Genomic DNA, 57,671 nt, shown 5'->3' on the forward strand with positions numbered 1-57,671 from the left:
AGGATCTGGCTGAGCTTGCCAACGAACCTGATTAAACTGGCAACAAATTGCTGGCCGCAGACAAGGTATTCTGCGGCTTTATTCAATAAACAGGCTTTAGCAATAAACAGGCACCTGCAATAAAGATGGGTTGTCACAGGTCTTAGTCACATAGCATCTGATTTTGGCGAGGACCTATGGCGCATTTTATTCATTCTCTTAATCTGAAAGCCCGGCATCTTGGCGAGGCACTGGCACCACTGGCATTGAGGGTGTATTTGGCCCCTGTGCTGATGCAGGCAGGCTATAACAAACTAAGCCACTTTGACGACACGGCCGCCTGGTTCGGCAATCCGGACTGGGGCCTTGGTTTGCCATTCCCCGAGCTGATGACGGCACTTGCGGCAGGCACGGAGTTTTTTGGTGCTATCCTGCTGATATTGGGGCTCTTTACCCGACTTATCTCTATTCCGCTGATGGTTACCATGCTGGTGGCCGCATTCACAGTGCATTGGCAAAATGGATGGCTCGCCATTGCAGACCCTTCAAGCTGGCTTGCCAACGAACAGGTTATGGCGTCGGCCGAGCGGCTCGCCAAAGCCAGGAGTCTGCTGCAGGAACATGGCAACTACGATTGGCTAACCGGTAGTGGTAACTTTGTGGTACTCAATAACGGTATCGAATTTGCCATCACGTATTTCGTGATGCTGTTGGCGCTGTTTGCCATGGGGGGCGGCCGGGTGACCAGTCTGGACTGGTGGTTGGCAAAACGCATTGGCCGCCACAATGCGTGAGGCACGGTGAGCTATCCGGATTTACCTGTAAAGGACAGAACGACGGGGTAAATCTGCTTTCTTTGCCCCGACGATTTGCTATCCTGCACAGGATAAATGAATAAGAGGATAACTCATTGGATGCTTTAACCTTATTGCTTACCCGTCAATCCTGTCCCCGTTTGGTTGACCCCGCGCCAAATGATACCGAGCTGAAAACCATACTCGATGCTGCTATCAGGGTTCCGGATCATGGCGCACTGAGCCCCTTCGAATTCATTATCGCCACCGGCGACGGTCTGGACCGACTGGGCAGCATTTTTGAGTCCGCGGCCAGGGAGCAGGGGGCTGACGACGCCTTTATTGCCAAAGCCGCTTCTATGCCAAAACGGGCGCCCATGGTCGTCACCATAGTGGCCAAGTGTCAGGAACATCCCAAGGTGCCTGTGCTGGAGCAACAGATTGCAGCTGGCTGTGCCGCGATGGCGATGCAACAGGCGGCGTTTGCCTTGGGTCTGGGCGGTATTTGGCGCACGGGCGATTTTGCCTTTGACCGAGCGGTACATCAGGCACTTGGCTTGACGGAAATGGACCAGATAGTCGGGTTTCTCTACCTGGGCACTCCCGCCGTTGATGCGCCGGTGAAACCTGGCAGAGACGGTATGCAGTACGCTCGTTATCTCTAGCTGAGTGTACTCAATCAAAAAAGGCCCCCAGGGGCCTTTTTTGCATTAATCCAGTCCGATACCCACATCCAGACTGTCAAACCAATCCAAAAAGGCTTTCACCTGCGGACCTTTAAAGATGCGTCCATGTTGTGGGCACATGTACTGAATATCCAGATCCCGCATCCGTGCCACCCAGTTACTCTTGGCACGATTGGAGGGCATCCAGCGACGGTGGAAGTACTCCATCTTGCTGATGTGACTGGCAAAGTCATCCACAAAAATGTCAGCCTCTGCGGGCTCAAGCGCCGCGCCCACGTCCCCCGACATCAGCACCTTGGCCACTGGGTCATACACGTGAAAATTGCCGGACGCATGCAGGTAATGGGCGGGTACAAACTGCAGCTCCACTTCACCCACCTGTAATTTCCCCCCCTTATCCTTGATGGGCTCGTAGCTGATGTTGTTCATCCCGAAGTGACGGATAAACCCCTCCCACAGCCAGGGGGCGTAGAGCTTGGCCTTGGGCAGCGTCTGATCCCACAGACCGAGGGATGAAATGATGTCCGGATCCTGATGGGAGGCAAAAAGATAGGTCAGCTGCTCGAGGGGGATATGGCGCACCAGACTGGCCAACATGGGGGCAAAAAGTTCAATTCCGCCGGGGTCCATTAGCAACGACTGATTTCCGCTTTGAACCAGATATTGGTTGGTGTCGATGATTTTGTCGTTTTTCTCAGGGTCTCTGCCGAAATACAGCCATTTGTGAGTGGGGGTCTCGACCAGTAATTGTGTCTTCATTGGTTAATCCTTAACGTCAATGGGAATCGAACAGGCGGATGGCAGTATCTACCCGCTCGCGGATCTGAGCGGCAACCGTATCGACCTTGTTGGCCACGTCCACGAAGATGGTCTGAAATCGTCCGTCGACCCGGCAAGCCTCGACCCGGCAGATGGAGGCGAGGGCGTTGGCGCTGCGAAGGTTTTGTTTTAAATCCAACAACTGTACCTGCATCTTACTGAGCACCTGATTGAAATCACTCTCCAATTTGGCGTAATGCTCTTCTGTGGTTTCGATAGCGCCCGCCATGCTGTAGGCGTAGGCGGCGGTGCTGGCCTTGTCCCGGGCTGCATGAAAATAGTGCAGCGCCGTGGCGGTGCGTGCTGTGCGGGTTGCCAGCTTGCTGGCTTCCTTTGCCAGTTGATTGATTTCGTTGGCAGCGCGCTTGGTGTAACCGGCGAGCTCATCGATATAGTGGGTTAGTGCCTTGAATCCAAGCGCGGCGCTGCCGATTCGGCTTGAGGCCGCCTGGGCATTACTGGCGGTGAGATTGATTTCCTTGCAACTGGCGAGCGTGTGGTTAAGCTCTGCGGCGACCATCGCCGCAGTGACATAGTAGGGCCGTCGTCCCTGAGAAATATTCTGCATGATGAATTTCCTTCCCGATGACAGCTAAAGTATAGTCAGGGTTAATAAATTTGCGCCGCGAAGAAATATTCAGCGGCTTTGCTTTAGGAGCTGCTTTGGAACCCATACTTACGGAAAGGTTAACGTTGCGCGAATTCACGCTGGCCGATGCCGCTGACATTCTTGCGCTGCTCACTACACCGGACTTTATCCGCAATATCGGTGACAGGGGCGTGAAGGACCTTGAGACTGCCCATGCTTATCTGAGAGATGGCCCTCTGCAGAGTTATCGTCAGCATGGCTATGGTTTATGGCGCATTGGGCTTGCCGGGGATGACCGCTTTATCGGTACCTGCGGTCTTATTCTGCGCGATACCCTGCCCGCAGTGGACATAGGTTACGCCCTGCTGCCAGCTTATTACGGACAGGGTTATGCCATCGAAGCCGCACGGGCTTGCTTGGCAAAACGGCTGGAATTTGGCTTGGGGCAGGTGGTCGCTATCGTGGCGGAAGATAACCTGCCGTCCCAGCGACTGTTGGAAAAATTGGGCATGAAATTCACGGGGCGTGTCCCCTTTGGCGAACCTGCCGTTGATGTACGGCTTTACAACCTTTTATCTGATTGATTTATAACAATCTATTTTGATTGTCAGTCCGACGTTTCTCCACTAAAATTTGCGCGTTTTCCGGGGCCTTTGCAACGACAGTTCTGCAAAGGTCGTATTGACGCCCTACCTCGAAATAATGGTCCATTCTCCCGCCCGGACCCTTGAGTACAGCGAAAGCGTGGCTTTTGTTTGAGTCTTGCAATCATGATTTGTGAGTTCAGTGAGTCTGTGCTCGATGGCATCGCAGATGCGCTTGTCGATCGCGGTTATATTTGTGTCGATAATTTATTCGAACCCGAGGTTGTTGTCAGATTAAGGGACAAGGTGTTTACCAAGGCCGACGAAACTTTTAAACCCGCCAGTATTGGCAGGGGCCAGGAGCAGCACCGCAACACCGACATTCGCCGCGACAGCATTCGTTGGCTTGAGCCCCAGTGCGCGGTGGACAATCAGTACTTATCACTGATGGAGTCGTTAAAAAATGGCCTGAACCGTCGCTTGTTTATGGGGCTGTTTGACTATGAAAGTCACTACGCGCTCTACCGTCCCGGTGCTTTCTATAAAAAGCACGTTGATGCCCTGAAAGGCAGTCAGAATCGTATTTTAACGACGGTGTTTTTTATGAATCCCGAGTGGCAGCCAGATCACGGCGGCGTGCTTAAACTCTACGAAGAAGACGATAGTTTGATTGAAGAACTGGCACCCTTGATGGGGCGGTTGGTTATTTTCCTGTCGGAGCGCTTTCCCCACGAAGTGATGCCCACGACAGTCGACAGAGCCAGCATTGCCGGCTGGTTCAGAGTTGCAGGCAGTCAGCACGGCTTTTAAGTGCTGAAGAATGATGCAGGTTGAATTTGCCCCAATAAAAAGGATGCCAGCGGCATCCTTTTTTACCTGGCATTGAATTAAAACGCCAATATCAGGTCGCTCGAGAACACCCAGCCATTGGCACCCACCTGGAAAGGAACGCTGGAGTAACCCACGGGTGAGTCGTTCAGGTAAAGGCCCTGAAAGTTTAACCTCAGCTCACGCCGTCCCAGCGGGAAGTAATTTACCCCAACGCTGATATCGTAAGGGTCACCATAATCGCCAAAAATTTGCGAATAACCAGCGTAGGCCTGCAGTTTACCGGGGATAACCATGGCGCTGCCCTGGATTTGGAAGCCTGAGTCGTCGACCGAATCTATCGGAATAGGGCCGGTGGTGACAAAATCGTCCAGCCAGCGCTGATAGACCTCGGCTTCCAGAGACCATCCCTTGTACTTGAAGCCACCGTTCACCGCCGCCATCTGATAGGTGGCTTTACGGATGTCGCCACCCGTCATAAAGGGATCGGTTCTGAAAATCAGGGTTCCATCCGACAATCTCAGCTGGCTGTTCTCAAAGCCTTCAGTCCCGGGTTGGCCCTGGGCGTCTTCACGGCTGTGGGTGAAGTGAACCCCAAAGAGGGTGGCAAATTCGTCATGGTATTCATAATCTCCCATACCCTGACCTGGGCCATATTCCCCAGTGGTGGGCATCCACCAGAGTGCGCCGGAAAGGGTATTGAATTCACCGTCAAGCTGGGCTGCATTCACCCCGAGTTGGCTTAAGTTGTTCCCTATCATGGCGCGGTACTCAAGCCCTTCGGCCAGTTTACCATTGGCCCAAATCCCGGAAGTGTAAGAACCACGGAAGAACTCATCGGCAATGGTGCGATGGTCATTCTTGAGCCAGTTGGGGAAGGTGTAGTTAGTGGAGCGGGTGGATGGCAAGGCACCTATCCCGGCATAGAGATTAAATGCTTCATCAAACTGGAAACCCAAATTACCGCCGAGCACCACCTGCGCCGGATCGCCCTGGCTGGTGTTGGAAGTCCAGGCATACAACAGATAACGGAATCTGGGATCAAACAACCAACCCTTGAAGTTCAGCGTGATTTTCTGAAACTGCAGATCGTTACGGATATCCAGATTACTGGTGCGGCCAAAACTGTCTGTGTAGGTATCGTCCAGTCCCTTTTGGTTGAGATAGCGGGCATAGGTAAAGGCGCTGATATCCAGCTCTCCCCACTCGTCACGGGCGACGACAAAGCCTTTACCCGGCTCGAAAACACCGCTCTGCGGTTTGGGGGCCACCTGAGGTTTTGGCGGTGGCCGTCTTTCCGGCGTGGCCATCTCTGTGCGTTTGGCCTCGGCGCTGAGTATGGCCGCTGATTCAGGCGAAGCGTCGCTCACTTCAGATTCAAGTGATGCGATACGCCGCTCAAACTCCCTGCTTTGGGCATCAAGCTCTGCTTTCATGGCCTTAAGAGCGGCCAGTTCTTTGGCAATCTCCTCGGCGCGCTTGTCGCTGATTTCTGCCAATGACATCCCGGGAGCGAGCAGCGCTGCGGTCACCAGAATGCCTGTTAAAGATGGTTTCATGTGGCTTTCCTTGTCGTTCGTGGGATCACAATAGATTGAAGTCGTAATTAACGATGATTCTGAAATCGAGGAAATCGTCTGCGCCGGCAAAGTCGTTGTCCTGATCCACATAGGCTGCACGCATTCTCAGCCAAATGCGGTCACTCCAACTCTCTTTGAGTCGCCAGTCCAGTGTCAGGTCGTATTCGGTTTCATCGGCACTGGCGGCCGGGCCCGTCTCAGGGGTATCGCCGTGGACGATATTGGTGAAAAGGCTCATGTCCCCCGGGCCCACCCGGCCCAAGTCCAGCGAAAAGCCCAACATATAGGCATCTTCACCGGCGCGGTCGAAGTCATCCACAATCACTGACAGGTAGTTGGCCGGGTTGCCAAAGGGCTTGATGATGCCGTGGTCGTCGTCCGTGGTGCTGGCACCGAAGCGCCAGCTGAATGGGCCGTGTTTCAGTTCAACCTTGGCTGCCAGCATTTGGGTGTCGAATTCGCCAATCAGTTCATCACCACTGCTTTGCTGGGCTGTGTACTGCAGGTTGGCACTGATGGTGCTGCCTTTGACAATTTCGAATGGGTGTTCAACCTTGGCAAAAAAGGTATCAAAGGTCTCAAAGGTGCGCTGATATATGGCGCCCACAGTGGTGCCGCCAGCTGCTATGTATCTGGCACCGGCGAAACCTGTGCCCTCATCGCTGCCTTCAGCGCCGGCGGCCTCTGACATGGAGATAAAGTCATCGTCGCTTTTGCCCTTTATCTTGTCCACGTAGCCTGCCATGTAGCCAAAGCCACTTTTGGAGGTGTTGCCGATGGCAATCCCCTCAAAGGTGTTGGGCACCATGCGGATATCATGGCTGCCAAGATAGGGCAGTTCGAAGCGCTGACGGCCTATGCGCATACCGTGATTTTCTGCAAAACGCACTGTCAGGTTGGCTTCGCCGAGCACGGTAAAACTCTCCTGTCCCGGCTTGAAAAGACCCGTGCCGTCTTTGTCGTCGGGCCCATAGAGCTTTTGTGAGGTGTACAGGGTGGCATTGACTCTGAGCCAGTCACCAAGCCAGCCTGATTTGTACTCCAATGCGCCCCCCAATGCCCAGCCAACGCTGTCTGCCTTGGTGTCCCTGTCTCGGTCGAGATAATAGGTTCGGGGCTTGAGAATAAGGCTGGTGTCCTCCCAAAAAGCAGCCCTATCCGTGTCCGGGGTTTCTATGGGGTTAACATCACTTTGCTGATTCGGTTCGTGATCGCGCTCGTCTGATACCTGCTGCTGAGCCAGGGCCGTGACAGGTATTGTCACCGCCGGGGTCAGCATACAGGCCACGAGCCATAATGATTTCGTGGCCATAGTCCGTCCTTAGTTGCCGGTCTTCTTACAGACTTGAGGGGCGTGGTAATCGAGGTTCATTAACCGGAAGTAGTTTTCCCCCAGGGCGATATGGCGAAACGCGTTGTCATCCATGAACTTATGGGCTCTGCCGGTGACATCAAGCTCCTTGGCGTATTGATCTCTGGCCTTGGTGTTGGCCGCCACAAAGTCAGATCCCGGCAAGATGCGGGTGGGGTAGGCGTTGAAGAAGTCGATAAAAATCGGCCCCCACTGGTGATAGGCGTTGTAGAGCACGTCCCAGGAAATATCCAGCATCAGGTTGGGATACTTATCCAGCAAATCCTTCATGATGGACACGTGCAGGTTGGGCGGTATGGTGGTGAGCTCTTTCGACAGTCCCATATGGGCCCAGACAATTTTATTGTCGGGATACTTATCCAGCAGATATTCCATCAACGGCAGATATTTGGTGGGGTCTTCATCTTTACCCAGGTCTGAGTGCAGGGTAACCGGAATATTGCGTTCACGCAGTACGGCCATAAAAGGTGCCCAGCCATCGATGCTCTCGAAGGTGGCCGGTTCATGCAGGTTGCCGACCAGGGCCTGCTTCATCACGTTAAGCTCACCGCTCCAGCTGAACATGCCGGGGTATTCTTTGTCATACAGCTCGATGATTTGGACAATATTCTCGGGATGGGCCAAGTCCATAAAGGTCATCGATAGCGTGATATGCAGGTTGTCGTGGGGATACGCCACCACTTCCATGCCGTTCACAAAGTCATTCTTGATACTGGGCGAGGCGGGTACGCCCTGACAGTCCAGGTAGTAGGTACAGCCCGACTTGAGATCAAGCACCTGGCCAATACCGAAATAGTTCACGAAACGCACGCTGGTTTTATCAAAAAGACCGAACAGCTCCTGGGGAGGAATGGCCGCGCCGCCAAAGGGCCTTGGGTGAAAGTGGGCATCCACCACCGCGGTGTAGGGCTCTTTCTCGCGATCGTAACAAGCCTGTTCCTCAGGAGGCAGCTTGAAAGACGCCAGGGTGCGGGTGCTCGCGACCATGGTCTGTTCCCCAGACGCTGTGCTTTCAGGCTTGGGCGCCGACGTGGCGCAGGCAGACAGCAATGCCAGGGTGGGCAAGGTGACAAAAAGTGGACTGAGTGCTTGGGCTACACGGGTGATGCGAGGTGCGTTCATGGCGGATCCTTGTCGTTACATTCCGGTCAATGGAATAAAACCCTGTGACTGGCGCGAGTGCTGGTGGAAATTTTCCTCGATTCAGTCGCTTGGCTGGTTTGAGATACTCCCAAAAGAGTAGGTGGCTTTTCGCTGCTTTGAGCTAATTCGAAAGTCGGATTTACGAGGACATCAAGGGTATTGGATGAAGGGCATTTATTTTGGTCGTCTCTATGATTTCATCAGCTTTTTCTGATAAAACAGGAAAGAATCTCATGTACCAAGGAACCCCAATGTTGAATGTCACTGCGCCGCAGCTATCCGGCGAGCTTGTCGTCCTGGAACCCCTCAGCCTAAATCATGTCCCGGCACTGCAATTGGCGGCCGCCGACGGCAAGCTGTGGGAGCTGTGGTTTACCAGTGTGCCTGACCCTGATGGTGTAAAGGCGTACGTCGAGAAAGCGCTGGCGCAGCAAGCGCAGGGCAGTGCGATTCCCTTTGCCGTCAGGGCGCGTCATAGTGGCGAAGTGGTGGGCTGTACCCGTATTTGTAACCGGGTATTGGAGCACAGACGGGCGGAAATTGGTTACACCTGGTATGGCAAGAGTGTGCAGCGCAGTGGCATCAACACAGAGACCAAGTTGCTGCTGCTCGATTACTGCTTTAGCGAACTCGATTGCATCGCCGTTGAGTTTCGAACTCACTGGCATAATCAGGCCTCCCGAGAGGCCATCGCCCGTTTGGGTGCGAGACAGGACGGTGTGCTGAGAAATCACCAAATCCTCAAAGACGGCACCTTGAGAGACACAGTGGTGTTTTCGCTGTTGGATTCAGAGTGGCCAGCAGCGCGCAAGCACTTGCGGTTTCGCCTGGCACGGCACGCCAGCGAGTTATAAAGCGCTGGCAAATGGCGGTCTCAGGTAAGGCTTACGGCAATCAAGACTTGATTCTCGTCCACCGCTTCGTGTAGTTTTGCCAAAAACCTTGAAGGAAATCACAGTTATGGCTTCAATGCGCGTTACATTTTCCCGTCTTTTAGTCTCCCTCGGCCTGACGGCAGCCATCAGTGTGCCCGCGCTGGCAGGCGAAGCCGAAAAAGCCCTGGCAGGTGAGCTGCTGGAATGTGCGGCCTATTATCAAATCAGCTCAGAGGCCATTGCCGCCATGAATGCCCCCCAAATGCAGGCCGTGGGCGAGCGTCTTAAGGCCTCTGCCGATGAAAGTTTGGCACTGGCAGGCAAATATTATGAAGGCGATGTGGATGCGGCGCTCAAAGATACCCGCGACAGGCAGATAGCGTCCATGGCGGGCTCCTCCAGTCTTGGTAACCTGATGGCCAAGTACAAAGAAAGCTGCAAGACCTTGTTGGCAAATCCCAATGCCAGGCTCGAATACTGGCAGATGGCGACCATGTAACCCCATCGCCAATTCGTTTCCCCAAACGCCCGTAAGGGCGTTTTTTATGGGTTAGCGAAAGCCTTTACGCCCCGGCGCTGTCTATATCGTTAAGACCAGGGAAATGCCCTTGGTGTGATTGTTCCCAGCCAGACCCAGGGGCTCTGGAGAAAGGAATGTGTTGGGCTCATATCACAGTGAAGTGAAGGTAACAGTACAAGAGATAAAGGAGGTTGGGGATGAACATGGGATTACTTGGGGTGGCGGTGCTTGCCATGGGCTATGTGGTCTGGCTTTGGCGCTGTGTCAGGACGGAATCTCCGGCTCTGCCTCAGGGCACGTTACACTCGGGCCTCGCCAGTGCCCTTGTCCTGCTGCTGACCTGCGTAAACTTGATGCTGCTCGGGGCTACGCTCAATCTCTTTTCGCCAACTCAGGCGATGATGCTCTGCTGCGTGTTTTCCCTCGTTTACGGAGTTCAAGCGGTGTGGCTTGCCGGACTCGCCTGGCTGGAGGAGTTACCCCAAATCATGGGGAGTCGCTGGCTGTGGTTGGGGAGTGGTGCGCTTTGCCTTGCCAGTTTGCTTGCCTGCGGCCTCTTCGATTCAATCTCTTTGTAATGAAACGTAAATCTCTATTGCAAAGCGGGGGGATTTATAAGAAAACAGGGGCATTAAATCGAATACCATCACATAAACGTCCAGGATAGGACGTAAGAGCAAACAGTCATGATATCGCTACAGGCATTGACCAAGTCCTTCAGGATGGGGGACGCCGAAGTTCAGGCTCTCCGGGGCGTTGACATTCATATCCGACAAAACGAATTCGTTGCCATTATGGGGCCCTCAGGCTCCGGTAAGTCCACACTCATGAACATCATCGGCTGTCTCGACAGGCCTACGTCAGGCAATTATCTGCTTAATGGCAGTGCCGTGGGTGGCTTGTCGGACGATGCCCTGTCGGCGGTGCGAAATCGTGAAATTGGCTTTGTTTTTCAAAGCTTTCATCTGCTTCCTCGGTTATCTGCGCTGGACAATGTACTGTTGCCACTGCGATTTTCTGAAACACCCCGGGGGGACAGGCAACACGCCATCGAACTTCTTGAGCGGGTGGGTTTGGGGCAACGGCTCGACCATCGCCCCAATCAGCTTTCTGGCGGTCAGCGTCAGCGGGTGGCCATTGCTCGGGCGCTGGTCAACCGCCCCACCTTGCTGTTGGCCGATGAACCCACGGGGGCGCTGGACTCCAAGACCTCGGTGGAAATCATGGCCCTGTTTGATGAGCTGCATCTAAGCGGCCAAACCATAGTGCTGGTGACCCACGAAGAAGAAGTGGCCGAGTGCGCCGGGCGAATTATCCGCATGCGCGATGGTGTGGTGCAACAGGACAAGCAAAAGCCCAGGGAGGTGAGCAATGGTTAACCCAAAACCGCTCATTATTGCCTTGGCGCTATTACCTTTTTTCAGCCCTGCCGCCAAGTCACAGGCCCTGTGTGGCAGCGGTGAGCAAAGCTTGCTGCTCACCGGCAGCATCAGTTCAGCCAAGTCGCAACCCTTTGCTGTGCCCAAGGCCGGTGACTCCTGGCGTCATCAAATTCAGTGGCTGTTTCCCGAAGGCAAATTGGCCAGGGTCGGTGACACCATAGTCATTTTCGACAAGAGCCAGATTGCCAACCAGATAGAGCAGCTGGAAGCCAGTTTACTCAGAGTAAAAGCCCAGGAACAAAGCCAGGGCATAGATCTGGAATCGGCCTTGCTCTCTGCCCGGTTTGAGGTGCGCCGCGCCACCCTGGCGGTGGAAAAAGCCCGTCTCGATGCATCTGTACCGGCCGAATACATAGCCGCAAAAGAATACGCTGACAACCAGTTCAAATTACTCCAGGCGAATACCGAGCTTGAAAAGGCCAATCAGGCGCTGAAAGAAGCCATCGAGAAGCGCAAGTCGAGCCTTGAGCAATTGGCGATAGAAAAACGTAAGGCAGAAGTCGAACTGAGCGCCGCGCTCGCGGCACTGGATGCACTGGAATTAAAAGCTGAAATTGCCGGGCCCGTGATCATTGGCCGCGACTGGAACGAAAAGAAATACCAGGCCGGTGATACGGTGCAATTTGGTCGCCAGATTGCCAGTATTCCTGCGCTGGATGGTCTAGAGGCCTCCGCATGGGCCAATGAAGTCGACGTGGATAAAATTCGCCTGGGTCAGGCGGTATGTCTGTCGCTGGATGCCAAGCCAGGCCTCCAGGTTCAGGGCAAGGTGGCCAATATAGGACGTCAGGCGGTGACCAAGAGCGCCTGGGGGCAGAGCAAATGGTTCAGAGTCGAGGTGGCCTTGAGTGATACAGCGGGGCTTGAACTGTCGCCTGGAATGAGCGTGATGGTGGAGGTACACCCATGAGCAAGCAAACGCAACCAGGGCTGAAGGCCTTGTCACTCTGCATAGGTGCTGCGCTTTTTGTGGGTTGCGGCGACAGTGCCACTGTGGCCGTCGCCGAGGGTCAACTGGTGCAACAGGTTGAGGTGACAGGGGTATTAACCTCCGCCGATACCCTGTCGATGATGCCGCCAGCCATGCGCCGGGTGTGGCAATATCAGGTGAAAAGCCTCGCTCAGGAGGGCAAGGAAGTGAAGCAGGGCTCAGTGGTGGCAAGGCTGGATACCTCAGAGCTGAATCAAAGGCTGCAGGTGAAAAGTGCTGAGCTCGAGGCAACTGTGCAGGACATAGAAACCTCGCGCCTGAGAAACGCCAAAAAGCTTGAAGAGCTTAAACTCGAGCTTGCCGAAGCCAGGATGGAAGAAGAAAAGGCGCTGCGTAAGTTTGAACTGTCGGACGACACAGTGGCGGCCATCGAAAAGGAAAAGTATCAGCGTGATGCGATTATCGCCACTGAGAAAGTAGCCCTTATCGAGCGCAAATTCACCCTGGAGCAGGAAAGCATCAAGGGCCGCATGGCCATGCTTGATGGCGACCGGCAAAAGTTTGCGGCCGAAGTGGCGGCCCTCAAACAGGGCATAGCCGCGATGAGCCTCAAAGCCCCCCGCGATGGCATGGTGGTGTATGGCACTGACCCCCAGGGTAATAAAATCAAGGAAGGCCAATCAGTCTTTGCCGGGGACGCGGTGTTTTCCATGCCGGATCTGGATCGGATGCAGGTGGCCATGGCCATTCCTGAAGTAGAGGCCAACCGGGTACGTGCAGGCCTCAGGGTAAAGATTCGATTGGATGCCAACCCGGAGCGGGTGTTTCATGGCACCTTGTCCGAAACCGGCGCCGTGTTTCGCAGTAAAAATGACGATATCCCACTGGTGGTGTTTGATGCCGTGGCACGCTTTGACGAAGTGGACAAGGAGCTGATGCGCCCGGGGATGACCGCCAAAATCAATATCGACGTGGTACAGGAAAAGTCTGCGCTGCTGTTGCCTTTGGAAGCGGTGCACTATGAAGAAGGTCGTCCCTTTGTGTGGCAATCGGGGCTTCTGGGTGACAGTCGCCAATACGTGGCGCTGGGCGATTCAGGTCGCGACAGGGTGGTAGTGCTTTCCGGTTTGGCATTGGGGGATGAGGTGATTCTGAAATGAAACGGCTAATGTTATTGCCTCTGCTGCCATTGGCGCTTTTGGCGGGCTGTCAGGAATCCACGGAAACCGCAGTTCTCACCATGAAAGTCAGCCGCAGCGACTTCAAGGTGGAAATACCGGCCCGTGGCGAGCTTGAAGCCAAAAGTGCCACACCCGTGTCGGTACCCGGTGGGCTTCGTGGTCCCCAATCCCTTGCCTGGGTTCTGGACAATTTTTCTGAGGTGAAGGCCGGGGATGTGGTTGCCAGACTCGATGGCCGCCGCGAGACCCTGGAGCTTGAGCTTGAAAAATACGATTTCGACAAGCTGGCGCTCGATGGCGACATTCAGGTCGAAAAGAATCTCACCACGGCTCAGGAGCTGGTGATAGGTCGGGACGTGACCGAGGAGGAACTCAGCCTGTCGGAACGCTTTTTCACCGATGATGAGCGGGTGTACACCAAAATCGACATCATTGATCAGATGCGTAACAAGGATTATCTGCAGGCGCGTTTGGGGTATTTCGATTGGGGCAAGGGGAGCCATGATGCCCAGGCAACCGCAGAGCTTGACCTTATCCGATTGAAACAAAAAGGGATACAGGCAAAAATTGCCACCTACCAAAACAACCTGTCCCAGATGGAAATCACGGCGCCCCACGATGGCCTGTTTGTTATGCAGCCCGGTTGGAGCGGCGCCTTGCCCATGGCCGGTGACATGGTGTGGTCGGGGATACCGCTTGGCACCTTACCGGATACCTCTGTGATGCAGGCAAAACTCTGGGTGCTTGAGTCAGAGGCGGTGGGACTGGCGGTAGACAAGCCCGTGGTACTGACTCTGGATGCGTACCCGGATAGACCCTTTACCGGCAAGGTGACCCAGGTGGATGCCCTCGCCAAGCCAAAAGACAGGGACAGCCCGGTTAACTATTTTGAGTTCACTGTGGCGCTGGATAACACCGACACCCAAATCATGTTACCCGGTCGCCAGGTGCAGGCAAGGGTGTCGGCCCTGAGTGAAGACCAGGTACTGGCCGTGCCCAATCAGGCCATCTTTCAGCGTGAAGGCCGCTACTGGGTGTATGTTAAATCCCCGGATGGGTTTATCGAGCAAACGGTTACCCCCGGCAGTCGCAGCCTGAATCGAACCGTGATCCTTGAAGGCCTGAAAGAAGGGGATGTGGTCGCCCTGACAGTACCGCGCAGGAGAACACAGGCATGATGCAGGATACTTTTAATCAATATCGGGCGGGCGTGGTACAAGCATTGGGTGAGATGCTGCACCACAAGTTACGCACGGCGCTGACACTGCTGGGGATGATTTTTGGGGTAGGAGCGGTGATTGCCATGCTCAGCGTGGGCGAAGGTGCCGAACGCGAAGCTCTTAAGATGATTGAGTCCATGGGGATTAAAAATCTGGTGGTCAATGCGCGCCCATCGGAAGGAGAAGCCTTGAAAACTGTCCGCGAACACAGCATTGGCCTTAGCCTGCGTGACATCGAGAGTGCTATGGAAACCCTGCCTTTTATCGAGGCTTACAGCGCCGGTAAGCAGGTGAAGGTGTTTGGGCTTTTCAGTGTGCAGGGCCGCAGTGACGCGCTGGTGCAGGGCGTAACCCCCAGCTATTTTGATTTGAGCGCCTTGAAACTTGCCGAAGGTCGACTTCTGGGCGACGAAGATGAACAGCACTTCAGGCAATTGGCGGTACTGGGGCCTGAAGCAGCCCGCAGCCTGTTCCCCCGGGGGGATGCTGTTGGTCAGCGCATCAAAATCAACCATCAGTGGTTTACCGTGGTTGGCGTGCTTGATGAAGGCGAAAAGGGCAAGTCGGCCATCGAAGGGGTTAAGGTGGGCGGCGAGCGTAATCAGGTGTTTATTCCGCTGGCCACTGCGCTGAAAAAAATGCAGTTCAAGCCCCTCGAAGATGAACTCGATACCATCAAGTTTGCCCTGAAGGAGGGGATAGACCCGTCTCTGGCGGCAAAAAGCGTGGAACATCTGCTGTCACGTCGTCATGGCAATGAGCAGGACTACGACATAGTGGTACCGGCCGATCTGCTTGCTCAGCACCAGCGGACCCAGCAAATTTTCAATATAGTGATGGCCTGTGTGGCGGGAATTTCGCTGCTGGTGGGGGGCATAGGGATCATGAATATCATGCTGGCCACCATCTTGGAACGTACTTCCGAGATAGGTTTGCTGCGGGCGCTTGGTGCCACTCAAAAAGACATCGCCAGACAGTTTCTGATAGAAAGCATGGTGATTTCGGCCACCGGTGGCCTGATTGGTATTGGCGTGGGGTTATTGCTGGCGTTGGTTATTTCGGCGGCGGCCGGTTGGCCCGTGGCATGGTCTGTGTTCGCCATTCTCCTGTCACTCTTGGTGTGTATGGCTGTGGGGATAGGTTTCGGCCTGTATCCAGCCAAAAAGGCCGCCAGGCTCGACCCTATTGTGGCACTTCAGCGTGACTGACGGGGACCTCGCGGGACAGGTGATACTTGCTCAATAGCCGGGCGAGGTCACCGGATCTCTCCAGCAGCCCAAACACAGCCTGCAGATTATTTAAATCCAGCGGGCTATGTGGGTGTATCAGGGCGGTATGTTTGTACTGCTGGTCCACTATGGTCGACACCACCAGTTTTTGAGCCTTGTCCGGGAAGCTGCGCTGAAAGTAACTGATATAGGCCTGGCTGATGGGCGCTATATCGGCCCGCCCCAGCAGCAAACCCTCGACGGCAGCGCGGGTATCGGGCACCAGCTCAGCAAGATATTGGGTCTTCAAAAAGTGTTCGTCAGTGTTGAATCCGGCAAAGCGGTAATGATAACCGCGCACCAGAAGTACCCGTCGCTGTGTCAAATCGGTAAAGAATCCCTTGCTGTTGGCCTCGGGGCTGCGGCCCACAAACACTTCACTATCCAGGATACCCAAAGGCAGCACGTCTTTGGGGATTTGTTGCCAACCCCAATCCGGGCTTTCGAACAGGATAACATCGAAGCGGCGGCGCTCGAAGGCTTCGTATCGCCTCTCTATGCTGGTGGGGACGAAAACGAATTCATAGTCCTCTTGCAGCCTGTTCAAGCTGTCGATAAGCTCTGGAACCAGTCCAGAGTAGTCTCCATTATTGTCAACCACATAGGGTGGAAACGAGTAGCCACCAACAGTAACGGTTTTAGGCTCGGCCCAGGCATTGGCTGTGATGGCATAGCTTAGTGTCAGCAGCAGAAGGGTCACGCAGCGGCGAAAGAGATTCATTAATTCACAGGCCCTGAGAAATGGTTCAGCTTCGGGCAAGCATAACCCGAGCACACTAATGTTTAAACTAGACCTTTTGACGCATGCTTGACGGTAAAGTTCATTGAGGCATGTCCCTCTAACCGTCCTATTGCAGGCACGCATGAGTAGCAGGCGGGGATGAGCCTGCTGACGAAAAGTAATCAGGAGCAAGTATGCAGGGAAACGCAGCGCCACCCGATAAACCCACTGGTGTGGAGTCCAAACTTTTTCCGGCGTCTCCCTCTGTTCGTGCCCAGTTGGCACAGTGGCTCGATGACGGATATTTGCGCAAGGGAGCCCTGTCGCAATTGCCCCCGCTGGTGGAAGCCTGTGAGTCCCGGGCTCCACAAAACTGGTTAACGCCGCTTTACACCATGATGCTGTACCTGGGCGCCTTGTTGCTGGGGGCCGGGATCATTTTCTTTTTTGCCTACAACTGGGCGAATCTGCACCACTTTGCCAAATTTGTCCTGGTGGAAACGGCCATCGCATTTACTGTGTGCGGGCTGTATCCGGTGAGTCGGTTAGCGCCGGGAAGACAGGTGTTTCACTGGCTTACGGGGGCCCTGTTACTGCTGCTGGACCTGTTGGTGGGCGCCCTGTTGGCGCTGGTGGGGCAGGTGTATCAAACCGGCGCCGATCCCTGGCAGCTCTTTGCCATTTGGGCTGCCTTTACCTTGTTGCCCGCACTGGTATATCGCAGCGATTTGCTCTGGAGCGCCTTTTGGGCCCAGAGCAATCTGGCGCTGTGGCTTCATTTTGCCCATCTTGGTGCCATCTTGGGCATTGTGGTTGATGTCGGTTGGGCGATGCTCATTATTGCTGTCTGTAACCTGGGCCTGCACTGGCTACTTGAAGTCGGACAAAGACGCAAGTTGCCCGTTTTTGCCCATACGTTCACCAATACGCTTGCCCTTACGGCGGGGGTGACCGGCCTTGCCTGGTACGGCGCTTATCACATCCTGGATACCCGCCTTGGCTGGCAACATGGTGCGCTCTTGGTGGCACTGCTGGCGCTGGTGCCGCTGATTTATCTTGTTTACCGCAGATGGTGCCTGAGGATTACGGCGCTTGGCATATGGGGATTTGTCGTTATCGCCGAGTCGAGCATCTTGCTTGCGCGGGTTCTGTTTGAGGGCAGCGAGCCGGTGGGGAGTTTCTTGCTGGTGGGCTGCTATGTGATTGGCTGTAGCAGCGGCCTTGCGATTTATCTCAAGGGTCTTCTTCGGGAGGAAAAGATGCAGGAGATGCAACATGGTGGATAAATCGCAGCTATGGCAGGGGCTTGTGGAAAAAGGCCTGACAACCAGGGATACCTTGCCAGAGAATCATCACGGACCTCTGTGGTTAACCCTGCTGACAGGCTTATCCGGCTGGATAGCTGCCTTCTTTTTTCTGGGGTTCTCTGTGCTCCTTATTGAAGAGTTTTCCCGGTTTGATGACAAGATGGCATTGGCAGTGGGGCTGATTTACGCTGCCATCGCCAGGGGCATTTACAGTCAGGGCAAGGGAGTGGAGTTTCTCACACAACTTGGTTTTGCCATTAACCTTGCCGCCATGCTCGCGACCCTGTGGGGGCTTGCCCATTACTTTGACAATCCAGGCGTTGTGTATTGGTTGTCGGGTGCTTGCTTGCTGGCTTTGAACGGCTGGTTTTGCCGTTATGGTGTCGATGGGCAGCTTTCGGTATTGGGTGCTCTGGTGCTGTTTGCCCAGGCTTTCGACAGCGTTAAGTGTGTGGCTTGGGTGTTACCGGCGATGTTACTTGGGCTGGGGTTGGTCAATGGCCTTTGGCAGCCCTGGATACGCCTGCAGCTTTGCGGGTTGCACCTGTTCGCGCGGCGATTATCCCATGGGATGGTGTTTATGGTGCTCGCGTTACCTCTGGTGCTGGATGAGCAGCTGCTGTATTTGGGCGCTGGCTCGATATTTGCGGGGCAGGACGGATGGGCATTCAGCATCGCCAAGGCAGCGAGTTACCTGACGTTCATTATCTTTTGTGCGGCCATACTCTGGCGGCTCAAGGTGCCGGTGTTGGGCCTTGTGATGGGTACACTGGGTTTAACACTGCTTTTCAGCCAGTTTTCCGGACTGGCCCTTGCCATGGTGCTGTGGCTCTTTGGCTGGCAGCGCCGGGAGCGGCTTTATGTGCTGCTGGCCTCTATGGCGGCGCTCCTCTATTTCAGCGCTTACTACTATGAGTTGTCGCTGACCTTGCTGCATAAATCCATGGTGCTGATGGGGCTTGGTATTTTACTGCTGTTAGCGGGATTTGTTCTTTCTCGCAGGGAGGCATCATGAGACGGCTTAGCGCATTTTGGCTAACTTTTATCGCCACTTTCGGGTTGTTGGCTGTGATTAATGTCGACATTGCCTCAAAGGAGCGGCAACTTGCCGAGGGCACAGTGCTGCGGTTTGCCCTGGCGCCCGTCGACCCCCGCTCCCTGATGCAGGGAGACTATATGGCGCTCGCGTATGCAGTGGAGGCGCCCATATTGGGTGCGCTGACCGAGGAAGAGCGTGCCAACAGCATGACTGGTTATGTGTGGGTTACGTTGGATGAGCATGCCCGGGCGCACTTTTTTGCCATTGAACGAAGCGAGCCCAAGCCTGCTGATGTGCAACGCGTTCAGTTCCGGCTGCGGGAAGGGCAAATAAAGCTGGCCAGCAACGCCTGGTTTTTTGAAGAAGGCAGTGCTGCGCGCTTCGATAACGCCAAATACGGTGAGTTCCGCTTGGGTGATGATGGCACTTTACTGCTCAGCGCCTTGCTGGACGAGCAACTCAATCCGTTATAACTATGAAAATTAAACAGGTTTTTTAAATGGGAACTGGATCTGGCTGGCGACTGGAACGCATCCTCGATAGCCAGGTTTGATACTTTCAGAGGTTGACCATACAAAAGTGGTAATTGCTTTACATATGACACCCACCTGTAACATTTCTGATGTAGAATCGGTTCCGATTTTCGCAGAATATCTGGGTAAATCAATACGATAAAGCATATCGTGCGGATAATTATATAAAAAGCACAACCACAATTTTTAGGGGTTAACACATGAAAACCAAAGCGTCCCTGGTCGCTCTGGCGTTGGCGGGTGTCTCTGCCAATGTCTTTGCCGCCGACAACCTCGTCATTTCTGAATATGTCGAAGGTTCCAGCAACAATAAAGCCATTGAACTCTACAATCCAACCGCGGCCGCGGTAGACCTGAGCCAATATCAGCTTAAGTTTTACTTTAACGGCAACAGCACCGCTGGCAGTAACATTGCCCTCAGTGGGATCCTGGCCTCGGGTGCCACCTTTGTGGTTGCTGACAACGATGCCAGCGCCGATATTTTAAACCGCACCCAACTTGCCAGTAACGCCAGTTTTTTTAACGGTGACGATGCCATAGTACTGGAACACCTTGGCAGTGTTATCGACAGCCTCGGCCAGATTGGTGTGGACCCCGGCAGCCAGTGGGGCAGCGGTTTGTTGTCCACTGCCGACAATACCCTGCGCCGGGATGGGGCCAACCTGGTTGCCGACACAGATCCATACGATGCGGTAACCCTGAGCAACTGGATTGGTTTTGCTCAGGATGATTTCTCCAATCTGGGCCAGTTTTCCAGCGGCCCAACCGATCCGACTGACCCGACCGATCCCACTGACCCACCGGCAGAAGGCATGGTGTGCGGTACTTCTGCCACCGCCATTCACAGTATTCAGGGCGCAGGCACAACAAGCCCCATGGTCGGCCAAATAGTGGAAGTGGAAGCCGTAGTGGTGAGCAATCAGGAGGCTGGCCTCAAGGGCTTATTCCTGCAAATGGCCGACGCCGAGCAAGACAGCGATGTACAAACTTCTGAAGGGGTATTCCTGTATACCGGTAACGCCCCCACTGGCTATCTGGTGGGTGATCGGGTTCGCGTTAAAGCCAAGGTCGTGGAGTATCAGGGCCTGACCGAGCTGACCAACCTCACCGACAAGACGCTTTGTGCCACGGCTCAGCCGCTGCCAACGGCCGCCGCCCTCAGCCTGCCGGTAAACGATGTGACTGAGCTTGAAGCCTTTGAAGGCATGCTGGTTAACTTCAGCCAGAATCTGGTGGTCAATGAGGTTTATAACCTGGGCCGCTACGGCGAAATCATGCTGGGTGGCCGTCGTCACGTTATTGGTACTCAGGTCGCGGCCCCCGGCGCCGATGCCCTGGCTGTAACCGCTGCCAACCAGCGTGACAGCATTTTGTTGGACGATGGTCTCACCAGCCAGAACCCCGACCCTGTTATCTATCCTGCGCCGGGTCTGAGCGCCACCAACACAGTGCGTGTGGGTGATACTGTGACCAACCTGACAGCCGTGATGCACTATGGTTTTGGCGTATACCGCCTTATGCCGCTGGATACAGTTAACTTTGTTGCCAGTAATCCGCGCACCGATGCACCGGCGCTGGATGCCGGTAACCTCAAGGTCGCCAGCTTCAACGTGCTTAACTACTTCAATGGTGATGGCCTGGGCGGCGGTTTCCCCACCGCGCGCGGTGCCAATACCGCCGTGGAATTTGAGCGTCAGCGAGCGAAAATCATCAGTGCCATGAAGGCCATCGATGCCGATATATTGGGCTTGATGGAAATCGAAAATGATGGTTTCGGCAGTGAGTCTGCCATTGCCGACCTGGTCAACGGCCTCAATGCCGCTACAGAAGCGGGCCGCTACGGCTACATTGACCCGGCGGTGCCAGCGATTGGCACAGATGCCATCAGCGTCGGTATCATCTACCGCACTGACAAGGTGACGCCGGAAGGCGCTGCCGCCATCCTCGACAGCAGCAACTCGGCTGTGGATGAAGATGGCAAGGTTCTGTTTAACGACCAGAAAAACCGCCCCATGCTGGCACAGGCGTTCCGTCATCTGGAAACCGATGAGCCAGTCGTAGTCGCCGTCAATCACTTCAAGTCCAAGGGCAGTGACTGTGTTGCTGAAAATGACCCGGATCTGGGTGATGGCCAGGGCAACTGTAACCTGACCCGCACCCGCGCCGCCAAAGCCGTGGGTGAGTTCCTGAACACCGAGTTTGCTGACGCCCCGGTTCTGGTGATTGGTGACCTTAACTCCTACGCCATGGAAAACCCACTGACGGCATTGAATGAAGCCGGACTGACCGAACTCTTTGCTCATCTGGGCAAAGAATCGGCCTACTCTTATGTGTTCTCCGGTGAGTCTGGTCAGCTCGACCATGCACTGGCGAATGTTGCCTTGCTGGAGAAAGTGGTGGATGTGACCGAATGGCACATCAACACCGACGAGCCACGCATTCTTGACTACAACGTCGAGTTCAAGAGTGCAGGGCAGGTGGAGTCCCTCTACAGCATGGATGCCTATCGTTCATCGGATCACGACCCTGTGGTGATTTCACTGGAGCTGGAACGCGCCAATGAACTGCCTGTTGCCAACTTCAGCTATCAGGTACGTGGTCGCAAGGTGGCGTTCGTGGCCAATGCCACCGATGCCGATGGTGGCATTAATGCCATTCACTGGAACTTTGGTGATGGCACCGAGGCCATGGGGGATGCGGTTGAACACAAGTTTGCCAACCGCGGTGTGTATCAGGTGAGCCTGACCGTGACCGATAATCTGGGTGGCAGCACCACTGTGACTCAGCAGGTTGGGGTTGGCGTCAACGCCGACAACAAAGCGCCTGTGGCTGCCATCGAGCATCTGGACTTTGGTCTGTTTCACCTCTTTGTATCAGCGAGCTACGATACCGATGGCCGTATCCGCAAGCAGCTGTGGCAGTTTAACGACGGTGCCCGTTTCGCAAGCTCCGTGGTGCTGCGCCGCGCTGGCAGCGCCAGTGAGGTTAACCTCACAGTGACTGACAACGATGGGGCGACTGACAGCACCAGTCTGCGCTTTTAAGCACAAAGTAAACGGCCTGCACTCTGGCTGACTGGCAGTGCAGGTGATGTTTACCGCTCGGTCCTTTGAAAAGTAAGTGCAGAAAAACCGGCGCCATGCGCCGGTTTTTTATTTAAGTTCGCCGCTCTCCTCATTTACACATCCCTCCCCGGCAGCGGGACATTCAGGGGGATGATGGTCTGGACGATTCATCCAGCTCTTTGTTGATGGTTTGTGAGTCGAAACAAAAACGAAAATCTGCGACTTATTCGCGCTTTATTCGGGGTGTTGGGGCGTACATTGGCCATATAAAGGTAAGCATTTTGGTGGTGGCCCCGATTTCAACTGGTTTACCATGTTATTGATATTATGAATTATCTGAATTCTATGGAGTCTTTCGATGACGACCAATCGTTGTATTGATGTGCCTGTCAGCCAAAAGATGAGCTTTCTTGATCGCAATCTCACCCTGTGGATTTTTGTTGCCATGGCGCTAGGGGTAGCACTCGGTTACCTGTTTCCCGGTATCGCCCAGCTCAATGAGTCGATGTCAGTGGGCTCTACCAACGTGCCGCTGGCGATTGGCCTCATCCTGATGATGTATCCACCCTTGGCCAAGGTGAACTACGCCACCATGGGCACCATGGCAAGGGATCGCCGTGCCATTACCCTGTCGCTGCTGATGAACTGGTTGATTGGTCCGATACTGATGTTTGCCATCGCCCTGCTGTTTTTACGGGACTACCCGGGGTATATGGTCGGCCTGACCCTGATTGGCCTTGCCCGTTGCATCGCCATGGTACTGGTATGGAATGATCTTGCCGGCGGCAGCAAGGAGTATGGCGCAGGACTGGTAGCCTTAAACAGCGCGTTTCAAATTCTGACCTATAGCTTTATGGCGTGGCTGTTTATTACTGTCCTGCCGCCTCTGTTTGGACTGCAGGGGGTTGCTGTGGATATCACTATGCTGGATATTGCCAAAAGCGTGCTCATTTATCTCGGTATTCCCTTTGTCGCGGGTTTCTTAAGCCGTAAATACCTGATTAGGGCCAAGGGCGAGCAGTGGTACACAGAACGCTTTATCCCGGCTATCTCGCCCATTACGCTGATAGCGCTATTGGCAACCATAGTGCTGATGTTCAGCCTCAAGGGGGAAATGATAGTGCAGCTGCCAATGGATGTGCTGCGGGTCGCCCTTCCTTTGGTGCTTTACTTTGTGCTGATGTTTTTCTCAAGCTTTTATATTGGTAAAAAGCTTGGGCTTCCCTACGATAAAAACGCCTCTATCGCGTTTACTGCCACGGGAAATAACTTTGAGTTGGCTATAGCCGTTTCAATTGCGGTATTTGGCTTGAATTCAGATCAGGCGTTTGCCGGTGTGATAGGTCCGCTGGTGGAGGTGCCTGTGCTTATCCTGCTGGTTAACGTGGCACTTCGCTTCAAGCAAGGTTACACCAGGTCCTTAAGTGCGTCCTGACGTCTATAGGGCTCAAGCCCAGGTTCTCAACGTCTGAGATGCAGTGACCAATATAATGTAATGGCGGAGTACCCGGGATTTGGGTACTCCGCCAGATCGTGAAACGCAGCTTATGCTGATTGCACAAACTATTTCTTTATCCACTTACCCGATGGGTCCTGGATAAAGTGGCCCTTGTCGGCTGCCTTGATGGCCTTTTCGGCGGCGAGTTTGGCCACATCTGAGGTGGCAATCTTGTTTTTGGCGGCAATTTTTTCGTAGTGGGCGCGGCGCTTGGTGTTGACTTCTTCCATCAGCGCGCGGGCCTCAGGGTTGTCTTTTATCAGGCCGAGGTAACCGTTTTGCTGCTCGCCCAAAAAACCGTCCGATTTGGCCTGCTGCAGATCCATGGCAAACACATTGAAAGAAAGCAGGGCGGCGGCTGTCATCATTATCCATCTTTTCATCGCATTCTCCGGTCAGAACAGCTGGTCGTCGGCGAGCAGGGCATCAAGCTCCTTGTCCACCTTGATGCGGATTTCGTGTTCAATTTTCACGTTCAGATTAATAACAATCGGCTTGTCGGGCGGCTCAATTTTGACCGTCGGCGAGCAGGCTGTTATCAGTAGCGCCATCATGGCGCCAAGGCCGGGTGCGACTAATTTCACGGGCGAGTCCCTCAGTTAACACTCTGTTCAATATGACTTTGTAGCTTTTCGCTTATGGTCAGGCTGCGAAAAAGCTGCAGTAAGTTCTCTTCATGAGAGTAATTCAAGTGTATAGGGCGTTCAATGCCCTCACTCTTACCCTTTACTTCGATACTGATGAGGGCATCGCCGCTATCCACCATGTCGAAGCTACCGGCGAGGCTCGAATAATCAAGATGCTTCAGGGCATCAAATACCAGCGCCAGGTGGGGCTGTGAAGCCACCAGTTCATCCACCGCCGGGTTGTTGGAGACTTCAATCAGGCCTCCCGGTGCGCGGGCGGCAATGCGGCCGCCACTGACGCTGACCTTGCGTTCTCGCACATCCACCGGCAGTACACCATCAAAGATGCCGTCCGCGCGGATACCTTCTACCGGTTGAAGCGCCAGCAGCTCTTCGAGGCTGAGCCCCGTCAGCACCAGATAGGCATGGGAGGGTTGCTTGAGATTGAGTTTGAACTGGGGCAGCAAAAATTCGCCTTCCAGCAGTTTGCCCCGGCTGGTCAGATCGATATCAAACTCGGATAAGGTGCCGTCCTCAGCGCTTTGCAGCGCAAGCGTGCCCTGACCACTAATGTCGCTGAGGATGATGCCCGGCTGAAAATGGGCGAGAGACCAGCTCAGGTTGTCGCAGCCCAGGCGAAAATCACTGTCACGACGTTTGTCCTGAAAGAGGCCGCAAGTGGCACTGAGGTTGCCGCCCCGAAACGGATAACTGCCCACGCTGCCTTCAAGCGCTGATAAGTCGGTTTTCAGCCGAAGATCTGTGGTTTGTTTGGCCATATCCAGCGCTATCTGTGCACTGAGGTGAGTATCGCCGGAAAGAGGAATGTCACTTGAAAAATTCAGGCTGCCAGCCAGGGCCTCACGCCAATTGCCAAGACTGTTATCGCCCTGCCAACTGGCATTAAGCGTTTGCACAGTACCTGCTTTTAAGCCAAGTCGGTGCTGGCTTTGTAGTCGTATCGGCTGATGTTGCCCGAGTTGCCACTGCTCAGCGGTTTGCACTTGTCCAGGTTTTGCTGTGAGCTGCTGCTTTAGTTCGACCCAGTCCACATCGAGGCGGGTGGTTTTGAGGCGCTTACTGCCGGCACTGCGTGGCACCTGCCGCTGCGCCCTGATGTCGCTAAGGTGCAGGGTTGAGGCGAGCTTCGGCATGGCTGATAACAGCGGTTCGACCTGAGCGCTCTGTTTGGTTGCAAAGTGTAATGGCAGTGACAATGCCAAGGGCTTTTGTAGAGCAGAGCTTAAGGTGATGTCACCCACATCGAGCTTGAGCAGGGTCTGAGCTTGCGTTTGCGCCAAATCCGCCTGAGTTAGGGATTTTTGGCTGACTGACACGCCCCGTAACCTCAATTCAAGCGCTGTCTTTTGCGGCTGTGCGTGGTTTACTCCCAGCGCCACATCAAGCGCCCCCGGATGGGACGCCGTGGCAGGGCGGTAGTTTGCAGTGATGGGGCTGGCGGGGTCTTTATTCAGATGAAGCTGGCTTTCACCCAAACTCAGCTGGTACAGGTTCTCTGTGTTTGTGGCGTTCAGAGCGACGCTGTCAAAACCCAGGCTGAATGCATCAAGCTCAAGCCCAATGATGGTTGAGCTGCTGGCATTGCCTGCCTTGTTGGCTGTGGCTGCCACCCCACGGGTCAGGCTCCCTGTCTCTGCGGCGCTCTCCCCACTGTTTTTCTGCGATGTTGGCTGGGATGCTTGTTCTGAAACCGGTTGTGAAGTCGGCTGTGATGCGGAATTTGACGCAGATTTTGACGCAGATTTTGACGCAGATTTTGAGGCAGATTTTGAGGCAGATTTTGAGGCAGATAGTGAGGCAGATAGTGAGGCAGATAGTGACGCTAACTGAGCCGTCAGGGCCAACTGAGGCTTAGCGAGGCTGATGCTTGCTGTCTGGTCTGCATCCGTCGCCAGTGTCAGGCCGAGGCTGGACAGCAGGTCGCTGAGGTTCAGCTCGCCGCTATGGGCAAGCTTTATCTCAAGGGGGCTTCTAAGGTCATCAAGTGGCTCGCGTAAATCGCCATTCAGTGTGGGGGTTGCGGCCATTGCCAGCTGCCATGGGCCAGCGCTGGCATCGGCAACGATGTGGGCAGACACAGGCTCACCACTTGTGATGGAAATGCCGTTTGGCAGAGTGAGGCTCAGGCTGAGCGGTTTTGCGTCAAACAGCGCCGAGTCGAGCGCTGCCAGCCAGGCTTGGTTGGTCTCAGTGTCTGCGGCGCTTGACGCAGCGTCCGGGGTTGTCTGAACGTGGGAATCAGGGGCAGGCTCGGGGCCCAATACCGCCAGCAGCGCCTTGCGCTGGGAATGGCTCAATGTGGTGTTAATCCGCAGCGGGCTTAATTGGACACGGGCCATTCCTGCATCGATATTTGCCGTCAGTAGGGTGTCGCTCAGGCTGAAATAGACTTGCTCCAGCGCACCGAGAGTGAGGCCAGCCTCCTTGAGATGAAGCTTACTCCTGAGCGCTGCCGTTTTCAGGGTGAGGCTGCTTTGGATATCCAGCTCGCCTGTGACGGAGGGGCCTAGTCTGGATTCAAGCACACGTACCTGCTGCAAAAAGCCAAACAGCGGGTTGTCCGGTGTGATGGGCAGGGCCGTATCGGCCAGTCGTTTCGTTAACTCATGGGCGGCAGGCAGCGATAACCCCAGCTCAGTTTGCCAAGCGTCGTTCCCCAGATTGGCATGTAAATCCAGTATTTTATTGCCATCGGGGTTAGCGATGCGGCTGAAAAGGCGTCTGTCTTCACTGAGCGACAGGTACTCCAGTCGCAACAGCTTGCCTTGTTGGGTATCTATCTCCACAGGCCCCAGTGCAATATGGGGCAGCTTGTTCAAATTCAGCGCCACCGCGGGCCTGTCATCGGCCTGATGCGTACCTGCGGCCATCAGTGAGCGGCTGCCCAGAAACACATAGCTGTGTTCCAGTGCAATACTTTGGGGCAGGGGCAGACTCAGCTCGCCTTTGACATAGTCGCTGATGAGCTTCTGAGTGAGTTCGGTAAGGGGTGTGTCGAAGGTGATGCGCAATCCGGTGAGTTGCAGGCGACTGTCTTCGATGTCCAGATTGAGGTTTTCGAGGGTGATGCCCTGGGGCTCGAGCCGCCAGGCAAGGCTGTTGAGGGTAATACCGGATTTGGCCAGTTCCTGTCTGGCAAGGGATGTCAGCCAGTCTTTGCCCTGATACCACAGGACCGCCGCACAGCCCGAGATGAGCAGCAGCAAGCACAGGAGCAAGATCCCAAGCAGGCGAACAGCGCGTTTTGCCAAAGTCCCGTTACCATAAAATCCATCTATCGCGCGAGTTTAGCATGATGGACCCCGGTAGCTACAGCCTAAAAACTCAGCCGTGCAAGCCCGGTGGTGAGGGTACTGTGACAGCATGGCTGCCACAGTACCCCAGTGGCTTACAACCTGGCCCCCTCGATGGCAAGCAGGCTGGTCAGGGCCTCATCGAGCGTGCTGACCAGTTTGTCCACATCGGCAACGCTGGTGTGGGGGCAGCACAGGGTCATGTTGTGGAACGGGGTGATCAGAATGCCGCGGTTGATAAGGTACAAATGCAGTGCCATCTGCAGCTCATCGTGGAAGGCGGCTTCGGCCTCGGCGCCGGTGCGCGGCGGTGTTTGGCAGAACTGAAATTCGCAGCGGGCGCCAAGCTCTGTCACAGACCAGGGCAGCTTGTGTTTAGCAATGACATCGCGAAAGCCTGCAGCGAGGCGTTTTGCCAATGGCAGCATATGGTCGTATGCACTTTGATTGACCACGTCTTCCAGATTGGCCCGCATACAGTGCATGGCGAGCGCATTGGCCGACAGTGTGGTGCCCATGCCGCTGTGACCATGGCCGTGGGACTGCTGATTGATCCTCGCTTTGGCCGATTGCATGGCCTGACTCATGGCCTCGCTGCAACCGAATACGCCGCAGGGCACGCCGCCGGCGACGGGTTTGCCCATCACGAAAAAGTCAGGGTCAAGTTGCCACAGCCGAGTACAGCCACCTATGTCGGTGGAAATGGTGTGGGTTTCGTCAACCACGAACAAGGCGCCGTATTGACGGGTCAATTCACGGCACTTTTGCATAAAGCCTTCATCCGGCATCACCATCCCTATGTTGGTCATGGCCGGTTCGCACAAGAGGGCACACACATCACCTTGCTTCAGTGCCTGTTCGAGCGCGTCTGTGTCATTAAACGGAATCGCGCGGCTGTACTGGCTTAAATCATATACCTGGCCCACCAGGCCGGAGCGGTGCACGGTTTGGTCACCCTGCGTGCGTACCATGACATCATCAACAGTGCCGTGGTAACAGCCATCAAACACCAGCAGTACCGGCTTTTGGGTGATGGCGCGGGCCCAGCGCACCACGTAACGGTTGGCATCTGTGGCCGTGGCGGTCACCTGCCAGTAGGGCAGACCAAATCGCTCGCTCAAAATCTCGCCGCACACTATGGCATCTTCGCCGGGCAGCATGGTGGTGAGCCCCTTGGTCGACTGGCGTGCCAGGGCCGAGGCCACAGGTGCCGGCGAGTGGCCGAACATGCTGCCGGTGTCACCCAGGCAAAAGTCCACATATTCGTGGCCATCCACATCCCTGAAGCGGGCGCCGTTGGCGCTTTCAACAAACAGCGGAAAGGGCGTTGACCAGTCGGCCATCCAATGCATGGGGACGCCGCCATAAAGAGATTTTTGCGCACGTTCGGCCAAACTGCGGGACTTGGGGTTTCGCTCGATAAAGTGGCTTCGCTCATGGCTCATAAAAGTCTCTACGGCATGTGAACTGATCCCGCTCGCGGTCATGTGATGGCTCCTTGTTGTTTGTTTTATTGAACGCGGTGTTGATTATTATCATTGCCAGAGGGGCTTGGCAATAGCCACCGAGTGATGGCGCATGTTGGCCGCAAGGCGCTGGTTTATTCTGAAGGGGGGAACAAAACTGACGAGAAACAAAAAAGGAGCCCTGAGGCTCCTTTTTAACAATCTTAAGCAGATGATTATGTGGTAGTCACACCTGTCATCAGCGCTTGTAGCTGATGTGTTGGTGGAAGCGGATAACCAGATCCTGACGTTCACCATCGAGGTCTATGTCCCGGGCAAACTGGCGCAGCGCATCTTCCACTTCATTCATAAAGCGGCCAAACCCTGCATCTGTGTGGTCTTCACTGCCGGCTGCAATCACAAAGTAGGCGGTTTCTACCAGGTTGTCTGGCTGCCAGTGGGCCAAAAACTGGGGCTCGCTGGCATTGGGATCAAAGCCCAGCATTTGCACGCCTTTGTTGGATTCCAGGCGATCAAACTTACTGTTTCTCACCAGGGGCAGCAGGCCATTGGCGACCATGGCAGCGCGTTTAAAACCATGATCCAACACGGCCTTCTGGAAGCTGTCCTGCAATTTGGCGTAAATATCGCCGTAGTTGCTGGGATGCTCACCACCGAGGCGCTGTTTGAGGCGACGGCCCAGTGGCAGAGTCACAGTGGCGTAGCTCAGCGCGCTCACATCTGCGGGCAGTTCGCACTTGCGGGCCTTATAGCGCTGAGGGATCCCACGCAGCTTATAACCGTAGGTTTTCTTGTTGCCTTTGGCACGGGCGAACAAATCATAGGTCAGGTGCTGGTGGTCGCGGATTTTAATGGGCTGCTCCAGTGCCAGCTGAGGTGAAAGCTCTTTGAGCAGCTGCTGTACCTGAGTATGGAAACTGGCGGAATTGGCGCGCAGCTCGTCACCCACGGCCAGGAACAGGAAGCGGATTTTACGGGTGCGGTAATCGGCGCGGGCAAACAGGTTTTGCGCTTCGTGGTAGCGGGGGTTGTAGAAGAAAATGACCTGCTGGTCAGTTTCCAGACAGTAGGCCTCGGTGTGAAAGCGAACAACAGGCAGTTTATCGTTGGCGATAACATGAACATTGCGCAAGTCATGGCGTTCTGCCAGTTCAAAGAACTGTTTTGCCAGCGCCTGATAGCAGCTCATGACATCGGGGTACTGGTTCAGCAGGGCGTCCGTGAGTTTGATTTCTGCCGTAATGTACTGGTTAGTACGGGCGTCCGTGGGCAGATAGACTTTTTGCTGATGGTTAAAAGACATAGTCACTCCTTGGGTACAATAACCATTGACTGGTTTCTTTGCAGCGGATCCTACCGGGGAATTGCTGCAGAAATGTTGTTCCGGCACACACTTTCGTTCACTTTATTCCCGGTGCATGAGTTTTCGCTTAAAAAGCGGGTGCTCAAGCTCGGTTGTGAGTGGGATTTCGTTGCTGTTTGGCATATGTGTGAGCTGATTCTCACAAATCGATGCCAAATCCGATAATCAGCTGGTAGTCGTTACTCTTGGGGATTGCGCCGTCATTATCCGCCTTGGGTTTGTTGGTTCTGTCCCACACCAGGGACACATCCAAATCAAAGATATCGGTTAAATCGATGGAAAAGCCGGTGAGTGCATGGTGGGAATAGCCCCCGGAGGCTTCGCTGCCATAGAGCATCTGGTAGCGGGCAGTGAAGTCGATATCGTCGGTCAGTTCGTGCTCGAAGCGGGTATCCAATACCAGTGCCGCTGAGCTTTCATCTTCAGGCTCGCCGGCTCCCACCTCAACGAAGCGGGTATAACTGTAGGCCGGACCGCCGCCTATGGTCCATTCGGTTTTGGTTGTGTCGATAAGATCGTACCCCACACCGGCCCCCAGGGTCAGCTTGGTGTCGATATTGAGAAATGGGTCGCGGTAATACTCCACAAACACCGGGCGCAGATAGAAACGCTTTGAGATAAACCAGTCGAAGTTACCCGCCAGCCTGTGGTTGTTTACCGTGTTTTCGCCTTCGCTCTTGGAATACTTGCCAATGTAGTCGCTGTTCAGGCGCGATTCGGTTGTTCGCCGTTTAATGGAGGCGCTGGCGCTGTAATCCACCTGACTGGTGTTACCCGAACGCAGATTGGCACCGAGGGACACTTTGGCCGACCAATAGTTTGCTTCACGCTGCACACCGGGGATGATGGTCAGGATTTGACTGCGTGGGAAGGGTTTACCATCGAGCCAGGCCGATTGATTACGGATTTCAAGCTGACCTGTCAGTGTGCTCAGGTCCACCAGACCCACCGACAGGGTCCCGGCACTTTTCAGGGCCTTGATGTCTTCCCAGTCGATAATCAGGGTGTCGAGTTTATCGCTTTCAAACTCCAATCTGTCATCGTAAAGATGCTTGATTTCCCCTTTGAGCAACTCATTGGAAGACAAAAGCAGCCAATCGTATTGGCTGTCTACCGCGACTTCAAAGGGCGGAGGCGAGGCCTGAGCCAGCGGCGTTTGCAGCGTAAAAATTGCGGCGATGGCGAGCAGACAGGCCAAATTGGGATTGGCAATGCCGTTGGCCACAGTGGATGCCTGCGGGGCATGGCTGATGCGGATTGGGGATGATTTCACTTTGATGCTCCTTGCAATGTCATCCGACCGGGGGCGTCCTTCAACAATCTCTGAACACTGTTGACTAACAGCTTATAGAGGAGCCGGGCTCGGTCCTCAAGTCAATCCCTCATTTGGCGGTAAGTGCGCTGCTGAAATAGGGCAGCATAATCTCGGCTATCTTTGGCTGCGCCGCTTCGTTGGGATGTATACCATCCCGTTGCATCAGGGTCGGGTCAATAATGATGTCTGTCATGAAAAACCGCATCAGGGTAACCCCTTCACGGGTTCCCAACTCTTGATAGACGTCAGCAAATGCCTTGGCGTAGCGACCACCATAATTGGTGGGTACCATGACTTCGCTTAAGAGTACCCTGGAGCCGGACGCTATGCTCAGGTCAATGATTTTTGTAAGATTCTTTTTCAGCTCTGTGGGTGAAAATCCCCGCAGGCCGTCATTCCCCCCCAACATCACAAACACCAGCTCAGGTTTGGCAGAGTCAAGCAGGGCGGGCAATCGGCGCAGACCACCGGCGCTGGTTTCGCCGCTCACGGCGGCATTAATCAGGGTATGGGATGGCAATTGAGGGCGCATCAAATTGATCCAGCCTTGGTTTTCTTCCATACCGTAACTTGCACTCAGGCTGTCACCGAGGATTAATATAGTTTCGGCCTTCAGGGGGAACGCCAGGACCAGGCAGGCCAGCAAAGCGGCCACACCACGGGATTTACGGAAATAGGAAACTATGTCAAAAATGCATGCCATCAAAGTCGTCCACCTCAAGAAAAAGGTTCAAACCCAGGAAGGGGAGCTCACTATCCTGAAAGGCGTGGATATGGAAGTCAAGCCGGGAGAAAGTGTGGCCATTATCGGGCCGTCTGGTTCGGGCAAGTCCACGCTGCTGGGGCTGCTGGCGGCTCTGGATACACCCTCCGAAGGGGAAATCTGGCTTGACGGCAGCGCCTTGTCCAATCTTGGCGAAGAAGCCAAAGCGGCTCTGCGAAAGAAAAAAATCAGCTTTATTTTCCAGTCGTTTATGTTGGTTGATACCTTAACTGCCCTGGAAAACGTGATGCTGCCTGCCGAGCTTGCCGGGATGAAAGACGCCAAAGCCAAGGCTGAGGCCATGCTCGAGCGGGTTGGGCTTTCCCACCGGGTAAATCATTTGCCCAAACAGCTTTCCGGCGGTGAGCAGCAGCGGGTGGCCATTGCCCGCGCCTTTATTTGTGAACCCAAGGTCCTCTTTGCCGACGAACCCACAGGCAATCTTGACGGCGGCAATGCCCACAAGGTGGCCGATATGCTGTTTGCCCTCAACGCGGAGCTTGGTACCACTCTGGTACTGGTCACCCACGACAATCAACTGGCGCTGCGCTGTCAGCGGCAGTTCACCATGACCGAAGGTGAGCTTGCCGAGACAACCGCGGCGCAGGAAGCGCCTCGACAGGATGCACAGGCAGAGGTCGAAACCAACATCAAGGAGGCCGCATGCTGAAGTCTCTGGCATTGCGACTCTTCTGGCGCGAGCTCAGACAGGGGCAGTTGTTGCTTATCCTGTTTGCCATTTCCCTGGCCGTACTCGCTGTTACAGGCCTTGCCCGGGTGAGTGAAAGGCTGCAGGTGGCCATCAGCGGGGAAGCGGCCAAATTTACCGCCGCCGACAGGGTGGTGGACTCCCCCCAACCACTCAGCACTGAGCTGCTGGCCAGGATAGACGCCATTGGCCTTGCGCGTGCCGACAGCATGTTATTCAACTCCATGGCCTGGTCGGGAGATGCCTTTCAATTGGTCACAGTGCGCGCGGTGGGCAACAGCTACCCGCTTAAAGGCGAAATTGAGCTGGCGGATGGCCCGACGGGGTTGCTGCCCGAGGCAGGCACCCTCTGGTACGAAGGGCGGCTGGCGGGCCTGATTGGCCAGTCAGAGTCGCTGGAACTGGGTGACAGGCAGTTTAATCTGACCAAAGAAATCAAACGCTTACCCGATGCGGGCTTTAATCCCTTTGCTTCGTCACCTGTGGTATTGATGGGCTTGGATGATGTGGCCTCCACCGGTATTGTCGGTCCCGGCAGCCGGGTCACTTACCTGTATCAGTTCAGCGGTGACAGCGCGCAATTGGCCGAGTTGGATGAGTTGCTCAAGGCCGAGCTCACCAGCTCTCAGCGCCTTCGGGATGTAAAGTCCGGTGATTCCCCCATCGCCAGCGCCGTTGCCCGCGCCGAGCGCTTCCTGTTATTGGCAAGTTTGCTGGGCATAGCGCTTGCCTGCGCCGCCATAGGTATCGCCGCGCAGCGATACTGCCAGCGTCACTACGACGTGGTGGCCATGTTCAAAACCTTTGGCGCTTCAGCGAAGGAAATCCGCACCCTGTTTGCGCTGCATCTGTCTTTGGTGACCGCGTTTGGCGTATTGGTGGGCATTCTTGGGGGGCTTGGGCTGGATGCGGTGATAGCCCGGTTCCTGCCGCCAGAGCTTACGGCCTATGAGGCGCCGCTGCTCAGACCTGTGCTGCTTGGCGTACTGACAGGCAGCATCAGTGCGCTGATGTTCTCGGCCTATCCGCTGCTGCGTCTCCTCGCTATTCCGCCGCTTCGGGTGCTCCAGCGTGAACTCACCGGGCGAAGTGCCGGCGTCTGGCTGCATGCGGCGCTGAGCCTCAGTGCCATGGCGCTGCTGGGATATGCCTATTCCCGCTCATGGCAGCTGACCGGCGCTGTGGTGCTTGGCGCTTTGCTGCTGGGATTGATCCTGTTTGCCCTTGGCTTTGTGATGATCCGCCTTGGCCATGGCGCCGGGCTTAAAACCACCAATCCGCTGCAGTTGGCGTTGGCGGGGCTCAGGCGCCGTGCGGCACAAAACTCGGTGCAGCTGGTGGGCTTTTCTACCGCGCTGGTGCTGCTGCTGACCATATTTGCATTGCGTCAGGACTTGTTGGATGACTGGCAGAAGCAACTCCCGGAGGGGGCGCCCAACTTCTTTTTGGTGAACATCAGTCCGGAGGATGAAGCGCCCATGGCCGAGTTCCTGGCCGAAAATCACATCGAACGCACCGATATTTATCCGGTTATCCGTGGCAGGCTTTCTGCCATCAACGGTGAGGCGCTCATCAGTGAACGCCAGTCCGAAGAAGGAGCCACCGGGCGGGTGGGGATTGGCCGCGAGCTGAACATGACCTGGCGAGATAGCCTGCCACCCAATAACCGCCTGATTGCGGGCGAGTTTGATAATGTCGCGGACGGGGTTTCGGTGGAGACCAAGGTTGCCGAGCGTCTGGGGTTGAAGCTTGGGGACAGTCTCAGTTTCGTTATCGATAACCAGACTCTGGATGTGCGGGTGACCAGCTTGCGGGAAGTACGCTGGGAGACCATGCAGCCCAATTTCTTTATGATTTTTTCAAAAGAAGCCCTGGCACCCTTTGCCTACACATCGATGCTGAGTTTTCACCTCGATGAGGCCAAACGGCCCCTGGTCGTGTCGCTGATTAAGCAATTCCCTACCGTGTCCGTGATAGACGTAGGCGCCATGGTGGCCCAGCTCAGAAGCATAGTATCCCAGGTGTCGCTGGCACTTGGGGTCGTGCTGGCACTGGTGATTGCATCCAGCAGTCTGGTGCTGTGGGCGCAGACCGAAGCGGGCATGTCGGTAAGACGACGTGAGCTTGCTGTGCTGCGCACCTTTGGCGCCGGTGGGCGCTTATTGCGGCTGGCAACCACGCTGGAATTTGCAGTGCTGGGCGCCGTGGCGGGGATTGTGGCCGTGGTTGTCACAGAAGCCGTGCTCTATCTGCTTAAAACCTGGGTGTTTGAACTTGGCGTGAACTGGCATCTGCAGTGGTGGCTGCAGGCCCCACTGCTGGGGGCCGCACTGGTTGCCGTGCTCGGTTACTGGCGCTGCCGGGAGCTGTTGTCCCAAAGCTGCCTGTCGCTGCTTCGCACCGAGACTTGAGTGTTAAAGCAGATCTTCCAGCGCCTGACGCAAATAGGGAAAGCGAAAGCCGAACCCAGCCTCCATTGCCCTCTGCGGGTGCACGTACTGACCGGTAAGCACCATGATGGCGGCTTCCCCCAGCAGGGCATGGAGGGCAAAGGCGGGTGCCGGGAGCAGGGCTGGGCGGTGAAGCACTTCGCCCAGTGTTTGGGAGAAGACCCGGTTGCTGACGGGATTCGGAGCCGTCGCGTTAAAGATGCCACTGCATTTGGGGTTGATTAGCAGGAAACGTATCAGGCCAATCATATCGGCCAAATGGATCCAGCTCATGCCCTGTTGACCACTGCCAATGGGGCCACCCAAACCGAGTTTGAAGGGGGGCAACATCTTGGCCAGGGCGCCGCCGTGTTTTCCAAGCACAATACCGGTGCGCAGAATACACACCCGGGTCACGTCGCTTGTTGCGTCCAGCGCCAGTTGCTCCCATTTTTCACAGAGCATGTGGGTAAATTCACTGTGGGGACTTGAAGATTCGGTGAGCGGTTGGCTGCCCTGGGCACCGTAATAGCCGATAGCCGAACCGCTGATAAACACCGCAGGCGGTTCGCTGCTTTGCTGGATAAGACCGGTGAGCAAGGCAGTCAGATCCCAGCGACTGTGGCAGAGCTGTTTTTTCTGGGCGTCGCTCCAGCGTTTACCGACTATGGGTTCGCCTGCGAGGTTGATGACGGCATCGAAACCATCGAGGTTTTCCAGTTTATCGAGGGAGCGCAGGTAATGGTGCTGCTCGCCCAATAACTCAGCTGCGGCGCCTGTGTCCCGGGTGAGGATGGTGAGTTGATGTTCAGACAGGGCACTGACCAGTGCCCGACCTATAAAACCTGTGCCGCCTGTCAGTAATATGTTCATACGCTGCTCCGAAAAAACCGCTTCTTACAAGCATATACTCTGCATAGGCATAATGAGATCAGGCGTTTTTGTGGTAGCTGAGCTCCATGGACACTGAATCGGCAAAGCGCAGAGCGTGTGGCTTATCGACTTCCACCCGCGCGTCAATAACGCTTTCGTGCTCAGAGGCGATATCAAGCACCCGTGCGGTCAGGTGTTCAAGCAAGGAAAAGCGGTTTTCTTCCACCAAAGCAATGATGTGTTTGGTGATGGTGCGGTAGTTCAGTGCATCGTCCATGTTGTCGCTCGTTTGAGCGCGTCCGGCATGATAGGCGATGACCACATTGATGATAACGTCCTGTTTATTCTGGATCTCGTCCTCTTTGATACCGATATGGGTACGCAGGCGCAGATTTTTGATGCGAATCGTGGCGATCTCTGATTTCATAACCCTGTCCACTTGTCTGTCTTCAATGGAAGTTGAAGGCAAGGTTAGCAAGTTTTGTTTGAAATAGAAGGATTTTATTTTGCCAAACCCCTTTGAACAGACCTCGGTAGCCTTCCGTGGTTTTGCCATCATGGCCTTCGTGGTGGTCATTCTGGCCGGCATTAAAGCGGCCAGTCCCATCGTGGTTCCTTTTGTGTTGTCGGCCTTTATTGCGGTGATCTGCAACCCGGTTATCAGTTGGATGATGCGTTTTCGGGTGCCCAAGTGGCTCGCGGTGATGCTGCTGATGTTTTTCATTGTGATGCTGGGGCTTTGGCTCGCCACCCTGGTGGGCAGTTCCATCAACGAATTTTCCAAACAGTTGCCTCACTATCGTGATCAGCTGATTCAGCAATTTGGCTGGATACTGGAAAAGCTGCAAACGTTAAATATCCGCATTTCCAAAGAGCAGGTGCTGGCGTATTTTGACCCGGGCATGGCCCTGTCGATGACGACCAACATGCTGTCGGGGGTGGGGAACGTGATGGCGAACCTGTTCCTGATTATCCTGACCATTGTCTTTATGTTATTCGAGGCCCAGTCTCTGCCGAAAAAAGTGCACCTGGCGCTGGATGACCCCGAGATGCGTTTGCAGCAAATCGATAAGTTTCTACACTCGGTTAATCAATATATGGTGATTAAGACGCTGGTGAGCCTGGCTACCGGCGCCGTGGTAGGGATTGGTCTTGCGGCTATTGGTGTTGACTATGCGCTGCTTTGGGCCGTGATCGCCTTTTTGTTTAACTACATCCCCAATATCGGCTCGATTATCGCTGCCATTCCCGCTATCCTGCTGGCCTTTATTCAGCTTGGCCCCGCGGCGGCGGGGGGCACAGCGCTGCTGTACCTTGGCACCAATATGGTGATGGGCAACGTGATAGAGCCCAAATTCATGGGGCGCGGGCTGGGGTTATCGACCCTGGTGGTGTTCCTCAGTTTGATATTCTGGGGATGGCTCCTTGGCTCTGTGGGTATGCTCCTGTCGGTGCCCCTGACCATGATTGTGAAAATCGCCCTGGAGCGCAGCAGCAGTGGCCGCTGGCTGGCGATATTGCTCGCCGATGATGTGGACTCAGAGCTTAAACCGGCTAACGACACTCCGGTTGATAAGGGCTGAACGCCAAACCTGTTTCAGTAATGGGCGGCTTGGCCGCCCATTGTATTTTCAGAAGCCTATTTTTAGAGGAGCCGGGTTTTCATGCAGGCTTTTATCGACTTTTTAGCGACGGCCGAATTACCGCAAGACTGCCGACGTCTCTTTCACGGTCGCGGAGGCCGTTACCCCGGCGCAGAGCACCTGTGTCTTGACTGGTATGCACCGGCGTTGCTGCTGACCTCGTTTTGTGAACTCAGTGCCGATGAGCTGGCGACTGCAAAAGCTGCGTTGGAGACGTTTTGGCAGCGTGTAGGCAAAGCTGCTCCCCTGATATTGGTATATCAGTATCGCAGTGGCGCCGGTACCCGCACTGAATGCCTCTGCGGTGAGTTGCCAGACAGTCATGTGATTGAGGAGCAGGGACTTAAGTTTTTGGTGCACTTGATGCGTGGCCAGAATCACGGGCTATTTCTCGATATGCGCGAAGGTCGCCGCTTTGTACATGAGCATGCCAGGGGAAAGAAGGTACTGAATCTCTTCAGCTACACCTGTGCCTTTTCGGTGGCGGCCCTGGCTGGAGGCGCGACCGAGGTAGTGAATATCGACATGGCAAAGGGCGCACTTTCCATTGGTAAACAAAACCATGACCTCAATGGTCTGGTGGGGGGCGCTCGATTTCTCGGCCACGATATCTTCAGTAGCTGGGGTAAGCTGACCCGTTACGGCCCCTACGACCTGGTGATTGCCGATCCACCCAGCAACCAAAAAGGCAGTTTTATCGCCACCAAAGATTATGTGCGCTTACTGAGGCGCTTACCTGAGCTGGTAAAAGAAGGCGGCGACCTGTTGCTATGTCTGAATGCCCCTGAGCTTGGGAGTAATTTTTTGATGTCACAGGTCGACGAGACGGCACCCTCCCTGGCGTTTGTAACACGTATCGCCAATCCTGCCGTGTACGCCGACGTGGATGAGGAGAAATCCTTGAAGGTGCTGCACTATCGAAAGTGTACACCCGCAATCGACGCCTGATGCTGGCGATTGACGCCTGCGACTGAGACCTGATGTTTGCTGCGCGAGACTATCAGTATGGGCGGTTCTGCGTGGTGAAAGCTGTCTAACCAGTAGCAAACAAAAGGGCCATGATTGGCCCTTTTAACTGTTGAGTCAGTAGGTTAAACGCTCCGGGATCATAGAGTGTCCGTTATTTTCGAGCCAGGATGCGACGCGCATTGGGTCGCTCAAAGTGTGCATCTCGTTGCATAACCTGTCTTGTACATCCAGCGGGATGTGCATGTTTTCCATAAACATTCTCATCCCCAACATGTCCCCACGTCCTATAAGGGCCGCAAGCCTGCCGGCTTGAAAGTCTATCAGCGCATTCATATGACAGCCTCCAACAGTTGACTTTTAACTAATAGCACCGCAGTAAGCTCAGCGCCTAGACTGTTTCGTTGTAAAAATCAATCCCTACCAAATAAATTCAGCTGTTGTTGTCAAAGTGGATACGCGCGCTTAAACGCCAGTAATTCTGAAAGACTTTCAGTCCGGGCTACTGATTGGTGACTTTTTGAGCGCATTATTAAGGTTTTTAACCAAAAAACGGAAACAAAAGTGAAAGTAAACTGTAATTCTTGGTTTTGAGTTGGTATACTGCGCCCCGTAATCGAGCCACTCGCGATACCCCTGGACAAGGCGTCTTCAACGGTAAGAAACTCCTTGGGGATGTACACAGAGTTGGCGCTGTCAGCCCTCAGACAAGGATTACAACGAGTTCATGTCTGCAAAGAATAGACAGAACCTCAGTACCCACACCAAAGCTGGAGTCCGTTATGGAAATTCATGAGTACGAAAACGCGTATTATCAGGTGCAGGATGAAGTGATTGAGTCTTTGCCCTTGGAAAAGGACGAAGAAGCGTTTTTGGATTGAGAATCCTCCATGTCCCGGGACATGCAGACCTAAAAAAATAATAATCAGTAAAAAGGCCACCTTCGGGTGGCCTTTTTCATGGGCATTGAAATATCAGCCATTTGCGGCGCGTTTTTCGGTCATTATCTCAACAATGACCCAGTTTTTTCCGCGCTTGTTCAGTCTTACCGTTCTGTCATCCAGCCAGGGCTGGCCACCTTTGAGCCCCTTTATCTTGACCTTGACTGTGACGTCGTCGGTGAATTTGCGAAAAAAGTCGATATCGATTTCTTCGATTTCCAACTCCACATCCGTCATTGACAGGTTCAGCATATGCCGCTGCACCGAGGCGGCAATATGGTAGTGACCGAGCACTTCCTGCATGGGGGCGTCCACAAAGCGTTTGGCCTCCGCCACATCGCGGTTAACGTAGATGGCACTGAAAAAGCCGAGGCTAACCTGCTCCGGTGTCAGATTTGGGCTTGTGGCGCTTTCAACGGATTCGTTGCAACCTGCAAGAATGAAAAACACGACCAACAAAAATGCGCGCATGGGTACCTGCTGACTGATGATTAACACCCTAAGTATCAGAAATTTCAGCTTTCAGTACAAGGGATGGATTTGATCTCTTGCGATCAGCAACAAAAACTGTCATATCTGTAAAGCTGTGCTCGGCATCTTATCCACAGAATCTGTGGATTGAAGAATGAGGATATTTATCTTAAGTGGTTGCCAGCGCAGTATTTTGACAGTTGGCTAAAAAATTGTCGCTTGTTTGTTCGACGTTTTTTGGTCGACTTTTCTACGCCTTCATTTCCCTATTCCCCACGCGGAAGATCCCTTGCCTGATCCCTCTAATGCCGGTGGATCGCATATGCCGTCAATTGGCGAGCCATAAAAAAACGCCATCAATAGACGGCGTTTTTATTATGGGTTGCAGGCTTACTACTGCTGCGTCGCCTGAATAGCGGTCAGGGCGATGGTGTAGACGATATCGTCTACCAAGGCGCCGCGGGACAGGTCGTTCACCGGCTTTCTCATGCCCTGCAGCATAGGGCCAATACTGATAAGCTCAGCGCTTCGCTGTACGGCTTTATAGGTGGTGTTACCCGTGTTGAGATCGGGGAACACAAACACGGTAGCCTTACCGGCCACAGGGCTGTCGGGTGCCTTGGACCGGGCCACGTTTGGCATCACGGCCGCGTCATACTGCAGCGGGCCATCGATAACCAGATCGGGGCGTTTCTCTTTGGCAATGCGAGTAGCTTCGCGAACCTTGTCCACATCGGAGCCCGTGCCCGAGTTACCGGTTGAGTAGCTTATCATGGCGACACGGGGCTCAATGCCGAAGGCCTTGGCAGACTCTGCCGACTGAATGGCGATATCGGCCAGTTGCTCGGCGTTCGGATCCGGGTTAATGGCGCAGTCACCGTATACCAGCACCTGATCCGGCATCAGCATAAAGAAGATTGAGGATACCAGGCTTGAGCCGGGGGCGGTTTTAATCAGCTGCAGCGGTGGACGAATGGTATTGGCGGTGGTGTTTACCGCGCCTGATACTATGCCGTCCACTTCATCTTCGGCCAGCATCATGGTCGCCAGTACCATGTTGTCTTCCAGTTGCTCACGGGCAACCACTTCGGTAAGTCCTTTGTGGCGACGCAGGTTGAGCATGGGCTCAACATATTGCTCGCGAATATCCTCTGGGTCGAGAATTTCCACACCTTCACCGAGCACCACATCCTGTGCTGCGGCAATACGTAAAATATCGTCTTTCTTACCCAGCAGTACACAGCGGGCGATGCCGCGCTCGGCACAGATGCTGGCGGCCTTGATGGTGCGTGGCTCGTCGCCTTCAGGCAGTACGATGCACTTTTTGGCGGCGCGGGCCAGCTCAGTAAGCTTGTAGCGGAAGGCCGGTGGCGACAGGCGGTGTTCGCGTGGCGAGTTTTCGGTCACGCTTTCAATCCAGCTCTGGTCGATGTGGCTTGCCACATATTCCTGCACCAGCTCAATTCGCACTGCATCGTCCACGGGCACTTCGTGGTTAAAGCGCTGAATATTGAGTGAGGTTTGCCAGGTGTTGGTGTCTATCATAAACACCGGCAGACCGGTCTCGAATGCCTGTTCGCACAGCTTCAGTACTTCCGGCTCTGGCTCGTAGGAGCCGGTAAGCAGCAGCGCGCCAATCTTCACGCCATTCATCGCCGCAAGGCAGGCTGCCACAATCACATCGGAGCGGTCGCCCGAGGTCACCAGCAGCGAGTCGGTACGGAAGTGACTCAGCATGTTGGGAATGGAGCGGGCACAGAAGGTCACTTTACGCAGGCGACGGGTGTTCATTTCACCGGCATTGAGGATGCGTGCATGCAAGTGCTTGGCAAGGTCTGATGCGCGGGGAGACACCAGATCCAGATTGTAAGGCACACTGCCCAGAATACGCAGCTTGCTCTTGCCTGGCAGCTGGAACATGGCCGTGGCATCACCTTTCTGGATGTCCTGATGGTCGAACACTTCAGACAAGTCAGGTCGGGTGCGGCCTTCGTCATCCACAGGTGCACCAATCTTGTTGATCACGGCGCCAATCAGGCGTTTGTTCTTGGCGCCGCCCCAGCTGTTGTAGGCAATTTCCAAACGGTTCATCAGCGCGTTCGGGGTGTCGTTACCCGGGGTGGCAATGAAAATCACGTCCGCATCCAATGCCTTGGCGATAGCGTAGTTCACGTCATCGGAGAAGGAGTGGCTGCGGGTTGGCACCAAACCTTCGATGATAAGCGTCTCGGTGTTGGCTGCAATTTCGCTGGCGCGGGCAATGATTTGCTCCATCAGCACATCGGTCTGGTCGGTACGGATAAGCGACTCGGCGTGCTGCATGTCAAAGGGCTCCAACGGGTTCACCGTGGGCGACTTGGACAGGATAGTGGTTGAGCGTTCAGGGCCTGAATCGGCAGGGCGCTGCTGGCTGATGGGCTTGAAAAACTGCACTTTTACGCCATGGCGTTCCAGTGCGCGCACCATACCCAGGCTCAGAGAGGTGAGGCCAACGCCTGTACCAATGGGAACCAACATGATGTTGCGGGACATAAAGTACCTCTTAGGGTGTTGCTTTGATGGTCGGGCCATCAGATGCTTTTAATGCAAATCCGCCCGCGGGAGTCCCGGGGCGGCGGGCGCCTTATTTGTTAACCAGACGCAGCGAGTCTTCGGCGATGACCCACTCTTCGTTGGTGGGGATCACCATGGCAATGGGACTGCCCTCTTTGGTAATCACGCCCTGGTTACCGAAGCGGGCTGCCTTATTGCGCTCGCTGTCAACTTCAAACTTAAAGATTTCAAGCAGATTCAAAACCTTTTCACGGATAAGGTCAGAGTTTTCGCCGATGCCGCCGGTGAATACGATGGCATCCAGACGGCCCAGTGGCACTGTATAGGAGGCGATGTATTTGGCCAGACGGTAGCAGAAGATCTCCAATGCCAGAGTCGCACCCTTGTGGCCTTCGGCGTAGCCTTCTTCGATACCGCGACAATCGTTGGTGAGCTCAGAAATACCGAGCAAACCACTCTGTTTGTTCATCAGGTTGTTCACTTCATCCAGGGTGTAACCCAGCTGATGCACCAGGTGGTAGATGATGGAGGGATCCAGATCGCCACAGCGAGTTCCCATTACCAGACCTTCCAGCGGGGTCAGACCCATAGAGGTGTCTACACTCTTGCCGCCTTTCACTGCCGTTACAGAGGCACCGTTACCCAGATGGGCACAAATCACATTGGTGTCGTTCACGTCTTTGCCTAGGGCCTTGGCGGCTTCACGGCTTACGAACAAGTGGCTGGTACCGTGCATGCCGTAGCGGCGGATACCGTGCTCACGATAGAGCTTGTAGGGCAGGGCATAGATATAGGCCCGGTCTGGCATACTCTGGTGGAAGGCGGTATCGAACACGGCAACTTGAGGCAGCGACGGGAAAGAGGCCTGGGCCGCACGAATACCGATAAGGTGCGCAGGGTTATGGAGTGGCGCCAGCGAGGCACAGTCTTCGATACCCTTGAGTACGGCATCATCGATAATGACGGAGTGGGTGAACTTTTCTCCGCCGTGCACGATACGGTGGCCAATGGCGATAAGTTGGCCTTTCAGTTCAGGCTCATTCACCAGAATTTTGTTGACTATGTATTCCACCGCTTCGCGGTGAGCGCTGAAGGCGCCCAAACTGGCTTCGTGTTTCTCGCCGCGTAATTTCCACTTGATGCGGGCATTTTCCAGACCAAAGCACTCGGCCAAACCGGAAATTTTTTCGTCGCCATTGGTGGCGTCCAGAATGGCAAACTTCAGTGAAGAACTGCCACAGTTGAGTACCAGAACCAAAGTATTGGACATGATAAAACCTTCTTGCGTCATGAAATAGTTGGCCGGGTCTTGCTCCGGCGACTTTGCCTGGCGGGCAGGCCATTAAAACTTCTCATCTGCTTCCCTGAGCCACGCTTGGGAAGCCGACTGCCTTTGTGCTAAGGTTAAAGCAGTCTGTGTTGTCCATAGGTTCCCGGGTTGATGAAATTTCAGCTGTTTTCCACCCTGCGCGATGGCCATCGTTATATGAAGGCCTGGCCGATGGCGAAACCTCTGGGGTATTTTTTCCCGGAATATCGCGTCGTTAAGGCAACGTCCCTCGCCATACGTTTTATGCCGCCTTTCGCACTCTTGGCGGCAGCCAGCCAAATTTATCTCCATGGCTGGGCATTTTTGCCTCAGGCGATTGCCATTGGCCTGTTTTTCTTCAGTCTGCCACTCCAGGGCATCCTGTGGCTTGGGCAGCGCGCCCGTCATCCTTTGCCATTGTCTCTGTTAAGCTTTGGCAACCAAGTGCAGGAACGTCTGCAAGCCATAGGTGTGGCTTATATTCCCCTCGGCGCCAAGGCCTGCTACCTCGATATGGCCAATCTCTTGAAGATAGCCTTCGACCGACTCGATGCAAGTTACTGGGACGAGCTTTGAGCATCATTCCGGCTCAACGAGCACCTTTTTAACTGCGAGTATTCCGCGGTAACAGTCTTAATAAGTCGCGGTCAGTCCGCGGCGGGTAAACACGGCCTTGATGGCTTCCATGGTGTCGGCGGTGGGGGGATGAACACCCTTGAGCGGATAATCCTCACCCATGGCTTCCCACTTGTGCTTGCCCAGCTCGTGGTAGGGCAGCAGTTCCACCTTTTCCACGTTGCCCATGGGGGCGATAAAATCAGCCAGTTTTTCAGCACTTTCTACATCTTCGGTAAAGCCCGCGACTACCACGTAACGGATCCAGGTTTTCTGGTCGCGTTTGGCGAGGTATTCGGCAAACTGCAGGGTGCGATGATTGCTGACCTTGGTTAAATCCTGATGTTTGGCATCATCTATGTGTTTGATATCCAAGAGCACCAGATCGGTGTTGTCTAAGAGTACATCAATGGCGGGCGTGTATTTTCGCACGAAACCATTGGTATCCAGACAGGTATGAATGCCTTCGGCGCGGCAGGCCTTGAACAGGTCGGCCACAAATTCGGCCTGCAATATGGCCTCACCGCCACTGGCAGTGACACCGCCGCCGCTGGCATCCAAAAAAGGCCGATAGCTGAGGATTTGACTCATCAGCTCATCGACCTGCATTTCCTTGCCGCCATCCAAATCCCAGGTATCACGGTTATGGCAGTATTGGCAGCGCATCAGACAACCCTGCATAAAGGTGATAAACCTGATGCCGGGACCGTCCACTGTGCCGAAGGATTCCACTGAATGAACCCTGCCTGTGACTGTCATTGAAACTCCTGGGGTTGGCTGAAACTGAGGACAATTGTGGCAAGCCACAATTGTCCTTTAGCGACCGATGAATTACCAGCGCCTGAATTACAAACCTTGAGTAAAGGTGCGGGTGATCACATCCTGCTGTTGCTCTGGTGTCAGTGAGTTGAAGCGCACTGCATAACCGGATACACGGATGGTGAGCTGTGGATACTTGTCAGGGTTTGCGATGGCATCCTCAAGCATTTCACGGTTCATCACGTTCACGTTCAGGTGTTGGCCACCTTCACGGCCTTCACTGTGGCGGAAATAACCGTCCATCAGGGCTGCCAGGTTACGCTCACGGGCCTTTTCATCTTTACCCAGAGCATTGGGAACGATAGAGAAGGTGTAAGAAATACCATCCTGTGCGTGGGCAAAGGGCAGCTTGGCCACGGAAGTGAGTGAGGCGATGGCGCCTTTCTCATCACGGCCGTGCATTGGGTTGGCACCCGGGGCGAAAGGTGCTCCGGCGCGGCGGCCATCGGGGGTGTTACCTGTCTTCTTGCCGTACACCACGTTAGAGGTGATGGTCAGGATAGACTGGGTTGGGATGGCGTTGCGGTACATCTTCTTGTTGCGAATTTTGGCCATAAAGCCTTCAACCAGCATACAGGCGATATCATCCACGCGGGCATCGTTGTTACCGAACTTGGGATAGTCACCCTCAATTTCGAAGTCAACGGCGATGCCGTGCTCGTCGCGTACCGGCTTCACCTTGGCGTACTTGATGGCAGACAGGGAGTCGGCAGCAATGGACAGACCGGCGATACCACAGGCCATGGTGCGGCGCACGTCGCGGTCGTGCAGCGCCATCAGCGCGGCTTCGTAAGAATACTTGTCGTGCATAAAGTGAATGGCGTTCAGCGCAGAGACATACTGGGTCGCCAGCCACTCCATCAGGTTATCCAGACGACTCATGACATCGTCATAGTCCAGGTACTCGCTGGTGATAGGCTCAGATTTAGGACCTATCTGCACTTTCAGCTTTTCGTCTACGCCACCGTTGATGGCATACAGCATGGTCTTGGCGAGGTTGGCACGGGCACCGAAGAACTGCATGTGCTTACCCACCACCATGGGGCTGACGCAGCAGGCGATGGCATAGTCGTCAGACTCGAAGTCCGGACGCATCAGGTCATCGTTTTCGTACTGGATGGAGCTGGTGTCGATGGACACCTTGGCACAGAAGGTTTTGAAGTTTTCTGGCAGCTTTTCAGACCAGAGCACAGTGATGTTTGGCTCTGGGCTTGGGCCCATGTTGTACAGGGTATGCAGGAAGCGGAAGCTGGACTTGGTCACCAGAGTACGGCCATCAAGACCCATACCGCCGATTGATTCGGTGGCCCAGATTGGGTCGCCGGAGAACAGTTCATCGTACTCAGGGGTACGCAGGAAGCGCACCATGCGCAGCTTCATCACGAAATGGTCAATCATCTCCTGCGCCTGCTCTTCGGTCAGAGTACCGTTTTTCAGGTCACGCTCAATGTAGATGTCGATAAAGCTGGAAGTACGGCCAAGGGACATGGCGGCACCGTTTTGGCTCTTCACCGCAGCAAGGTAGCCAAAGTAGGTCCACTGAATGGCTTCCTGGGCGTTTTTGGCGGGGCCAGAAATGTCGTAGCCGTATTTCGCGGCCATTTTCTTCATCTGGGCCAGAGCGCGGTGCTGCTCGGCGATTTCTTCGCGTAGCTGCATGGTGGCCTGCAGATCTTCACCTTCTTCAAAACGGGATTGCAGCGAGGTGAATTGCTTCAGTTTATCGGCCATCAGGTAATCGATACCGTACAGGGCCACGCGGCGGTAGTCACCAATGATACGGCCACGGCCATAGGCATCGGGCAGGCCGGTCAGCACGCCGGATTTACGGCAGGCAAGGATTTCCGGGGTATAGATGTCGAATACGCCCTGGTTGTGGGTCTTGCGCAGCTCAGAATACACATACTTGATGTCGGCATTCAGTTCACGGTTGTAGGCGGCGCAGGAGCTTTCCACCATACGGATACCGCCGTTTGGCAGCATGGCGCGCTTGAGTGGCGCATCGGTTTGCAGACCAACAATGGTTTCCAGCTCTTTTTCGATATAACCGGCATCGTGGGAAGTGATGGTCGATACCTTGTCGGTATCAAAGTCCAGCGGCGCGTGGGTGCGGTTTTCTTCCTTGATACCTTCCATCACCTTGGCCCACAGGGCGTTGGTAGCGGCGGTGGGGCCGGCCAGGAAGCTGTCGTCACCTTCATAAGGGGTGTAGTTGGTCTGAATAAAGTCACGTACATTGACGTCGGACTTCCAATCACCGGGAACGAATCCTTCCCACGCGGTTTGGAACAGCTCAGTTTTATCGGTCATCGTACTTCACCTTCTATTTGAGAAAAGGGTTGGGGATGTTTCCCCTTGCGAGTCTTTTTACATCCCGGCGAAACATCCCCTGATGAAGCCAGGACCCCGGAAGACTTTCCGGTGGATTCCGTGAACGTCTTACCAATCTCTAATTTAATTGGTAAGACCAATTGTCCACTTGCATATTAACATAAGGCCCATGGGGTCGCATCCAAAAGCGTTCGAGATTAAGGCGATTAATGCGAAATTTGTTACCGAGTTAGCAGTTTTTAACCGTCATGGACAAGTTGGCATCAGATAACGCTGAAATTCACCTTGCTTCGCCTATTAGATAGCGCTCAAGAGCGTGAAAGCACAATAAGAAAAAGGGGCATATTTGCCCCTTTTTCTCTTATGCATGTGTGTTACAGCAGTGCTGGAATTCCTTCAATCATGCCCACGGCCAGCATGGCGGCGAGACAGATAACGAAGGCGAGTCCGGGAATTACGACCCGGTCGACAAATGAGAGGTTGGCGGCACGCTCTTTGTCACCAATCAGGCCGTTATTGTCCAAAAGCATGGTCAGCGCCCAGGCAAGCACAGGGTTAGCCACGAATGAACCGAATATACAGATCCCGGCGGCCTGGCTGCTCTGGTTGTCTTTCACCATCTGCAACCCTGCTTCAAGCAGTGGCAGGAATACACCCACCAGCAAGGCAATGGACATCACTGGGCGCCAGGTGGTCAGATCCATCGGATAACCTACAATCGCCACGATAATACACAGGCTGCCCAGCAAAATGGCACCGGCAGGAATAGGGCGCTTGGCGATAGCGGCCGGGATCATATAGGTACCCCAGCTTGACGTGATGTTACCGCCGCCCACAGCAGTTCCTACCATTTGGCGCAGTGAGCAGGTGGTCATGGTGTCATCCACGTCCATCAGTACTTTTTCCGCACCCTTGGGATAGTTCAGCTCCTGGAAAATTCGGTGGCCGAGGAAGTCGGGAGACCACATGGCAACCGCCAGAATGGCAAAGGGCAGTGATGCAATAAAGTGCTGCATATTGGGCAGGCCAAGCTGCCAGCCTGTTTCGGTAGAGCCCCACCAGTACACAGGGTTCAGGTTGGGCAAGCCGGGGGCTGTGGTGAATTTAAGATCCAGTCCGGCGCCAAGAGCAAAGGCCATCACAATAGCGGCGATGGAGCACAGTGGAATGGCCAGCCAGCGCTTGCCCAGTTTGGCCAGCAGGGCGTAGATCACCACGTTGGCGAGCAGAATAAAGAAGGCGACATAGCCTAAGGAGTAATCCAGCGCGTGCTTGGCTTCAAGGCCACCCGCCCAGCTGAATAAGGATTCAATCTGGCTCTTTGCCCCCATAAAGCCGAGGAACACCAATAGGCCGCCAGCCACCCCGCTACTGGTGAGATTTACCAGCCGCGATCCCCCTTTAAAGAAAGACAGCAAGAGACCAAATACCCCCAGCAGAATCGCCAGTGCCAGTGGGTGAGCACCGGCCAGCGCGATGGCGCCGATAAGCGGGATCATGGGACCGTGGTTACCACCAAGGTTGGCGCGGGGATTGATAAAGCCGGAGCTGATGATACAGAACAGCAGGGCGGGAATGAGCATTTCGACCCGCACCACAGAGATGATGAAGTCGGCGCCAAGGTTAATGTGGTCCCAGCGCTCGGTGAGACCCGCAGCCCAGGCCGCCATGACGGCAGAATACATCACGGTAATGCCGATGGTGCCGGCAATGGCGGGAACCAAATCTTCCCATTCAAAGTTAAAGTCACGACCGGGCAGGTTTAGGGCCCAACGTCTGGGTTTCATGATTTTCAGTTCATGATCCAGATAGGCTTCACGGGATGAAAACTCCGACGCAGGACGATGCAGCTCGCGGTAGCTTTTTTCCGCGTCATTGCCGGTGGCCGTGTCGGTCTCGGTGAGGCCGATGGCCTCAGGTTGATATGCTGTTTCTGACATGTTAATCCCCAAAACAACAGCGTGTTGAGCCTGCTTGACCAGCTTTGAAAGCATCCTTGTTGCTCTGGCCAGTTACTGTCGTAAAAAGCCTGTCAGAAACGGTTTTGATGGTAAAAATGTGTCTGTTTTACCACCCCAAACCCGGGGTCCTAAAATCTGCTCAAATTGGTCATACCAATTTACCTGTTAAAAATGTTACCACAGCCGTTATAGCCTCTCATCAACTATCAATCTTTCTGAAGCACCCTGATGACGGATTTGCGACACAGCTAACATAGCTGGATGTTGGGCTATGCAGTCTATTGCGCAGGGGCACAATAATTGCGTAGGGGAGGTGATTTGTGGGTGCAATACCCGCAGCCAGGTCTAGCCCCATGGGCGGCGCAGAGAAGAAAAGCGGCTTTTAACCCGGGTATCAACTATCTTGCGCAGCGTTCAGCCTTATGGCTACCCATTTGCACCCAAGGCTCAACCCACAGGTTTTGGTGTGATTATTCCGGGCGCTTCATCCCTGCATGACTTGATTGTTTCACTGCGAGGTGGCTCATACGTCCGGGATGGCGCATGACCCAGTGCTGACATCGGGTGCAATTGGGAATCCGAAATTAACGTTTTTAAATTCACTTTCAATTACTTGTATTTATTTCTGTGATTTTTGTGACTGTGGCGACTGGCACGAGATCTGATAGACACTCAGCCTGGCTCAAACAGTCGCTTTCAATCTTTTTCTATAAGAAAAACTGATACCCGGCATCAAAAGTATTCGATATTTCTCATGGTGTCTGCTTGCTACATTTGGCGCAATGCAGCAGCCAAGCTGTTGGTACAGAAACTTTTTATCGATATGGGTGCCGGATATGCCAACTCATCTTCACCAGCGTAAAACGCCGTTGGCGCAGTCGCGCTCGACCAAGGGGGCGACGCCGCCCGAGACACGCGAAGGCGGCCTGATGGCCGACATCTGTTATGCAAGCCGAAAGAAGCTTGCCAAGGGGCAGCGGCAACGGTTTGCCGAGGCCGTGTATGCAGGGATTTTCATCGGTCTGGGGTTTGTCTTTTACCTGACGGTGACCACCGGCAGCGCCGGTGCTCCATGGGGCATGGTGCGTCTTGCCGGTGCACTCGCCTTCAGTTTGGGGTTGATGTTGGTGGTGCTGCTGGGGATGGAGCTTTTTACGGGCACAGTGCTGACCGCCATCCCCTGGGCTCAGGGTTCCGCCCGGTTATCGACCCTGCTTAAAAGCTGGCTGTGCGTGTATTGTGGCAACGCCCTGGGGGCACTGAGTCTGGCCGCCTTGGTGCTGCTTGCGGGTGTGTGGCAACTCGATGGTGGGCTGTGGGGAGTAAATCTGATATCCACGGCCCTTCACAAGCTGCACCACGGGTGGTGGGAGGCGTTTTTCCTGGGGGTACTCTGTAACTTTTTGGTGTGCCTTGGGGTGTGGCTCAGTTTTCTCAGTACTAACCCGGGTACCCGGGCGCTGCTCCTGATGCTGCCGGTGGCGCTTTTTGTCAGCAGCGGCTTTGAGCACAGCATTGCCAACCTGTTTTTGCTGCCTCTTGCCGGCATGCTGGCTCAGCACATCCCGGATACGTTCCTGCTCACCCATGGCATTGAGCCGGCGCGGCTTGCTGAGTTGACACCCGCCAACATGCTGCAACTGAATCTGCTGCCCGTCACCCTCGGCAACATCGTTGGCGGTGCTGTGCTGGTGGGGATGGGGCTCCTGGGCGTGCACAGGTTGGGAGAGCGCTCGGCGCAAGCTGTCTCTGCTGCCCCTGCAAATTTTGGGGCCGGCCTGAGTTTGGTAACCACTGAAGCCCACTTACCAGTTGGCGAAGGTGCGCCTACAGACCGCCGCTATTTCACGCAGGCAAGCCGGTTCGCGAACACGCATTTTACCCCCACACCCAGTTCACCTTGTCTGACACCACTGCCCGATGCGCTTCATCCTGCGGCAGCGTCACCCTTATCTTTGGAGCAAACCATGATGAATAAACACCTGACTACCCTTACCGTTGCTGCCTTGCTGGAGCCTGCAGTTACCTTAACGCCGGATATGAACCTGTGGCAGTCGTTGGCACTGATGGAAAGTGCGGACGGCGTGTCCTGTCCTGTGGTGGCCGACGGTGGCCGCCTTGTGGGAATGCTCGCCCCCCAGGACGCCATGCGGGGCCTGTGGGCGGAAGAGTTTGCCGCCAATGGCAGCTACCGGGTGGGGGACATGATGCAAAAAGTACTGCATACAGTCGCTGCCGATGAGCCGCTTTTGACAGTACTGGAATACTGGGTGGTAGACAGGCAGCGGCTCTTTCCGGTGACAGGTGAAGGGCATTGGCTGGGGACGGGCTATCAGGCCTATGAAGAGCGTCTGCGGGGCGCCGTGGCAGCAAGTCCCGCAACCTTGCCTGTGGTGGAAGCCGGGGTGCTTAAGGGAATTATTCACCGTGATGCCTTGCTGCGATTGCTGCAAAGTGTCAGAGAAAAGCTGCCCGCATAATCCCTTTCAGATCTTCTCCTGGCTCGTGTGCCTGTGGCGCGCGAGCCTTTTTGCTTCCGAAATCACACAGTCACGCAGCGGGTTTTCAGTGGCATCGGCGCGCCATACGAAAGACAACTGGCGCTTCATGTTCAGTTTGGGCGTTGACAGGATAATGAGTTGCCCGGCGGCCACATCCCGCTCCACATCCAGATAGGGCAGTGCACTGAGGTAGGGACCATTTTTTACCAACGCCTTCAGGACAGGTACCTGCTCGTACTCCCGCCATACGTTTAATCTGTCGAGATTGCCATGGATGGCGGCATCGAAAATGCGGCGGGTGCCGGCGCCTTGCTCCCGCAGTACCCATTTAGCTTGCTCCAGCTGTGACAGGCTGACATTGCCATACTTGCCGTAGGGATGGTGGGGCGCGGCAATCACCACAAGATGATCATCAAGCCAGGGCTCCAACACCAAATGGGCATCGTCGCTGCGCCCTTCGATGATGCCAAAGTCCACCTCATATTCCTGCACCGCCGTGATGACGTTTTCGGTGTTTTCGACCATCAGCTCAATATGGATTTGTGGAAAGTCGCTATCAAGGCGGCTGATGAGATCCCCAAGCAGGTGTTCCGCCGCGGTTTGGCTGGCCCCCATGGATAAACTGCCGGATAGGAGGTGCTGATCGTGCAGCCCCATGGCGATTTGCTGGGCATCGGCGAGTAGCTTGCGGGCGCGGGGTCTGAGCCAGTGTCCCCAATGGCTCAACATCAATCGGTTTCCCTGACGGATAAAGAGCGGCCTGCCGAGCAAGCTTTCCAGCTGCTGCAGCGACATACTGACGGCGGACTGGGTCATGGACAGTTTACGGGCCGCGCCGGACACACTTTCGAGACTGGCGACAGCATCAAAAACCGACATTTGTTTGAGGGTGTATTTCATGACAGCAGCTATCAGAGGAATTGATGGTTGCCTGTCATTCTATAAGGCGCGTGGCCTTGCCTTAAATGGCCAATGGCAGAGTTTTTGAATTCTGTTGCCCGGCGCACAGTTTGGGCGGGGGAAGGACTGTGGCGCTTTTATCAATGAGCAGGAAAATGTGATGTGGTTTGATATTTATGCTTTTTATTCAATCATATAAAAAAGGTTGAGCATGGTTGATGTGGGCGGTGTTAAGGACAGTTAAAGGCTTTTGGGGTATAGTCAGCGCCTTTCGTTTCAACGCATTCACGAATATGTCATGTTTTCGTGGATGATTAACTGGATAAGTACAAAAGATGACGACCAGACCTGATCCTTCTTCGGGTGCCACCGCCATTGCGCCATCGCCCCGGACGTGTACCTGGGTGATGCCGGACACCCTGGTGATCATATTTTTTGTGGCGCTTTTTGCTGCACTCATGACCTATTTGGTGCCTGTGGGGTCTTTCGATACCCAGACAGTGACCTTTGTGCAGGACGGGGTGGAGAAAACCCGTCAGGTGGTGGATCCCGACTCGTTCCGCTATGACCTTGATGAACAGGGTGAGCCCAAATTGGCACCGGTTCCCGCCTTCGACCCACAGGGTAAAGGCTTCTTCAACTATATGTTTGAAGGCCTGGTATCCGGCGATAAATGGGGCAGCGCCGTTGGCGTTATCATGTTTATGCTGGTGATTGGTGGCTCCTTTGGGGTGGTGATGGCCACAGGCACCATAGATAACGGTATATTGCGGCTTATTCACCACACCCAGGGGCGGGAGTTTGTGTTTATTCCCGTGCTCTTTAGCCTGTTTTCTCTCGGCGGTGCCGTGTTCGGTATGGGGGAAGAGGCCATTGCCTTTGCCATCATTATCTGCCCGCTGATGATACGTCTTGGCTACGATGGCATCACCACTGTGATGGTGACCTATGTGGCCACCCAGGTGGGCTTCGGTGCCAGTTGGATGAATCCTTTCAGTGTGGCCATTGCCCAGGGGATTGCCGGTATCCCCGTGCTCTCGGGTGCAGCTGTACGTATTCCCATGTGGATAGGTTTTACCTTGCTGGGTATTGCCTTTACCATGCTGTACGCCCGTAAAATCAAGGCCGCGCCAGCGCTGTCATACAGCTATGCCACCGACGCCCATTTCAGGCAGGTCCAGCAGGGAAGTGACGACCAAAACCCTGCAGGCAACAGCCGGTTTAATCTGGGTGATTATTTAGTGCTTGCGACCATAATTGCCACCATGGTGTGGGTGATTTGGGGCGTGGTAGCCAAACATTGGTTTATTCCCGAGATTGCCAGCCAGTTTTTTACCATGGGGCTTGTCGCCGGTTTGATTGCGGTGATGTTTAACTTAAACGGACTCACTCTCAATGGCATGGCCAAGGCCTTCAAAGATGGTGCAGCCACCATGCTGGAGCCCTGTTTGTTGGTGGGAAGTGCCGCCGGTATTTTGATTTTGCTTGGCAAGGGCGGCCCAACCGAGCCTTCGGTGCTCAACAGCATTCTCTCAGCGGCAGGCGGCTTTATTGGCCATTTGCCCGATGCGCTGTCGGCCTGGTTTATGTTGCTGTTTCAATCGGTGTTCAACTTCTTTGTGACCTCAGGTTCTGGTCAGGCAGCGCTGACTATGCCTCTGATGGCGCCGCTCGCCGATATCGTTGGCGTGAGCCGTCAGGTGGCGGTGCTGGCGTTTCAATTGGGTGACGGTTTTACCAATGTGTTGGTGCCCACATCGGCGTCTTTGATGGCAACCCTGGGTGTGTGCCGGGTTGAGTTCAGCGCCTGGGTGAAATTTATCTGGCGCTTTATGTTGTTACTGTTGATTGCCGCCAGCGTGATGGTGATTGGGGCGCATTTCCTCGGCTTCAACTGATGGGAAAACGCAGCTTAGCTCTGTTGACTGGCGACTGGCGACTGGCGACTGGCGACTGGCGGCGGGTGATGTAAAGCCTGCCGTTAAATTACAGGCCTTGTTTCTGAAACCCTTTGAGCCTAGTAACAACGAATAGACGCCATTAAATAGCGCACTGTCAGGCATTTAGATCATAACAGCACATAAAAAAACGGCACCCTGGGGTGCCGTTTTTATTCAGGACTCTGCGTCCATTAGAACTTCACTTCGCCTTCTACGAACCACTCACGACCACGTGCGTTGTACACGGAACGTGGGTAGTGTGGCCAAGAGGTGTCAGTTGGGTCGAAGTTAGGACCTACGTTGAACAGGTTCACAACACCGGCCTTAACCTTGATACCGTCGGTGATGTTATAACCGGCAGTCAGGTTCCACTTGGTCTGAGAAGCCACTTCATAATCGCTTTCGTTGAAGTCTGGGCTGTCAGACTTGAATGACTTGTAAGAAGAACCGTGCATGCGTGCAGTGTGGTAGGCACCCAAAGTGGTTTCGAAGTCTTCGATGAACCAGCTCAGCACCATGTTGGCACGGTACTGTGGCAGGCCGCCATCGTCCAGATCGTCATCTACAGCAGCGGTAGGATCGGTCTGGCCTTCAGACTTCAGCAGGTAAGAACCGTTGAAGTTCAGTTTCAGTTCACCGAACTCGTTGATATCCCAACCGTAACCGGCAGTCACGTCGATACCGCGAACTTTCTGGTAAGCCAGGTTCTGGGCAACGGCGTTGATGTGAGTGATGGTACCAGTCTCGTCACGGGTGATCATGCTGGCATAGGTCTCGTATTCGCGGGCAGCTTTGCTGGCGCTGATATCGCTCACCATGTCATCCAGTTTCCATTCCCACACGTCGATAGAGGCGTTCAGGCTCTCACCGCCCCATACCGCGCCGATGTTAGCAGTGTAGCCTTCTTCAGCCTTCAGGTCCTTGTTGGCACCTGTGGTGGAGTCGATGTGCAGTTCGTTACACACGGTATTGATGGTGGCATCAGGATGTGTCTTACCTGGAGAACCGCCCAGTTCCTGACACTTCTTGAAGTCGATTACAGTGGCGAAGCCCTTGGTGGCATCACCGTATACACGGTGCATGTCAGGGGCGCGGAATACCTTACCGATGGTACCACGTACCAGCAGTTCGTCCATTGGACGGTACTCAATGGCTACCTGAGGAGTCAGGTTGCCGCCAAAGTCGGAGTAGCGGTCATAACGTACTGCGGCATCTACCACCAGATCTTCCAGAACTGGCATGCGCATTTCCAGGTAAGTAGCCCAGTAAGAACGCTCACCGGCACCTGATGAACCGCCGCGGCTCAGGATGTTACCTTTCTTGGACTCAGAATCTGTGTCAGTTTCGTAGTCTTGCTTGGTGTATTCAGCACCGAAAGCGAAGTCAGCGTCACCGGCTGGCAGTTCAAACGCAGTACCGGAGATGTTGGCCTGTACGTTTTTCTGGGTAGACTGAGCGCGCTCGAATGGAGAGTAAGCCACGCTGGCTACTTCAGCTGCAGTCATAGGTTTGAGGGCAGAAACGCCGTTCTCACCCTGTGACAGGTAGCTGAACATGCCGCCTACGGTGGCGTAGCCTGAGCTGTAGATATCCAGTTCAGTGCGGCCGTAGTTTACAGAGGCATCCCAGTTGTAGCTGTCTGCAATCACACCTTCCAGACCAGCGGTAAAGAAGAAGTTTTGGGTGTTGGTTTCACCGCTGCGGTTACTGAATTCGTGCAGACGACGAACATAGTAGTATTCGCCATCGGGAGCCGCAGCAAAGTCGCCACCCAGACCAGTGGTCTTGTTGAAGGTCTTGGTCAGGCTTGGATCCAGGTCAACACCCAGAGTGACTTGGTCACCGGCTACAGTCACTGTGTAGTTATCGATACCCATAGGCTCGATATT

The 57,671-nt window shown here is 54.6% G+C and carries 48 protein-coding genes (2 of these 48 only partly in view); 25 read left to right on the top strand and 23 right to left on the bottom strand.

The features are described from left to right. The 3 genes from SAMA_RS07575 to SAMA_RS07585 all read left to right on the top strand — a co-directional run. Positions 1-35, top strand: the 3' portion of a protein-coding gene (locus SAMA_RS07575) for a DUF6279 family lipoprotein (RefSeq protein ID WP_011759570.1). The gene continues 814 nt to the left of window position 1, outside the view; 35 of the gene's 849 nt are visible here — the last part of the coding sequence; its start codon lies beyond the left edge, outside the window; its stop codon occupies positions 33-35. A 141-nt stretch (positions 36-176) separates the two neighbouring features. Further along, on the top strand, positions 177-773 hold the full coding sequence (locus tag SAMA_RS07580) for an HvfX family Cu-binding RiPP maturation protein (RefSeq protein ID WP_011759571.1): 597 nt from the start codon (positions 177-179) through the stop codon (positions 771-773). Positions 774-889: 116 nt separating this feature from the next. Continuing rightward, the gene (locus tag SAMA_RS07585) at positions 890-1,438 is read left to right on the top strand and encodes an NAD(P)H nitroreductase (protein WP_011759572.1); all 549 of its coding nucleotides are present in this window, start codon (positions 890-892) and stop codon (positions 1,436-1,438) included. A gap of 45 nt (positions 1,439-1,483) precedes the next feature. On the opposite strand, the gene SAMA_RS07590 is transcribed toward SAMA_RS07585, so the two are convergent. Together SAMA_RS07590 and SAMA_RS07595 are read right to left on the bottom strand one after the other, a co-directional pair. Beyond that, positions 1,484-2,218, bottom strand: coding sequence for an oxygen-binding di-iron domain-containing protein (locus SAMA_RS07590; RefSeq protein WP_011759573.1), 735 nt, complete (start codon positions 2,216-2,218; stop codon positions 1,484-1,486). 16 nt (positions 2,219-2,234) lie between these two features. Beyond that, complete coding sequence (locus SAMA_RS07595) at positions 2,235-2,846, bottom strand: hypothetical protein (RefSeq protein WP_011759574.1); 612 nt, start codon at positions 2,844-2,846, stop codon at positions 2,235-2,237. Between the two features lie 125 nt (positions 2,847-2,971). Here SAMA_RS07595 and SAMA_RS07600 point away from each other — a divergent pair, with 125 nt between their 5' ends. Then, positions 2,972-3,451, top strand: coding sequence for a GNAT family N-acetyltransferase (locus SAMA_RS07600; protein ID WP_232280525.1), 480 nt, complete (start codon positions 2,972-2,974; stop codon positions 3,449-3,451). A gap of 186 nt (positions 3,452-3,637) precedes the next feature. Further along, positions 3,638-4,261, top strand: a complete 624-nt coding sequence (locus tag SAMA_RS07605) for a 2OG-Fe(II) oxygenase (protein WP_011759576.1) — start codon at positions 3,638-3,640, stop codon at positions 4,259-4,261. Positions 4,262-4,338: 77 nt separating this feature from the next. On the opposite strand, the gene SAMA_RS07610 is transcribed toward SAMA_RS07605, so the two are convergent. From SAMA_RS07610 to SAMA_RS07620, 3 genes are read right to left on the bottom strand one after another with little or no spacing between them, the layout of a single operon-like run. Beyond that, the gene (locus SAMA_RS07610; protein ID WP_011759577.1) at positions 4,339-5,838 is read right to left on the bottom strand and encodes an ATP synthase subunit B family protein; all 1,500 of its coding nucleotides are present in this window, start codon (positions 5,836-5,838) and stop codon (positions 4,339-4,341) included. 25 nt (positions 5,839-5,863) lie between these two features. Continuing rightward, on the bottom strand, positions 5,864-7,171 hold the full coding sequence (locus tag SAMA_RS07615; protein WP_011759578.1) for an OprD family outer membrane porin: 1,308 nt from the start codon (positions 7,169-7,171) through the stop codon (positions 5,864-5,866). Positions 7,172-7,180: 9 nt separating this feature from the next. Next, positions 7,181-8,353, bottom strand: coding sequence for an amidohydrolase family protein (locus SAMA_RS07620; protein ID WP_011759579.1), 1,173 nt, complete (start codon positions 8,351-8,353; stop codon positions 7,181-7,183). Positions 8,354-8,607: 254 nt separating this feature from the next. Here SAMA_RS07620 and SAMA_RS07625 point away from each other — a divergent pair, with 254 nt between their 5' ends. From SAMA_RS07625 to SAMA_RS07660, 8 genes are all read left to right on the top strand, one after another. After that, entirely contained in the window at positions 8,608-9,228 is a 621-nt protein-coding gene (locus SAMA_RS07625) for a GNAT family N-acetyltransferase (RefSeq protein WP_011759580.1), read from the top strand. A 106-nt stretch (positions 9,229-9,334) separates the two neighbouring features. Further along, positions 9,335-9,748, top strand: coding sequence for a hypothetical protein (locus tag SAMA_RS07630; RefSeq protein ID WP_011759581.1), 414 nt, complete (start codon positions 9,335-9,337; stop codon positions 9,746-9,748). Between the two features lie 218 nt (positions 9,749-9,966). Continuing rightward, on the top strand, positions 9,967-10,347 hold the full coding sequence (locus SAMA_RS07635; protein WP_011759582.1) for a hypothetical protein: 381 nt from the start codon (positions 9,967-9,969) through the stop codon (positions 10,345-10,347). A 108-nt stretch (positions 10,348-10,455) separates the two neighbouring features. Further along, complete coding sequence (locus SAMA_RS07640; RefSeq protein ID WP_011759583.1) at positions 10,456-11,148, top strand: ABC transporter ATP-binding protein; 693 nt, start codon at positions 10,456-10,458, stop codon at positions 11,146-11,148. Then, complete coding sequence (locus tag SAMA_RS07645) at positions 11,141-12,121, top strand: HlyD family secretion protein (protein WP_011759584.1); 981 nt, start codon at positions 11,141-11,143, stop codon at positions 12,119-12,121. The genes SAMA_RS07640 and SAMA_RS07645 overlap by 8 nt, the downstream gene beginning before the upstream one ends. After that, positions 12,118-13,302 carry an efflux RND transporter periplasmic adaptor subunit gene (locus SAMA_RS07650; protein WP_011759585.1) on the top strand — a complete coding sequence of 395 codons (1,185 nt, stop codon included), beginning with the start codon at positions 12,118-12,120 and terminating at the stop codon, positions 13,300-13,302. Before SAMA_RS07645 ends, SAMA_RS07650 begins: the two co-directional genes overlap by 4 nt. After that, on the top strand, positions 13,299-14,501 hold the full coding sequence (locus SAMA_RS07655; RefSeq protein ID WP_011759586.1) for an efflux RND transporter periplasmic adaptor subunit: 1,203 nt from the start codon (positions 13,299-13,301) through the stop codon (positions 14,499-14,501). Before SAMA_RS07650 ends, SAMA_RS07655 begins: the two co-directional genes overlap by 4 nt. Beyond that, positions 14,498-15,751, top strand: coding sequence for an ABC transporter permease (locus SAMA_RS07660; RefSeq protein WP_011759587.1), 1,254 nt, complete (start codon positions 14,498-14,500; stop codon positions 15,749-15,751). The genes SAMA_RS07655 and SAMA_RS07660 overlap by 4 nt, the downstream gene beginning before the upstream one ends. Here the strand turns inward: SAMA_RS07660 and SAMA_RS07665 are convergent. Next, positions 15,726-16,532, bottom strand: coding sequence for a substrate-binding periplasmic protein (locus SAMA_RS07665; protein ID WP_011759588.1), 807 nt, complete (start codon positions 16,530-16,532; stop codon positions 15,726-15,728). The two genes, SAMA_RS07660 and SAMA_RS07665, sit on opposite strands and share 26 nt — an antisense overlap. A 194-nt stretch (positions 16,533-16,726) precedes the next feature. Here SAMA_RS07665 and SAMA_RS07670 point away from each other — a divergent pair, with 194 nt between their 5' ends. The 5 genes from SAMA_RS07670 to arsB all read left to right on the top strand — a co-directional run bounded on the left by SAMA_RS07670 (position 16,727) and on the right by arsB (position 23,911). Further along, positions 16,727-17,818, top strand: a complete 1,092-nt coding sequence (locus SAMA_RS07670) for a DUF2157 domain-containing protein (protein WP_011759589.1) — start codon at positions 16,727-16,729, stop codon at positions 17,816-17,818. Continuing rightward, positions 17,808-18,854 (top strand): DUF4401 domain-containing protein, encoded by a 1,047-nt coding sequence (locus SAMA_RS07675; protein WP_011759590.1) that lies wholly within the window; start codon positions 17,808-17,810, stop codon positions 18,852-18,854. The genes SAMA_RS07670 and SAMA_RS07675 overlap by 11 nt, the downstream gene beginning before the upstream one ends. Next, positions 18,851-19,351 carry a GDYXXLXY domain-containing protein gene (locus SAMA_RS07680; RefSeq protein WP_011759591.1) on the top strand — a complete coding sequence of 167 codons (501 nt, stop codon included), beginning with the start codon at positions 18,851-18,853 and terminating at the stop codon, positions 19,349-19,351. The genes SAMA_RS07675 and SAMA_RS07680 overlap by 4 nt, the downstream gene beginning before the upstream one ends. Positions 19,352-19,611: 260 nt before the next feature. Further along, positions 19,612-22,455, top strand: a complete 2,844-nt coding sequence (locus tag SAMA_RS07685; protein WP_011759592.1) for an ExeM/NucH family extracellular endonuclease — start codon at positions 19,612-19,614, stop codon at positions 22,453-22,455. Positions 22,456-22,834: 379 nt separating this feature from the next. Further along, a complete protein-coding gene (arsB, locus tag SAMA_RS07690) occupies positions 22,835-23,911 on the top strand; it encodes an ACR3 family arsenite efflux transporter (protein ID WP_011759593.1) in 1,077 nt (358 codons plus the stop codon). 128 nt (positions 23,912-24,039) lie between these two features. On the opposite strand, the gene SAMA_RS07695 is transcribed toward arsB, so the two are convergent. From SAMA_RS07695 to SAMA_RS07725, 7 genes are all read right to left on the bottom strand, one after another. Further along, a complete protein-coding gene (locus SAMA_RS07695) occupies positions 24,040-24,357 on the bottom strand; it encodes a YdbL family protein (RefSeq protein WP_011759594.1) in 318 nt (105 codons plus the stop codon). Positions 24,358-24,369: 12 nt separating this feature from the next. Beyond that, positions 24,370-24,528: a YnbE family lipoprotein gene (locus tag SAMA_RS07700; protein ID WP_083766438.1), complete on the bottom strand. Its 159-nt coding sequence runs from the start codon at positions 24,526-24,528 to the stop codon at positions 24,370-24,372. 41 nt (positions 24,529-24,569) lie between these two features. Next, a complete protein-coding gene (locus SAMA_RS07705; protein WP_011759596.1) occupies positions 24,570-27,872 on the bottom strand; it encodes a YdbH domain-containing protein in 3,303 nt (1,100 codons plus the stop codon). Positions 27,873-28,009: 137 nt separating this feature from the next. Next, positions 28,010-29,401 carry an aspartate aminotransferase family protein gene (locus SAMA_RS07710; protein ID WP_011759597.1) on the bottom strand — a complete coding sequence of 464 codons (1,392 nt, stop codon included), beginning with the start codon at positions 29,399-29,401 and terminating at the stop codon, positions 28,010-28,012. 217 nt (positions 29,402-29,618) lie between these two features. Continuing rightward, positions 29,619-30,683, bottom strand: coding sequence for a DUF3083 family protein (locus SAMA_RS07715; protein ID WP_011759598.1), 1,065 nt, complete (start codon positions 30,681-30,683; stop codon positions 29,619-29,621). Positions 30,684-30,882: 199 nt separating this feature from the next. After that, complete coding sequence (locus tag SAMA_RS07720; RefSeq protein WP_011759599.1) at positions 30,883-32,016, bottom strand: DUF481 domain-containing protein; 1,134 nt, start codon at positions 32,014-32,016, stop codon at positions 30,883-30,885. Positions 32,017-32,125: 109 nt separating this feature from the next. Beyond that, positions 32,126-32,761 carry an arylesterase gene (locus SAMA_RS07725; RefSeq protein ID WP_086015244.1) on the bottom strand — a complete coding sequence of 212 codons (636 nt, stop codon included), beginning with the start codon at positions 32,759-32,761 and terminating at the stop codon, positions 32,126-32,128. Here SAMA_RS07725 and SAMA_RS07730 point away from each other — a divergent pair. Beyond that, entirely contained in the window at positions 32,742-33,491 is a 750-nt protein-coding gene (locus SAMA_RS07730) for an ABC transporter ATP-binding protein (protein ID WP_011759601.1), read from the top strand. The two genes, SAMA_RS07725 and SAMA_RS07730, sit on opposite strands and share 20 nt — an antisense overlap. Beyond that, positions 33,485-35,941 (top strand): ABC transporter permease, encoded by a 2,457-nt coding sequence (locus SAMA_RS07735; protein WP_011759602.1) that lies wholly within the window; start codon positions 33,485-33,487, stop codon positions 35,939-35,941. Before SAMA_RS07730 ends, SAMA_RS07735 begins: the two co-directional genes overlap by 7 nt. 3 nt (positions 35,942-35,944) lie before the next feature. On the opposite strand, the gene SAMA_RS07740 is transcribed toward SAMA_RS07735, so the two are convergent. Both SAMA_RS07740 and folX read right to left on the bottom strand, forming a co-directional pair. After that, positions 35,945-36,832, bottom strand: a complete 888-nt coding sequence (locus SAMA_RS07740; RefSeq protein ID WP_011759603.1) for a TIGR01777 family oxidoreductase — start codon at positions 36,830-36,832, stop codon at positions 35,945-35,947. Positions 36,833-36,890: 58 nt separating this feature from the next. Further along, positions 36,891-37,259 carry a dihydroneopterin triphosphate 2'-epimerase gene (folX, locus tag SAMA_RS07745; protein ID WP_011759604.1) on the bottom strand — a complete coding sequence of 123 codons (369 nt, stop codon included), beginning with the start codon at positions 37,257-37,259 and terminating at the stop codon, positions 36,891-36,893. 130 nt (positions 37,260-37,389) lie between these two features. On the opposite strand from folX, the gene SAMA_RS07750 reads away from it, so the two are divergent. After that, entirely contained in the window at positions 37,390-38,415 is a 1,026-nt protein-coding gene (locus SAMA_RS07750) for an AI-2E family transporter (protein ID WP_049757981.1), read from the top strand. 81 nt (positions 38,416-38,496) lie between these two features. Continuing rightward, a complete protein-coding gene (locus tag SAMA_RS07755; protein WP_011759606.1) occupies positions 38,497-39,423 on the top strand; it encodes a class I SAM-dependent methyltransferase in 927 nt (308 codons plus the stop codon). A 992-nt stretch (positions 39,424-40,415) separates the two neighbouring features. On the opposite strand, the gene SAMA_RS07770 is transcribed toward SAMA_RS07755, so the two are convergent. The 3 genes from SAMA_RS07770 to ackA all read right to left on the bottom strand — a co-directional run bounded on the left by SAMA_RS07770 (position 40,416) and on the right by ackA (position 44,676). After that, positions 40,416-40,853, bottom strand: coding sequence for a hypothetical protein (locus SAMA_RS07770; protein WP_011759608.1), 438 nt, complete (start codon positions 40,851-40,853; stop codon positions 40,416-40,418). Positions 40,854-41,246: 393 nt separating this feature from the next. Then, positions 41,247-43,385, bottom strand: a complete 2,139-nt coding sequence (gene pta / locus SAMA_RS07775; RefSeq protein WP_011759609.1) for a phosphate acetyltransferase — start codon at positions 43,383-43,385, stop codon at positions 41,247-41,249. Between the two features lie 91 nt (positions 43,386-43,476). Beyond that, a complete protein-coding gene (gene ackA / locus SAMA_RS07780) occupies positions 43,477-44,676 on the bottom strand; it encodes an acetate kinase (protein ID WP_011759610.1) in 1,200 nt (399 codons plus the stop codon). A gap of 171 nt (positions 44,677-44,847) precedes the next feature. Between ackA and yfbV the strand changes: the two genes are divergently transcribed. After that, positions 44,848-45,291: a terminus macrodomain insulation protein YfbV gene (yfbV, locus tag SAMA_RS07785; RefSeq protein ID WP_011759611.1), complete on the top strand. Its 444-nt coding sequence runs from the start codon at positions 44,848-44,850 to the stop codon at positions 45,289-45,291. Between the two features lie 57 nt (positions 45,292-45,348). Here yfbV and pflA read toward each other — a convergent pair whose 3' ends face one another. The 3 genes from pflA to SAMA_RS07800 all read right to left on the bottom strand — a co-directional run bounded on the left by pflA (position 45,349) and on the right by SAMA_RS07800 (position 50,420). After that, positions 45,349-46,089, bottom strand: coding sequence for a pyruvate formate lyase 1-activating protein (gene pflA / locus SAMA_RS07790; protein ID WP_011759612.1), 741 nt, complete (start codon positions 46,087-46,089; stop codon positions 45,349-45,351). Positions 46,090-46,176: 87 nt separating this feature from the next. Continuing rightward, on the bottom strand, positions 46,177-48,459 hold the full coding sequence (gene pflB, locus SAMA_RS07795) for a formate C-acetyltransferase (protein ID WP_011759613.1): 2,283 nt from the start codon (positions 48,457-48,459) through the stop codon (positions 46,177-46,179). A gap of 395 nt (positions 48,460-48,854) precedes the next feature. Beyond that, the gene (locus SAMA_RS07800; RefSeq protein ID WP_011759614.1) at positions 48,855-50,420 is read right to left on the bottom strand and encodes a DUF3360 family protein; all 1,566 of its coding nucleotides are present in this window, start codon (positions 50,418-50,420) and stop codon (positions 48,855-48,857) included. An 857-nt stretch (positions 50,421-51,277) separates the two neighbouring features. Here SAMA_RS07800 and focA point away from each other — a divergent pair. After that, a complete protein-coding gene (focA, locus tag SAMA_RS07805) occupies positions 51,278-52,921 on the top strand; it encodes a formate transporter FocA (protein WP_011759615.1) in 1,644 nt (547 codons plus the stop codon). A 6-nt stretch (positions 52,922-52,927) separates the two neighbouring features. On the opposite strand, the gene SAMA_RS07810 is transcribed toward focA, so the two are convergent. Beyond that, positions 52,928-53,842, bottom strand: a complete 915-nt coding sequence (locus SAMA_RS07810) for a LysR substrate-binding domain-containing protein (RefSeq protein WP_011759616.1) — start codon at positions 53,840-53,842, stop codon at positions 52,928-52,930. A gap of 335 nt (positions 53,843-54,177) precedes the next feature. Between SAMA_RS07810 and yfcC the strand changes: the two genes are divergently transcribed. After that, positions 54,178-55,740, top strand: a complete 1,563-nt coding sequence (gene yfcC / locus SAMA_RS07815; protein ID WP_011759617.1) for a putative basic amino acid antiporter YfcC — start codon at positions 54,178-54,180, stop codon at positions 55,738-55,740. Between the two features lie 233 nt (positions 55,741-55,973). On the opposite strand, the gene SAMA_RS07820 is transcribed toward yfcC, so the two are convergent. Then, positions 55,974-57,671, bottom strand: the 3' portion of a protein-coding gene (locus SAMA_RS07820) for a TonB-dependent receptor plug domain-containing protein (RefSeq protein WP_011759618.1). Its footprint extends 1,002 nt past the window's final position; only the last 1,698 of its 2,700 coding nucleotides appear in the window; the start codon falls outside the window, past its right edge; it ends in the stop codon at positions 55,974-55,976.

Origin of the sequence: Shewanella amazonensis SB2B, from assembly GCF_000015245.1 — a bacterium.
Classification (GTDB): Bacteria; Pseudomonadota; Gammaproteobacteria; order Enterobacterales; family Shewanellaceae; genus Shewanella; species Shewanella amazonensis.

What these genes read in the sequence shown, in the direction of transcription:
- SAMA_RS07580 (WP_011759571.1), top strand. Translation starts at nt 177, where the DNA reads ATGGCGCATTTTATTCATTCTCTTAATCTGAAAGCCCGGCATCTTGGC.
- SAMA_RS07590 (WP_011759573.1), bottom strand. Translation starts at nt 2,218, where the DNA reads ATGAAGACACAATTACTGGTCGAGACCCCCACTCACAAATGGCTGTAT.
- SAMA_RS07595 (WP_011759574.1), bottom strand. Translation starts at nt 2,846, where the DNA reads ATGCAGAATATTTCTCAGGGACGACGGCCCTACTATGTCACTGCGGCG.
- SAMA_RS07605 (WP_011759576.1), top strand. Translation starts at nt 3,638, where the DNA reads ATGATTTGTGAGTTCAGTGAGTCTGTGCTCGATGGCATCGCAGATGCG.
- SAMA_RS07610 (WP_011759577.1), bottom strand. Translation starts at nt 5,838, where the DNA reads ATGAAACCATCTTTAACAGGCATTCTGGTGACCGCAGCGCTGCTCGCT.
- SAMA_RS07615 (WP_011759578.1), bottom strand. Translation starts at nt 7,171, where the DNA reads ATGGCCACGAAATCATTATGGCTCGTGGCCTGTATGCTGACCCCGGCG.
- SAMA_RS07620 (WP_011759579.1), bottom strand. Translation starts at nt 8,353, where the DNA reads ATGAACGCACCTCGCATCACCCGTGTAGCCCAAGCACTCAGTCCACTT.
- SAMA_RS07625 (WP_011759580.1), top strand. Translation starts at nt 8,608, where the DNA reads ATGTACCAAGGAACCCCAATGTTGAATGTCACTGCGCCGCAGCTATCC.
- SAMA_RS07630 (WP_011759581.1), top strand. Translation starts at nt 9,335, where the DNA reads ATGGCTTCAATGCGCGTTACATTTTCCCGTCTTTTAGTCTCCCTCGGC.
- SAMA_RS07635 (WP_011759582.1), top strand. Translation starts at nt 9,967, where the DNA reads ATGAACATGGGATTACTTGGGGTGGCGGTGCTTGCCATGGGCTATGTG.
- SAMA_RS07640 (WP_011759583.1), top strand. Translation starts at nt 10,456, where the DNA reads ATGATATCGCTACAGGCATTGACCAAGTCCTTCAGGATGGGGGACGCC.
- SAMA_RS07645 (WP_011759584.1), top strand. Translation starts at nt 11,141, where the DNA reads ATGGTTAACCCAAAACCGCTCATTATTGCCTTGGCGCTATTACCTTTT.
- SAMA_RS07650 (WP_011759585.1), top strand. Translation starts at nt 12,118, where the DNA reads ATGAGCAAGCAAACGCAACCAGGGCTGAAGGCCTTGTCACTCTGCATA.
- SAMA_RS07655 (WP_011759586.1), top strand. Translation starts at nt 13,299, where the DNA reads ATGAAACGGCTAATGTTATTGCCTCTGCTGCCATTGGCGCTTTTGGCG.
- SAMA_RS07660 (WP_011759587.1), top strand. Translation starts at nt 14,498, where the DNA reads ATGATGCAGGATACTTTTAATCAATATCGGGCGGGCGTGGTACAAGCA.
- SAMA_RS07665 (WP_011759588.1), bottom strand. Translation starts at nt 16,532, where the DNA reads ATGAATCTCTTTCGCCGCTGCGTGACCCTTCTGCTGCTGACACTAAGC.
- SAMA_RS07670 (WP_011759589.1), top strand. Translation starts at nt 16,727, where the DNA reads ATGCAGGGAAACGCAGCGCCACCCGATAAACCCACTGGTGTGGAGTCC.
- SAMA_RS07675 (WP_011759590.1), top strand. Translation starts at nt 17,808, where the DNA reads ATGGTGGATAAATCGCAGCTATGGCAGGGGCTTGTGGAAAAAGGCCTG.
- SAMA_RS07680 (WP_011759591.1), top strand. Translation starts at nt 18,851, where the DNA reads ATGAGACGGCTTAGCGCATTTTGGCTAACTTTTATCGCCACTTTCGGG.
- SAMA_RS07685 (WP_011759592.1), top strand. Translation starts at nt 19,612, where the DNA reads ATGAAAACCAAAGCGTCCCTGGTCGCTCTGGCGTTGGCGGGTGTCTCT.
- arsB (WP_011759593.1), top strand. Translation starts at nt 22,835, where the DNA reads ATGACGACCAATCGTTGTATTGATGTGCCTGTCAGCCAAAAGATGAGC.
- SAMA_RS07695 (WP_011759594.1), bottom strand. Translation starts at nt 24,357, where the DNA reads ATGAAAAGATGGATAATGATGACAGCCGCCGCCCTGCTTTCTTTCAAT.
- SAMA_RS07700 (WP_083766438.1), bottom strand. Translation starts at nt 24,528, where the DNA reads ATGATGGCGCTACTGATAACAGCCTGCTCGCCGACGGTCAAAATTGAG.
- SAMA_RS07710 (WP_011759597.1), bottom strand. Translation starts at nt 29,401, where the DNA reads ATGACCGCGAGCGGGATCAGTTCACATGCCGTAGAGACTTTTATGAGC.
- SAMA_RS07715 (WP_011759598.1), bottom strand. Translation starts at nt 30,683, where the DNA reads ATGTCTTTTAACCATCAGCAAAAAGTCTATCTGCCCACGGACGCCCGT.
- SAMA_RS07730 (WP_011759601.1), top strand. Translation starts at nt 32,742, where the DNA reads ATGTCAAAAATGCATGCCATCAAAGTCGTCCACCTCAAGAAAAAGGTT.
- SAMA_RS07725 (WP_086015244.1), bottom strand. Translation starts at nt 32,761, where the DNA reads ATGGCATGCATTTTTGACATAGTTTCCTATTTCCGTAAATCCCGTGGT.
- SAMA_RS07735 (WP_011759602.1), top strand. Translation starts at nt 33,485, where the DNA reads ATGCTGAAGTCTCTGGCATTGCGACTCTTCTGGCGCGAGCTCAGACAG.
- SAMA_RS07740 (WP_011759603.1), bottom strand. Translation starts at nt 36,832, where the DNA reads ATGAACATATTACTGACAGGCGGCACAGGTTTTATAGGTCGGGCACTG.
- folX (WP_011759604.1), bottom strand. Translation starts at nt 37,259, where the DNA reads ATGAAATCAGAGATCGCCACGATTCGCATCAAAAATCTGCGCCTGCGT.
- SAMA_RS07750 (WP_049757981.1), top strand. Translation starts at nt 37,390, where the DNA reads ATGGCCTTCGTGGTGGTCATTCTGGCCGGCATTAAAGCGGCCAGTCCC.
- SAMA_RS07755 (WP_011759606.1), top strand. Translation starts at nt 38,497, where the DNA reads ATGCAGGCTTTTATCGACTTTTTAGCGACGGCCGAATTACCGCAAGAC.
- SAMA_RS07770 (WP_011759608.1), bottom strand. Translation starts at nt 40,853, where the DNA reads ATGCGCGCATTTTTGTTGGTCGTGTTTTTCATTCTTGCAGGTTGCAAC.
- pta (WP_011759609.1), bottom strand. Translation starts at nt 43,385, where the DNA reads ATGTCCCGCAACATCATGTTGGTTCCCATTGGTACAGGCGTTGGCCTC.
- ackA (WP_011759610.1), bottom strand. Translation starts at nt 44,676, where the DNA reads ATGTCCAATACTTTGGTTCTGGTACTCAACTGTGGCAGTTCTTCACTG.
- yfbV (WP_011759611.1), top strand. Translation starts at nt 44,848, where the DNA reads ATGAAATTTCAGCTGTTTTCCACCCTGCGCGATGGCCATCGTTATATG.
- pflA (WP_011759612.1), bottom strand. Translation starts at nt 46,089, where the DNA reads ATGACAGTCACAGGCAGGGTTCATTCAGTGGAATCCTTCGGCACAGTG.
- pflB (WP_011759613.1), bottom strand. Translation starts at nt 48,459, where the DNA reads ATGACCGATAAAACTGAGCTGTTCCAAACCGCGTGGGAAGGATTCGTT.
- SAMA_RS07800 (WP_011759614.1), bottom strand. Translation starts at nt 50,420, where the DNA reads ATGTCAGAAACAGCATATCAACCTGAGGCCATCGGCCTCACCGAGACC.
- focA (WP_011759615.1), top strand. Translation starts at nt 51,278, where the DNA reads ATGCCAACTCATCTTCACCAGCGTAAAACGCCGTTGGCGCAGTCGCGC.
- SAMA_RS07810 (WP_011759616.1), bottom strand. Translation starts at nt 53,842, where the DNA reads ATGAAATACACCCTCAAACAAATGTCGGTTTTTGATGCTGTCGCCAGT.
- yfcC (WP_011759617.1), top strand. Translation starts at nt 54,178, where the DNA reads ATGACGACCAGACCTGATCCTTCTTCGGGTGCCACCGCCATTGCGCCA.